Below are 53,347 nucleotides of genomic sequence, written 5' to 3' on the forward strand. Positions count from 1 at the left end.
GGCAGGGACAGGGGGAGGCGCCCAGGGGCGGAAGGATGACGGCCCGGAGCGCCAGAACGGCGGCCCGGAGCGCGAGGATGCCGGCCCAGGGTCCGGGGGCGGTGCACCGGCCCCCGGAAGTGGCCGTACCCACACCCTCGGGCTGCTCTATCCGCCCGCCGGCCGCGGCCGGCACTACACCGGGATGCAGCTCGACTTCATCGGCGGGGTGGCCGAGGCCGCCACGGAGTACGGCTACGACCTGCTGCTCTCGCCCAGCGCATCCGAGAACGAGCCCTCGTTCCAGCGGATTCTCGCCGAACGACGGGTGGACGGGCTGATCGTGATGGAGATCCGGCGGGACGACGACCGGGTGGAACATCTCGCCAAGGCGGGGTTCCCGTTCGTCACCATCGGCAGGAACCGGCGGGCGGAGGAGACCGGCTGGGTCGACCTGGACTTCGCCGGGCTGTCGGCCAGTTGCGTACAGCACCTCGCTGACCTGGGACACAGCCGGATCGCCTTCGTCAATCGGTCGCAACAGCTCTTCGAGAGCGGGTACGGCTTCGCGCACCTGGCCCTGGAGGGCTACACCGAGGCCACGGCGCGGCTGGGGTTCACCCCGCACGCGTACCTCTGCGACGAAGACACCGCCGGGGGCGAGGCCGTGCTGGAGCGGATCCTGCGGGACGACCCGGCGACCACCTCGATCGTCACCATGAACGAGGCGGCCCTCGCCGGTCTGTACCGCGGGCTGACCCGGCACGGCCGTGCCGTACCCCGGGACTTCTCCGTCGTCGGCGTGGCGGCCGGGCGGTGGGCGGAGCAGGTGACGCCGGAGCTCACCGCCGCCGAGATCCCCGCCGCGGAGATGAGCAGGGTCGGTGTCGAGCTGATGGTGGAACGGCTCACCTCACCCGAGGCGCCTCCCCGGCATGTGCTGCTGAAGCCGCTGATCTCACTGCGCGCGAGTACCGGCAGGTGCAGGCCGGTGCCCGGTGCGGAACCGGAGCCGAAACTCCCCGAGTTTCCCGACATACCGGACTTCCCGGGTTCCGATTTCTGAGCCCGAGTACATGCGTTCATGAACCTCTGAGCCGAGTCCATGAAGGACCGAGTCCATGAAGGGGAGTTCCGCTCCCCGCGCTGATGGGAGCCTCGTATGCCGTCCACCCTTGACCGCCGTGCCCTTGACCGCCGCGCCTTTGACCGCCGTCACTTTCTGCGTGCCGCGGGTGCGGGAGCCGCCGCCCTCGGCACGGCCGGGGCCCTCGCGTCCTGCGGGAACTCCGAGACCACCGAAGCCTCCGGAAAGCGAGAGCAGGGCAGCGGCGAGACCACCACCCTCACCTGGTGGGACTACTTCACCCTGGAGAACTTCCAGCCCGGCATGACCGCCCTCATCGAGGACATCGAGGCAGGCGTCCCGGACGTACGCATCAGACGCCGCACCTTCCCCTTCGCGGACCTGGAACGGCAGATCACCCTGGGCGCGGTCTCCGGCGATCTCCCGGACATCGCCATCGTCGACAACGTCTCGATGAACGCCCTCGGCGGCAGCGACCTGCTGGCCGACCTCACCGAGCGGGTGGAGGAGTGGGGGCAGGCGGACCAGTACTACGAGGGCCCCTGGGCCGGCTGCCAGGTCGACGGCAAGACCCTCGGCATCCCCAACACCAGCAACTGCCTCGCCCTGTACTACAACACCGAGATCCTCCGGTCCGCGAACGTGAAACCCCCCACCACCTGGGACGAACTGGCCGCCGCGGCACAGCGGTTGACCAACGGAAACCGGTTCGGCCTGGCGATGAGCGCGATCAGGACCGAGGAGGGCGTCTTCCAGTTCCTGCCGTTCCTGTGGCAGACCGGCGGCGACCTGGACACCTTCGCCACTGACGGGGAGACCGCGCTGGCCTTCCTCGACGACCTGGTCGCCAAGGGTTCGCTGTCCGAGCAGTGCGTGGGCTGGACCCAGCAGGACGTCAACACCCGGTTCGTCGACGGGCGTGCCGCGATGCAGATCAACGGACCGTGGCAGATCCCCACCTTGGAGAAGGCGGCGGATCTGGAGTGGAGCGTCGTCGCACTCCCCCGCGACAAGGAGTCCGCCACCTGCCTGGGCGGCGAGAACTGGGTCGTGATGGCGAGCAGCGAGAAACAGGACAAGGCGTGGGAGGTGCTGGAGTACACGCAGCGCCGGTCGGTCCTGGTGCCGTACCTGGAGTCGTTCGGCAACCTCCCGTCCCGCAAGGACCTTGCCGACGCGGGCACTTGGGCCTCCGAACCGGCCAAGCGGCTCTTCCTCGACCAGCTGTCCCTCGCCCGTCCGCGCACGTACGGGCCGGGCTACCCGGACATCTCCCGGGACGTCGCCGACGCCGAGCAGTCCGTACTCACCGACTCGGCCGCCCCCTCGGCCGCGGCGCGGACCGCCGCCGGGAAGATCGACGAGGCGCTGGAGCGGCGGTGAGACCACCCCGTACCACCGCTGTGAGACCACCCCGTACCACCGCTCCACGCCGCACCTTCGCGCTACGCCCGTCCCGTTCGCCCTCGGCCCGCCTGAGACGCACCGGGTATCTCTTCACGCTCCCCGGCCTGGCCTTCCTCGCCCTCTTCCTGGCGTACCCCCTGCTCTACAACGCCTGGACCTCCGTACACGACGTGGGCCTGAGCGGTCTGCTCGGCGGAGCCACGCGGTTCAACGGGCTCGCGAACTACCGGGCCACCGTCTCCGACCCGGACTTCTGGCATGCGGCCCGCCTCTCGGCGGTGTTCACGGCGGGCTCGCTGCTGTTCCAGTTCACGATCGGCTTCGCCCTGGCCCTGCTCTTCGCCCGGCCCTTCCCGCTGAACGGCCTGCTCCGGTCACTGCTGCTGGTGGCCTGGCTGCTGCCCCCGGTGGTCAGCGGCACCCTCTTCCGCTGGATGCTCGACGGCGAGTCCGGCGCGTACAACGCCCTGCTGCGAGCCATCGGCCTGGACGCCCTCTCCCGCGACTGGCTCATCGACCCGGGCACCTCCCTGGCCGGCGTCGTCTTCGCGAACGTATGGGTCGGCGTGCCCTTCAACATGCTGCTGCTCCTGGTCGGACTGCACACCATCGACCCGGAGCTGCACGAGGCCGCCGCCATCGACGGAGCGGGCGCCTGGCAGCGGCTGCGCTGGATCACGCTGCCGCTGATGCGGCCCGTCTCGGTGACGGTGCTGCTGCTCGGCCTCGTCTACACCTTCAAGGTCTTCGACCTCATCTTCGTGATGACGGGCGGCGGCCCGGTCGACGCCACCAGCGTCCTCTCCCTCTATGTGTACGAGGTCTTCTTCAGGTTCTTCCGGTTCGGCGAGGGCGCCGCCGCCGGACTGCTCCTGCTCGTCGTACCGCTGCTCGCAGGCGCCGGCTACGTACGGCGGCTGCGCCGGGAGGAAGGGGCCGTATGAAACCGGCGCGCCACCCCTGGCTGCTCACCGCGACCGCCACGCTGATCTGCGCCGCCTTCCTGCTGCCGGTCTACTGGATGCTCAACACCAGCCTCACGGAGCCGGACCACATCCTGGGCGAGTCCCCGCGCTGGATCCCCGCCCCGGCCACCACCGAGAACTACTCGGCGGCACTGGACGACGACGCCCTCCTCCAGGCCCTGTTCAACAGCCTGGTGATCTCCAGCGGAGTCGTCGCGCTCACCCTGCTCTTCGGCGTCCCGCTCAGCTACGCGCTCGCCCGGGTCCGGATGCGCGGCTCCGGCACCATGGTGCTCGCGCTGCTCGTCGCCCAACTGCCGCCCAGCATCGTGCTGGCGGCCCCACTGTTCATCCTCGAACGCCGGGCCGGCATCGACGACACGTACCTCGGTCTCATCGCCGCCGACACCACCCTCACCCTCCCCTTCGCGGTGATCGTGCTGCGCCCTGTGCTGGGGGGCGTGCCGCGGGACGTGGAGGAGGCCGCCCTGGTCGACGGCTGCGGGCTGATGGGCGTACTGCTCCGGATCGTCCTGCCGCTCATGGTGCCCGGCCTGGTGGCGGTGGCCGGGCTCTCCTTCCTCATCGGCTGGGGCGAGTTCGTCTTCGGCCTCACCCTCGCCCAAGAGCCCGGCGTACAGCCCGTCACCGTCCTCCTCAACTCCTTCGTCGGCCAGCACGGGACCTCGTGGGGAGCTCTGATGGCCACGGCGACGGTCATCTGCGTCCCGGTGGTGTGCGTCTTCGCGATCTTCCAGCGCTTCATCGTGGGCGGGCTCACGGCGGGGAGCATCAAGGGCTGAGGGTTTGGGGAGAGTTGGCGCGGAGGCGGGCGGGCGCCAGGACCGGCCGCGGGGGTCCTGTACGACGCTGAGGGGGCTGTGGGTCTGTGGGGCTGCGGGCCGTGAGGGCTCGGAGGGGGGCCGACGTCTCGACGATTCCCGGCTGGGTCGTCAACGCCGCGTGGAAGGCCTGGCTGCACGAGGCACCCGACGGTAGCGCGCCACCGAGGACGGCCACCGAGGACGTACGAGACCGAGGTCAGTCGCCGAATTCATCCGATACGCGCCCAGGGGTCAGCGCCGCGATGTAGTGAGCGGGAAGATGGTCCTCCAGCGAGTACACGACGGGAAGCGCCCGCAGGATCTGGGATTTCCGTGCGGCCAGCGTCGTCGCGCCCAGCGCGAAGCCGAGGAAGCTCGACATCTGTGACGTGTACGTGTTCGTTTCGCGCCACGCCCCGGTCTGCGGCCGGTACGAGGATCCCAGGTATCTCAACCAGCCGGACACACTCTGCTGAAGGTGCGAGATCCGGTACCGGTACTCGCGCCCGAAGTGTTCGTACGGCCCCGCTGTCACCGGCGGGAAATGCGGAATGACGTCGTCGCCGTGAACGTACCGGATGATCTTCCGGCTGAATTCCGCGTCGTTCTCGCAGGCTCGGGCGAAACTCGGATCGCCGATCATCGGCTGACCGAACGTGTAGACCCCCTTGAGGTGTTCGGCGACATCCGCGTATTTCTTCTCGTGCCGCAGCATCACGGCCATCATCGCGGCCATGGCGCCTCCGAGACTGTGCCCGGTGATGTACAGCGCCTCGAGTTTCCCGGGCATCATGTCGGATTCGCCCTCCACCGGTTTACGCACCGATCGCCCCGCCACGGCGCGCTGCAACGCCTCCATGACCTCGTGGCGCGTGGCCCGGACATTGCGGTAGAAGCCGGCGTGCACGCTGGCACAGGGATCCTCGAACCGGTAGTTGATCCTCTCCGGTTCGACGTCGACGTCGGTCAGCCCATTGGCCAGATTCGTCGGTTCGGTGCCTCGGTAGCAGAGGATGACCACCTTCCCGTCGCCGCTCTGGATCAGAAAGGCCCTGGAGCAGATGAACATGGCGTCGACGGTTGTCGAGATCAGGCGGCAGTGGTTCTGGTCGAGCCCCATCCTCGCCATGATCATAGAGACGGTTTCCACCCCCGAATAGGCGTAGCCGGAACAGACGGCCATGACATGGGCGGCTACCGGATCGGGATGCTGCTCGATGTTCGCCAGACTCGCCAGATGCGTCGACAGGCCTTTGTGGACCGGGAATCCGTCGGTCTCCCAGTACGCGGCGCTCGCTTCTTCGCCGGCTTCCGCGAGCTGGGCGGCCAGCGCCCCGTCCGGCTGATTGAACGGCCGGAGCTGCTGGTACGACGGAGCCTGGGTGTCGACGGTCCACAGCCCGCCGGTTTCCAGTACGGATCGCACCGTCCGCACGTCATGCCCATCAGGGAAATGCATGTCGGTCGCTGTCGGGGGATTCTGCGTCATGGCGCCCACCTCCGGGGCAGGGGGATTCGGGGGAATTCCCATGCATTCCGTGCGGGCGCGGTTCCGAATCCGGGATGCGCAGGCAATCACCCATTTGGCCTCATCAGTCGCCTACGTCCTCATGTTGCACGCCGCCGTCCCTGCACTGAAGCTCGATGTCGTGCGCCAAAAAGCGCCCAATAGCACCTGCTGGAAACACCTGGTTCAAGGACGTGGCGGAACTCGTCCCGCACATCGAAGACATGGCGGAGCCATGACGAAGGGAGGCTGGGACGAATGCGCCAGCGTTATGACGCACTCGTGGTCGGCACCGGTTTCGGCGGCGCGGTCTCTGCCTGCCGACTGGCTCAGGCGGGCCTGAAGGTCGGGGTTCTGGAGCGCGGGCGGCGCTATCCGCTGGGCGGTTTCCCACGAGACTGGGAGAACCCGCTGAACGGCTGGCTGTGGGAAAAGGACCAGGGCCTTTTCGACGTACGGCCCTTCAGTGAGATGACCGTGGTCCAGGGCGCGGCCTACGGCGGCGGCTCGCACCTGTACGCCAATGTCCACCTCCGCGTGCCCGGGGACGGGTTCGAGCAGGGCTGGCCCAGCGGTTACGAACGCGGCGAGCTCGATCCGTACTACGACCTCGTCGCCTGGATGCTGGACCTCACGCCGGTCAGCGAGCGGCAGCCGCTCGGGGTGCCGCCGAAGACGACGGCGATGCGGGAGGCGGCTCGGGCGATGGGTCGCGAGCGACAGTTCGCGCTGCTGCCGCTCGCGCTGAACCTCGGGGAGCCGGAGGTGATGCGGCCCAACAAGTTCGGCGTGCCCCAGTCGGGCTGCCGTCATTGCGGCGAATGCGACATCGGCTGCAACTTCCAGGCGAAGAACACCCTGGACCTCAACTACCTGGCTGTCGCGGAACAGCACGGCGCCGAGGTGGGTACGCGCTGCGAGGTGACCCGGATCGAACCGCTGTCCGGCGACACCGGCTATCGGCTCACCTACACCGATCACGCGACCGGGGCCGATCAGACGGTCAGCGCGCCGGTGGTGGTCCTGGCGGCGGGCGCGGTGAACAGCACGGAGCTGCTGCTGCGCTGCCGTGACGAGTACGGGACGCTGCCGAAGCTGTCCGAACGGCTCGGCCACCGCTACTCGGGCAACGGCGACTACCTCGGGTTCGCCTTCGGCACCGACAAGGCCCTGGAGCCGTCCCGAGGGCCGGTGATCACCTCGGGCATCGTGCACGACCGCGGTTCCGGCAAGGGCCGCCGCTGGTTCATCTTCCAGGAGGGCGCCTTCCCGCGTGAGATCGCCGGACTGATCCGGCTCCTCGACGAGGGCGATCCGCGCTTCGCCGGCCTGCTGCGCTCACAGGACGAGGCGCTGGAGGCGATCCGCAGCGCCGGGCGGGAGCGGATCGGCGCCCGGCCGGACCGTACGGACGGCGCGTACGGACCAGCGGATGCGTACGGCGCGTACGGACCGGCCGGTGCGGACGGCGCGTACGGTCCGGGCGGTGCGGACGGCGCGTACGGTCCGGGCGGTGCGGACGGCGCGTACGGTCCGGGCGGTGCGGACGAACACACCGCGGTGTTCCTGGCGATGGGCCGGGACACGGCCGACGGCCGGATCTCGCTGCTCCCGGGCAGCCGCGATCTGCGGATCTCATGGAACCTCGGCGACAATCTCGGGCTCTACGAGACCGAGGAACGGTTCTGCGCCGACGTCGCCGCGGCGCTGGGCGGCCGGCCCGGAACCAATCCGCTGTGGCGGTCGCTTCACATTCCGGTCAGCGTCCACAACTTGGGCGGCTGTGTGATGGCCGACGACCCGGCGGACGGAGTCACCGACACCGGAGGCGAGGTGTTCGGCTACCCGAACCTGTTCGTGCTGGACGGCGGCTGCCTGCCGGAGGCGACAGGCGTCAATCCGTCCTTCACCATCGCGGCGGTCGCCGAGCGGAACATCGAGGCGGCCATCCGCCGGATCACCGGCCAGGCCGAGTGGCGGGCGCCCGAGCGGGAGTTCGCCGTGCCCGTGCCCGATCCGCTGGACGAGATGCGGATCCCGGTGGGCGGCACCCCGGCGCCGAGCGCCCCCGGAACCGGGCTCGCGTTCACCGAGACCATGCACGGCACCGTGCTGCCTGGCGGCGAACCGCGCGAGGACGCGGCGCCCGCCCGGTTCCGGGTGACGGTGACCGCCCCGGTACTGACCGACACCCTCGACGACCCGGCCCATCCGATGGCCGCGACGGGCACGGTGTACGTACGAGGAGTCACCGGGACGCAGGGCGCGCAGGTGTCCGGCGGAGTGGTGAATCTGCTGACCGCCTCAGACGGTCCGGCGGCCCGGCAGATGCTGTACACGCTGCCGTTCTTCGGGGCGGACGGGCAGCCGTATCTGCTGGACGGCGTCAAGGACGTGCGGGACCACGGACGGATCGACGTCTGGGGCGACATCTGGGGTACGACCACGACGCTGCACACGACGGTCCGCCGCGGGCACGCACCCGACGGCGCGACGCTGTCGTCCGGCGTCCTGCGGCTCGGCGCCGCGGACTTCCTGCGACAGTTGACGACCGTACGGATCACCGGGACCCGCAATCCGGTACGGCAGGCCGAGGCCCTGGCCCGGTTCGGGGTCTTCTTCGCCGGGTCGGTGTGGGACGTCTTCGTACGGCCCCGAATTGCGGGCCTTTCGTCGGCCGGGCCCCTTGCCCGTCTGTTCCGCACCGAGGGAGCGTCCGATGACTGACACGGCTTCGCCGCGTACCAAGCGGTCCCTGATCCTCGCCGGCGGCGGGATCAAAGTGGCGTTCCAGGCGGGCGTGCTGCAGGTGTGGCTGGACGAGGCGGGGCTGGAGTTCGGCCATGTCGACGGCGCGAGCGGCGGCTCGTTCAACCTCGCGATGATGTGCCAGGGCATGTCCGGCACCGAGATCGCCGACGCCTGGCGCCGGACCGAGCCGGTGGCCGGTGTGTCGGTCAACGTCCGCCAGCTCGCGCGGCTCGCGTATGCCGAGTCACTGTTCACGCTCGACGCGTACCGCAGAAACGTCTTCCCGAAGTGGGGACTCGACTGGCGGAAGATCCGGTCATCGGCCCTCGACGCGACCTTCAACGTCTACAACGTGACCCGCCAGGAGCTCGAGGTACTGCCTCCCGCCCGGATGTCCGAGGACTTGCTGGCCGCGTGCGTGTCGCTGCCGATGTGGTTCCCGCCGGTGCGGATCGACGGGGACACGTACATCGACCCGGTGTACGTGACCGACGCGAACCTTCAGGAGGCGATCGACCGCGGGGCCGACGAGATCTGGGTGGTCTGGACGGTGAGCGAACGGGGCGAATGGCGTCCCGGCTTCATGGCCGAGTACTTCCAGGTCATCGAGGCGGCGGCGAACGGCACGTTCCGCCGCACGGTGGACCGCGTCGAGCGGAACAACGCGGCCATCGCGGCCGGCCGGCCGGGCGAGTTCGGGCGGCACATCGAACTGCACGTCCTGCGCGCGGAAGTACCGCTCCACTACCTGATCAACTTCAGCGGTGACCGGTTGCGTGAGGCGGTCAACCGCGGGGCGGAGACCGCTCGTTCGTGGTGCGCGGAGCGGAAGATCCCGCTGGCCGCCCCTCGCCCCGAACCGCTCCTCGAGACACCGGTGTCGCTGCGCTTCAGCGAGGACATGCGCGGCGGGGTCACCCTCGGGGAGGCCGGGCAGCCCGCACATCTCTCGGTGCACCTCACGATCGCCACCGACAGCGTCGAACGCTTCGTCGCCGACCCGCGGCACACCGCGTCGGTCACCGGGCAGGTACGCTGCCCGGCCTTCGGCGGCGTACGGGAACTGACCGGCGGGACGTTCCAGCTCCTCGTGGACGACGGCGATCCCACGCGCAAGGAGATGCGCTACCGGCTGCACTTCACCGACGACCAGGACGAGCCGCTCACCCTCATCGGAGTGAAGAACGTCAGCAGCGGCAATCCGCTGCGCATGTGGAGCGAGACCACCACCCTTGGCACGCGGATGCTGCGCGGACAGGTGCCGGAGGGCGAGGAGGCCATCGGCGAGGTGGCGGCCGAGGGAGTGCTCCGGCTGACCGTGCCGGATTTCCTGCGAGAACTCACCACCTTCCGGGTAGCGGGTTCCTCCCCCGCCGCCCGCGCCGCGGGGCTGACCAGGTTCGGCCTGCTGTTCCTCGGCAAGCTGTGGGACGTGTACGCCCGGCCGGTACTCCACCCCGGCCCTTTCTGACGCTTCCCCCCTGCTCCTTCTGAGGCTTCTGCCTCAGCACGCTCTCATCGAGACGCTCTCATCGATGGCGCGCTGAGCAGGCACTCTCTTCTCTGTGACGCACGTCACGCCGCACTCGGTAGCCATCTCTGTCGCGAGACGCCAAGATGTCATTAAGTGACACAACCCGGAACGGACTCAGGCCCCACGAACCCGGAAGAGATGATCACCGTGAAGACCACTACCCACCAAGAGTCGACGACCAGCGTGCAGCCGAACGCCGCGACCGGTCAGCGGGAGCAGAAGTCGGCCCTTGAGCAGGCGGGCGGACCCAAGGCGATGGTCTACTCGGCGTTGCCCGTCCTGGCCTTCGTCGTCGCCAACAACGTCCGCGGGCTGAGGACGGCGATCATCGCCGCGACCGCCCTCGCGCTGGGGCTCGCCGTGGAGCGGCTGGCGCGAAGGGAATCGCTCATGCCGGCCCTCGGCGGCGTGTTCGGTGTCGCGATCGCCGCCGGCATCTCCTGGTGGACCGGTTCCGCGAAGGACTACTTTCTCATCGGCATCTGGGCAAGCCTGGCCGGCGCCGTCCTCCTCCTCGCCTCCGTGCTCGCACGGTGGCCCCTGGCCGGTGTGCTCTGGAACTCCGCGACCGGCAAGGGCAGCGTGTGGCGCGAGGACAAGCGGTCGCGCTTCTACTACGACATCGCCACCCTGGTGCTGGCCTTCATCTTCGGCTCCCGGTTCGTCGTCAAGGGGTACCTCTACCAGGCGGACAAGGTCGATGCGCTGGGCGTGGCCAAGATCGTCATGGGTTACCCGCTCCTGGGCGTCGGTCTCCTGGTGGTCTCCTGGGCCGCCCGCTGCTCGCACAAGCGACTGAAGGCCGTCGGACTGCTGCCCGCCGCCGGACGCGCCTGAAGCGAAGCAGTTCATAGCTCGCGACCACGTGCCGGACGGGCCTCCATCGGGCTCGTCCGGCTTCCGCGTCGCCCGGGGCCGGAAGAGGTGGCCGGCCCCGGGCGGCGTCCTCGGCCCGCTGCCGGCGGACGTTCCGGCTGACGGGCGTAACAGGCGCACGCCTGCACACCGCTGAACCGGGGACGGCAGGAACCGGTTATGGCAGGAATCGGTCAGGCAGGAATCGGGCGCGGCAGGAATCGGGACGATGTCGCCGGTCCGCTGCGCCGATGTCAGGAACGGGCGCGGGCAGGCGCGTACGGAATGCAAGCCCGCGTCAGCGTCCTGTGGCGCCGTCGATCAGTTCGCGGAGGATGTCCGCGTGGCCGGCGTGACGGCCGGTCTCCTCGATCATGTGGGTGAGTGCCCAGCGGACGCTGGGAGCGGGGCTGTTCGGCCGGGGGCGGAGTACCGGTGCGGCGAGGTCGGTACAGCCGTCGAGTACGTCGTTCGCCTGTGCGACAGCCTCCCGGTAGCGGGCGACGACGTCGGCGACGCTGTCCGCGGGTGCGGCGTGGAAGGTCGCCTGCCAGTCGGTGACCCGGTCCCCGAGGAACGTCGACCGCTCAACGAAGGTGAGGTGGTTCAGCAGGCCGAGCAGGTTCGTACCGGACGGCACCGCGGCAGTACGGACGTCCGGTTCGGGGGCGCCCTCGACCTTCGCGGCGATCGAGCGGCGAAGGTAGTCGAGGAAGCCTCGCAGCACCTCGCTCTCGCTGCTTCCGGTCCGGGGCGGCGGGGTGTCGCCGCGGCGGGTGCGGCGAGCGGTGGTGGACATGGTGCCTCCTCGCGGGAGCCGCGCCGGTTCAGGCGGTGCGGCGGATGACCAGGACGTGGTCGGTGACCTCGGCGGTACGGCCCTCTGGCCCGGTCGCGATCCGGCGGGGCGCGTCGGCCCGCTCGACCGTCCACGTCGCCGGGTCCAGGCCGAGTTCCGCGGCGACCTGCCGCGGGGTCGGGTACCGGACGTCGGGATCCTGGTTCCACGACCACGGAGCGGTCGATGCATGGTCGACGACCAGCAGCCGGCCGCCCGGGCGCAGCGCGTGCGCGGCCGCGCGCAGGACGCTCGCCCTGTCCAGGTCGAGGGGGGTGTGCAGGTAGTGGGCGCAGATGAGGTCGAACGCACCGTCCGGGAAGGACTCGCGCAAGTCGTGCCGCTCGGCGGCGACCCGGTCGTCCAAGCCACGGGAGACGGCAAGGCCGGTGAGCCGCTCGATGGCCACGGCCGAGACATCGACGGCGGTGACATGCCACCCGCGGCGGGCGAGCCACAGCGCGTCGCCGCCTTCGCCACAACCGAGGTCCAGCACGTCGCCGGGCGGCAGACCCGTGACCGTCTCGGTGAGCCGTACGTTCGGCCGCGGATCAGTGGCTGCCGGCCGGGCCGCGTAGACGCCGTCCCAGAACGTGACCGCGTTGGTGGTACTCATCAGGGGGCTCCTTTTGTCCGGGAACATGTCTGACTGTCCGGGAGCACGTCCTGACCATCGGGCCAACTGGTCCGACTGCCCGGAACACGCGTCCGACTGCCCAACACGTCTGGCTGTAGGGGAACGCACCCGGCTACCCGGCACGCGTCCGACTGTCGGGGAACGCTCTGAGTCTTGCCCGGCTCCCCGCGACCTGGCACGGAATCTTGCCGTTCTGGCAAGTTGACCCGGTGGACGGCGAACCGGACGATGCGCTCGGCTCCGTGCTCGAACCGACCCCGCAGACCCACGAAGGCTTCGAGTGGCCATACGTGCTCAACGGTCACCTGCGGCTACTGCCCGGCGAGCGCGACCTGACGTTGTCGCCCGGTGAGGCAGCCGAGTTCGACACCTCCCTGCCGCACTGGCTGGGCAGCGCCGACGGCGGCGTCGTAGAACTCCTCACCCTGTTCGGCCCGCGAGGAACGCGCGCGCACCTCCGCGCGAGGTTGGGTAGGTGTCGAGCAGGTGGGCGCCGGGGGGATGGGGGTTTTCTGGGGCGTCGCCGGGTGGGCGGGCTGCCGCCACCCGCCTCCAGACAAGGCGCAGCGCCGCAGAATCACCCCATCTCAATAACAAGAGTTTTGTTAGTGGCTCCATGGCCACGACTCCCGACCCCGTTCCCGGCGAAGGCCCCGTCCGCCCGGTCTCCGTCTCCCTCCACGAAGGCACCATCGCCGCCCTCAAGGCACGCACCGGCAAACGCGGCATGTCCGCCTACGTCGAAGCCCTCATCCAGCGCCAACTGGAACGCGACCGACTGCGCGAACTCATCGAGGACGCGGAGACCCAGCACGGGCTGGTGGATCAGGCAGCGGTCGAGGCCAAGCGGGCGCTCCTGCGCAGCGACCCGGCTGGCTCGGCTGACGCGGCATGAGCGGCACCCTCGTCCTGGACTGCGAAGGCCTGTCCAAACTCGTACGACGCACCCCCGAACTCACCGAATGGCTCGCTGCCGCAGAGGCCGAGGACATCCGCGTCATCACCAGCTCCGTCACCCTCGTCGAAGCCCGCGACCCAAAAACCAACCAGGCCCGCTTCGACTACGCCGTCTCCCGCCTGAACATCGTCCCGCCCACCGAAGCCATCGCCCGCCATGCCGGCAAACTCCTCGCCGCAGCCGTCCTGCACGGCCACAAGTACGCCCTCGACGCGATCGTCGCCGCCACCGCGATGGTGTCCCCCTCCCCCGTGACCGTCCTGACGTCCGACCCCGAGGACCTCCTGATGCTGTGCGGCCCCGGCGTCCGTGTGATCAAGATCTGACGCAGCGCGATGCCGGGCCGGCCACGGCCTCCGACTCCCCGCTGATCGACACAGCTCTGTCCGTTCAAGTGGGCGCCCATGTCGGTGCGCTGAAGTCACATGAGAGCCCAGAACCACGGACAGCAGGGCAGCACGCGCGCGCCATCGCCGCCGTGTCCGCTGAACGCAAAAGACCAGCTCAGACACTGTCTGAGCTGGTCTTGGAGAGAGCCGCCTTCGGGATTCGAACCCGAGACCTACGCATTACGAGTTTCAGGGGAGAAATGCCAGGGGGCGCCACAGCGCACCGTTAGCGCTGGTCAGAGCGGCTTTCCGTGCGCCATGGTGCGCCGTGACGCGGTGCGTACTGCAACTGCGAGTGCAACTGAGCGCAGGACGCCCGCCGCTCACTGCTCGTCGCTCTCGACAGGCTCGGACCAGGGACCGGCCGGCGGTCGCTCGGGGAGCTTGGCGCCCGGCCGTCGCATGTACCAGCGCATGAACTCCCGTAGCACCCGCGCGCGTGGGCTCCGGCCCTCAGGGTGCACGGCGCGCGTCGCCGCCTCGAACGGCTCCCACTCATCGTCTGGTGCGCGAAACCGGCGGGGGGTGTCGTATTCGGTCTCTACCTCGGGTGTCATGTCCTCGAGGATACGGCTTTGTAGCCACAGACGACAAGGAGAGTCGCGCACATTCGTAGCCACAAGACACCCGCCAAACCCCTTGCTTTGTAGCCACAAAGCCACTAGGTTTGTAGCCACAAGGACGGCCCCGGTCGGTGCTACCAACACCGGCCAGGGCCTTCGGACCAACCTGACTGACCAGGGAGACCCGCGTGTTCAACCTTCTCACCTCACCCAGCACCCGCCGCAACATCCGCGGCCTGCTCGGCAACCTGATCGAGTCCGCCGCCGACGCGGTCCGCTCCCTCGCCCCCACCGAGCCGGCCACGGCCGCCGAGGTCGTCGAGGCCCCGGACCCGGCCGACGTCCTCGACGCCGACGAGCTGCCCGCCGTCGAGACCATCGCGGCCGCCGCCCGCGAGTACGAGCGCGCCACCGACCAGGCCAGGCGTGCGGACCGCGGCAAGCGCGCCGCGAAGAAGGTCCTCGACAAGCTCCCGGCCGGCATCTACGGCGGATGGAAGGTGTTCCGCACCCCGTCCTCCCGCCAGACCCCGGACCTCGCCGCCATCACCGCCACGTACAAGAAGCTCGGTCTCGGCCCCGTCCCCATGAAGGCGTGCGCCCCGTCCCTCAAGGTCGAGCAGATCGAGGCCGCCCCGGCAGACGTCGAGGCCGCCGTCCTCACCGCCGCGTAGGCCGCGCCAGACGAAGGCCCCCTGCCAGGTGTCGGGCAGGGGGCCTTTTTGCTTTCCGTGAGTGCACTCACGGAGCCTCCTCACTCAGCGGCGGGATCGGGATCGTGTAGCTGAGCGTGTATCGGTCGGACGCAACCACGATGTCGCACGTCTCCACCGGGCGGTCGTCGACGAAGTACGTCCGAGTGATGATCATGACCGGTACGCCGGGGGGCAACTGCAGCTGCTCGGTTTCGTAGGGCCGTGGGGCACGCGCGTTGACGTCCTCAGTGACGTCCGTGATGTGCTGCCCGATCGAGTCCATGCGCGGCACGACGCCCGTGATCGGGCCGCCCTCCGGCTGCTCGATGGGCGTCCCGGCCGTCAGTGCGCGCGGCTCGTAAGACGTCGACAGCATGATCGGCTCATCGTCCGCGAAGAATCGGTACGTCGTGCGGACGACTTCGTCCCCCGGCTCGATGGCGAGCCGTTCCGCTACCGCCTTCGTGGCGGTGGTCGTGCGCGTCTGGTACTCCCACTCGGAGCGCCGGCCTTCGGCCTCGGTCTGCCGCTTCATCGGTGATGCGGTCGGACGCTTCCCGTACAGGTCGCCAGAGATACGTCGGCGCAGCGGTCGCTGCTCGCGTACGAAGGTGCCGCGGCCCTGTTGCTTGAGGACCAGGCCCTCGTTCTGCAGAGCCTCGATGGACATGCGGATGACGATGCGGGAGACGCCGTACTCAGCCATCAAGTCAGCCTCGGAGGGCAGCTTGTCGCCGGCCTGCAGGTCGCCATCGAGGATGCGTTGGCGGATGTCATCGGCGATCTGCACGTAGGCCGACTTGCCTTGGAACTGAGCCACGATCTCCCTCTCTGTCTACTGGTCCTGACCAGTAGAACATGCCTCTGACCTGCTGCTCTATAGCCGCTTTGGGTAGTCGCGCGGTCACACTCTTGCGGATACGTCCTACTCGTTATAACGTCTTGCTTAGCGGCACTTTCTGCACAAGCCGCAAGTTCCGTTCTGTCTCAGACAACGCAAAGGCCCCAGCGGGGTGATCTCGGTGGTTGCACACCGAGCCCGCCAGGGCCTCGCATCCAAGAGTTGAGGTCCCAGATGCACGTCGAGCTTATCCCGCCTGCCCAGACGCAGGCCCCCGAGGGCGAACCGCTCCGGGTCAAGGACATTGCCGGCGCCCTGCGCGTCGACTCCACCACCGTCTACCGCGAGATCACCGCTGGCCGCCTTCCCTCGTACCGCATCGGCACCGGCCGCGGCACCATCCGCGTCTCCCGCACCGCCTTCTCCCAGTACCTCGCCGAGCGCGGCATCCCGACGAGCGAACTGGCGGTGACGCTGTGAACGCCATCGCCAACCCCGCCGAGCGTGCCGTGAGCCTGGCGAAGGAGTTCGAGGCCCGCGCCATGCTGCGGGCGATCCTCGCCGAGCACGACCTCACCCTGCTCGAGGTGCGCCTCGACGAGCTGGTCAGGATCGACCCCGAACTCGCCGCCCGTTTTACCTGCTGGGTCGCCGAGGGCGCCGACGGCCGGAAGTACGTGGTCGTGCCGGAATGGCAGGACCCCATCGAGCGCCTGTACGCCGTCGCCAGCTACCTCACCCACAGGGAGCGTGCGGCATGAGCGTCGGCGATCTGCCCGTGTACGGGCCGACGGACCCGTTCGGCGACGAGGAACACCAGCCGGATGTGATCGTGCGCGTCGACTTCCTGATGTCCCGCGAGCAGATCACGACGGCCCTCGGCATCGCATGGGCGGAGATCGTCGAGGGGGACCGCAGCCCCGACTCGCTCTCGGTCGTCGAGGTGCGGCACGAGGTCGAGGCCTACCTTTCCGTGCAGGCCTTCCACGCCCTCGGCGAGCAGATGGACCGGGACAGTCTCCGCACCTTCTCTCCCGAGCAGCAGCGGGTGATGCAGCTGCTGGCCGCGGCTGTCGACCGCGCGTACCCGGCGGGGGGCGAGTCGTGAGCGCTGACCGCGAACTGTTGAAGGCGCTCCTCGATGCCCTCGACGTGCCCCTGGCCGAGCAGGCCGACGACGACCAGGCCCGCGCCCGTCTCCTCGACGTCCGCGTGAGCCATGCCGTCATCGCCCTCGAAAGCGTCCTCAAGCACGGCCCCGAGGACGTCGAAGACTCGGCCCGGTGGCTTCGTGAGGAGACCGCCAAGAGGCCCGTCACCTACACCCCGTGGGAGCGCCCCGACCCGAAGACGTCCTGCAGCAAGTGCCGCACGGTCTTCGACCCGGCTGACACCCGCCACGACGGGCACGACCGGCACGGCGACGGACCGTTCTGCCGCCGCTGCATCGACCGCTGCCACGAGTCGACGGACGCCTTCCACGCCTGCGTGATCTGCGACCCGAGTTGGGGTGAGACCCGGTGACCGCCGCCGAACGCGAAGCCCTCCGCCGGAAGCTCGCCGAGGTCAACCGCCGGTCCCGCAAGGGGTCTGGCAAATGACCGCCCGCTGGCCCATCGCCCGTCCGACCGAGTCCGCCGCCATCCGCGCGGCGGGCCGGTCGGCCCGGCCGCTCCCGCCCGTCGAGGCACTGTTCGCCCACCTCGTCATCACCAACGCCGCCCGCGACCGGCACGGCTCGAACCTGATCGGCCACGCCATCGCCCGCCGCTGCGAAGGAGACCTTCTGTGAACAACCTCAAGAAGGCCGGCACCTGGGCCCTGCCCGCCGTCCTCACCGCCATCGCCATCGTGTGGGCCGTCGCCGCCATCGGCAGCATCCTCACCGCGACCGCCCACCCCGCCTTCGCCTACTCCGTCGCCGTCCTCTACGACGCGGTGTGGCTGTACGGGCTCGCCATGGAGACCGCGCACCGCCGGCAGGGCACCAGCGCCCGCCTCCCGAAGGTCATGGGCTGGGTGTTCCTCCCGCTCACGGTGGCGGTCCTCGTCGTCCACGGACTCCTCGCCGCCGACCTCCTCGCCGCGGCCGTCGGCGGCCTGGTCCCGGTCCTCGCGAAGGTCACCCTCGTCATGGCCATCGACCGGGACACAACCCGCATCAGCCCCCGCGCACAGTCGGCCATCGACCGGGCCCGCTCCATCACCCGCGACCGCATCGCCGTCTCCCGTGCCATAGCCACGGCGCGCGCCGACGAGACGAAGGCCGCCGCGGACATCGTCAAGCGCACCCGGAAGGCCGAAGCGGAAGCCGCTACGACCGTCCACCAGGCGCTGGAAGCCCACGCCGAAATCATCGACCAGCACCCCGTGACCGACACCGTGACCGCCCTGCCGCCGCTGGTCTCCGACGGCGAGCTGGAGGCCCTCCTGTCGGGGGGTGTGACCGACGGCATTTCCGCACTTGGCACGGGGGGTTCCGGCCTTCCGGTCACGGGTGCGGTCACGCGTGACGGTCACGCCGAGCGGGAGGCCAACAACAAGGCGGTCGCGTTGCTGGCCGCGCAGCTGTACGCCACCAATCCGCCGCCGTCGAAGCGCCGGTTCCGGGAGGTCATGCGGGGCGAGATGAACGCCCGTGGACTGTCGGGCGGATGGGACGTCATCGACGCCCTGTACGACCGTGAGAAGCAGCTCGCCGAGGGTGGTGAGCGGTCGTGAAGCCGATCGCGTTCGGGGCCGTCCTCGGCGTGCTGTGGCTCGTCTTCGGCCTGCCGTCCGTGCCGCTCGCCGGAGTGCTGCCCGTGCTGGTGCAGCCGGTCACCGTCGCGTTCGCCGCCGGTCACCTCATCGGCCCGCGCCTGGCCCGGTCGAGGGGGTGGACCGCATGAGTACCCGCCGGATCCGCACCCCGAAACGCGCCCCCGAGCAGCCGGTCACCGGACAGTACGGACTCTTCGGCTCCCCCGACCCCTGGCAGCCCACCGGCTGCGACTGCTGGCCGCCGGTCCCGCGCGGCTGCCACCACTGCACCACCTGCGACACCTGCCACGACTGCGGCAAGTGCGCCGGCACCGGCTGTACCTGCGAATGCGAGGACTGACCCGTGAGTGACATCGAGAGGGCCGCGAAGGCTGCGGTCGAGGCCGCAGACAACTCGGAGAACCTGAAGCTCATCACGGCCGCCCTCCAGGCCCAGCAGCTGCTCAACACCCAGCAGCAGCCGCAGTGCCAGCACCCGGTGCCGAAGTCCTCACCGAACGTCGGGAAGTGGGTCGCGGTCGCCGTCGCCGGATCGGTGGCCGCTATCTCCCTGGCCCTGTCGGCGATCGCCGTCGCGATCGGAGCTGTGGCCGTGACCTGCTGCCTGCTCGTCCTCCGCGGCCTGTACCGCGACTACCAGAAGGGCCGCTGACGGTCTCTCCGTCCTGCACGGCCGTAACGACCGTGCAGGTGCGGTGAGGCCGGCCAACCGGCCAGCCCACAACCCGAGAGGAACCCGCATGTCCGATCCGCTGAAGGACTTCAACGCCCGCCTGGATGCCGCTCTCGCTCCCGCGATGCAGGGTGCGGCTGACCGGGTGATGGCCAAGCGTCTGGAGTCGGCCGCGAAGACCGGCGGCAAGGAGGCCGCGAAGGAGCTCGCGAAGACGATGACGCCGGAGCAGGCCGCGCGCGTCGCCCGCCACCTGCAGAGCTGACCGGCTGCCCGAGGGACAACCCCGAGCCAGGAAGGAACCACCGTGAACCGAGAACAGCGACTCGCCATGGCCGACGCCGCCGCAGAGAGGGCTGCCAGCAACGCCCGAGACGCCGAGCGGTACGCCCGGACCGACGACCACCGGCACAAGACCGCCCCGCTCGCAGCGGCCGGCGCGTTGTGGGCCGACATCGCCCGCGCCCACACCGCCATCGCCCAGGCCCTGCCCGAGACGGAGGACGCCGATGTCTGACGACCTCGAGTTCTCCGACTTCACGACCCTCGAAAAAGTCCGCATCGCCGCCCTGGTCGGCCGCATGTCCAAAAGGGGTTTGGCCGATCGAGACGGCTCCGGCCGCATCGACCTCTCCGACCTGCAACGCAAGGTCACCCGCATCGAGCAGCAGGCGCTGCGCCGCAAGAAGCGCGGCACCAAGTAGAGACCCCCGGGGCGGCCGTCACCGGCCAAGGAAGACCGGCCGCCCCGGGCCCCATCACCCGCGTAGGGAGACAGGACCCCCAGCATGCAGAACAACGTGATCCGACTCCACAAGGACGCGCCCGAGGACGTCGCCCCGCCCGTCGCGGACACCCTCACCGAGACCATCATCGACGTCGTCCAGGACGCCGAGCCCCGACCCGTCGACAACCCCGAGCAGAAGACGCTCGAGGGCACATGGCTGGCGGAGAAGCAGGCCTATCTCGCCGAAGCCCCGCCCGTCGTCCCCACCTTCCTCCGCAACGCCGCCCAGTTCATCGACGCCACCCGCTGGACCATCTCGTACGCCATGCACGTGACCGGCTTCCACGCGCTCCGCGCACCCGTCTACCTCGCCCGCCTGCTGCTCCGTGCCCCGCGCGGCACAGGCCGTCTCCTCGTCCGCTGGGGCCGCTGGGTCGCCGACACCGAAGCCCGCCCCGTCGAGGCCAAAGCCGCCGCATCCGCGGACATCGAGGCATGGCTGTCTCTCTCGCGCGAGCACTCCCGCCGAGTACGGCCGCGCCGCATCGCCTCCCTCGTCGTGGCCACCGCGACCGGCATCACCACCCTGGTCTCCGCGTTCCTCGTACCCGGCTGGACCATCACCGCAGCCATCACCGCCGCGGCCCTCGCAGGCCTGTACGGCAAGAAGGGCGACAAGCCCCTCATCACGAGGTATGTCGCCACGAACGTGCTGCGCAAACTGGACTCCACCGAGGTCTTCGACGCACTCGCCGCGATCGGCATCGAGGGCAAGAAGGGCAAGCGCGGCGTGGAGTTCGCCGCCGAGGTCATGCGCGACGGGCCCGGCTGGCGCGCCGAGGTCGACCTCCCGCCCGGTGTCGAGGCCACGGCCGTGCTCGAGAAGCGTGCCGCCCTGGCAGCAGCGATGCGCCGGCCCATCTCCACGGTGTGGCCCGAAGCGGACCGCACCGCCCACCCCGGACGGCTCGTGCTGTGGGTGGCGAGCCGCGACCCTGCCAAGGCCGGCCGGAAGCTGTGGCCCCTCATGCGCGACGGCCAGGCCGACGTGTACGAGCCGCTCCCGTACGGCTTCGACCCGCGCGGCAACCTCGTCGACATGACGCTGATCTACAGCAACCTCCTCGTCGGAGGCATCCCCGGTTCGGGCAAGACATCCTGCGCCCTGGCCATCGTCCTCGGCGTGGCCCTCGACCCCACGGCTGAGCTGTGGATTTACGAACTGAAGGGCTCCGGCGACCTCGACGCGGTCAAGCCCGTCTGCCACCGCTACGTCAGCGGCGACGAGGACGACGACCTTGAGGCCGCCCTCGCCGGACTGCGCTCGGGGATCGCCGAATACCAGCGCCGGGCCAAGTTCATCAAGAGCCTGCCCGCGTCGGAGGTTCCCGAGGGCCGCAAGGTCACCCGCGCCCTGGCCGAGAAGTACCCCGAACAGAACCTCGCACCGCGCGTCATCGTCGTCGACGAGGTGCAAGAGCTGTTCACCCACCCCGAGTACAAGGACGAGGCCGCAGCCCTGTGCACGCGGCTGATCAAGAAGGGCCGCGCGTACGGGCTCATCCTCATCCTGCTCACCCAGAACCCCGACGCGCCGTCGCTGCCCACCTCCGTCTCCTCGTCAGTGGGCACCCGCCTGTGCCTGGCCGTCATGGACTGGCGCAGCAACAACAATGTTTTGGGCACGTCCGCATACGAGCGTGGTCTACGCGCCACCGACATCTCGATCGATGAACAAGGCACGGGGATTCTGGCCCGCGGCCGTGAAGGCATCACCGTGCGGGCCGCGTTCATCAAGCAGACCGAAGCCGAGGACATCGGCAAGCGGGCACTCGCACTGCGCACCGCCGCCGGCACCCTCACCGGGCAGGCTGTCGGCGCGGCCGTCGTCGAGGAGGACGTGGAGACGGTCCTCGACCACCTCCGCGCCATCTGGCCGGACGGGGTGGAGGCCGTGCACTCACACCGGCTCGTCGAGGCCCTGGCCCGCTTCCGCCCCGACCTGTACAAGCCCTGGCTGGACATGGACGCCGCCGGGGCGTCGACGGCCCTCAGTGTGGCGCTGAAGCCGTTCCGGGTGTCGACCCGACAGCTGACGATCCGGGAGTGCTGCGGCGGCGCGAAGGGTCTGCGGTGGGCTGATCTGCCGGCCGTCGAGGAGGGCGAGTAGAGGCTGCTGGGCCGGTTTCGGGAAGGGGTTGTGGTTTCACCTTGATCCGAAACCGGTTTCGCCCCCGATATCGGGGCTGAGCTGGGAAGTTTCGAGTTTCGACCCCTCGCCCCGATGCCCCGGAACGGGCCCGTGACGAGGGTCTGGCAGACCGGCCGGACCGAAACCAGCGCGTACGACAAGCCCCCCGCCTCGGTGCTCGAGGACGGGGGCTTCGTCCTGCCCGAGCGCGGAGACGCGTACGCGCTCGAGCAGGCCCGGCCCGGCCGCACTCACCTGGGGGATGGACGGCGACCAGACCGGGGGCTCTGCGCGCACCCAGGGCAGGCGTACACCTCGATGTCGAGGACGACGGCGCCGATCCTGCCGCGCGATATGCCCACGCTCACCGCACCACGCCAGAGCCGCTTCCGGCACCAACAGCAGGCCCGCCCCGAGTACTGCTCGGCGTCGAGGTCCAGCGCGCAGGGAGGCCGGCGGCTCACAGCGGCCGGTCCGCGAACGGCACCAGCCCGTGCTGCTCGAGGCACGGCGGACACGCGAACAGGCCGCCACCCCCACGGGAACCCTGCTCAATGACGTCGATCAACTGGACGTCCTCGGCGTGCCCGCCGTGCCAGCGGCACCAGCCGTAGCTGCTGGGGCTGTTCGAGGCGTTGAGGGTGTGCGTACGATCCGCCATGTCGGCGCTCCTTGGAAGCGTTGGCCACGCCCCCGGCCGGTAGCACGGCGCGGGGGCTTTCTCACGCAGCGTAGACCTACTTGGTACGTCTTGGTACGTCCTCGGACGGGCTAGGCAGATCTATGTCCGCCCGGGCGGTCCTCTTACGGTCACAGCATGATCCACCTCGACCGGGACGCCATGACACCGATGTACGTGCAGCTCGCCAACGTGCTGCGCGACCGCATCCGGCGCGGCGAAATCCCGGTCGGCCGGCGCCTGCCCTCCCAGGCCGAGCTGGAGGAAGAGACCGGCGGCACCGTGTCGAGGCGGACCATCAAGAGCGCTCTCGAAGTCCTCGCCGACGAGGGCCTGGTACAGGGCGTGCAGGGCAAGGGCGTGTTCGTGATCGCACTGCCTGCGCCCGCCGAGGAGTAGCGGGCCTGGTCGTCGAGGGCGCGCCCCACGTACGGGCGGGGAGCAGGGCGTGTGCAAGATGCATCTCGCACACCTCGGGGTGCGCCCCACGTACCCACGGCGCGCGGCATCATCACCTCGTGGCCTTCACCGTGTACGACACCATCCGCGCCCGCGCCCACGCCGTTCTCGCCGCCGCCGACCAGCCGGTCACCAGCGTCGACCTCGCCGCGCTGCTCGGCACCACAGCCCAGCAAGCAGCCCGAGCACTCAGGCAACTCGAAGCCGAGGGCACAGCCACCCGCACACGGGCCGGCCTGTCCCAGTTCGGGCGCATCCCCGACCAGTGGACTACCGCGTCACCTGGCCCGCAAAGCCGCCGGTAGCCTGCCCTGCCGCCCGGTCACCGCTGCTCCCGCCGGGAAGCACGCCGCGGGCACGAACAGCCGGCCGCCAAAGCGTGCCCACACCGCAGCGTTCCGGGCCGAGCTGCCGACGCCGTGACCGCCGGCCGCCCATCCACCCGCGCAGCATCCGCCTCCAAGGACTGGATCATCCGGCGAAGCTCGATCGCACGGCGCTGATCACCCGACCTCTTCGCCGACTTCAGCCTTGCCCGAGTCTCCCGGAGCCGAGCGGCAACCATCGTCTTCCCGGTGTCGTCCTGCGACTGAGCGGACCGTGGACGCTGCACGGGAGGCACGGGCGGAGCCATAGACCCTGCGGCCGTCACAGGCGCCGTACGAGCCGCTGCAGGCGGCGTACCGCCCGGGTGCACCTGCGCCCGCAACCGCTCCATCTCCGCCCCCGCGAAACGCTTCATGTCCTTCGCGCACGGCTCGCCGAGCAACGCCAGCATCGCTGTCCCGTACGCCGGCGGCTCAGTGCCGAGCAACCGCGCAGCCATCGCCGCCGCACACCACCCGCAGCCCTCCCGCACCGCCGCAGCATGCAACGCCGCCGCCCCGAACGCGGCCACCACATCCGCCCCCAGCGACGACACCTTGCCCGACGTCGGGGCACCGGGATACGGCCGGAGGAAAGAACGCGCGTCCCGGGCGAGCTGCACCAGATCCGTGCCCCGCGCCCCGATCCGCGCCAGAGCCGCCGTCTGCCTGGCCCGCCGGAACCGGTCGACCTCGTCCGCATCCAGCCGAGCCGGACCAGGCCCCGGAAGTTCCTTCAACTCACCCCGGAGGACGGCTTTTCGTACGGCCCATTCGGTGATTCCGAGCCGGTTCGCGGCTGCCCGGATGGCCACTTCATCGCTCATGCCGGGGACGGTACGAGCCCCCACCGCATGATCATTCCGGCGGTAGCGCAACCACCGGAACGACCTTCGCGGAAACGCCTCTACGCTCCCAGCAATGCCGCCCCGTTCAATGCCACGGCGGGGCGGCACCCAAGCGGCCCGCCCCGCTCCTCGTGGTACGGCACCGGGGCAGGCCACCGGAGCCCGCTCCCCCGATTTCTTCGGCCGGGGAAGCGGGCTCCACCACGTCCGCTACGGCTTCCAGATGCGCTCCGACATCGGCGACCCGTACCGCCTCCACGGACGCAGTCCACCCGCCGGAGCCACCGGTTCCTCACGCGGACGCCACCCCGACCGAGCCCTCTCCGCAGCAAGCGGACTCGAAAAACCACTCGGCAGCTTCCATCGCTTCGGCACCTCGGCCCGCTGCTGCGCCCTGCGCTCCGCCACAGCCGCACGCCGCCCCGCCACGTGCTCCTCGTGGACCTTCAGCACGTGCGCACTCTTCAGGCGCCCGTACGAGGCCGACAGCCGGTCATACTCCGCCATCTCGCCGCGCCGCAGCGCCTTGCCCATCCGGTGGCGCAGCTTCACCAGCTGCTCCTCGCGCTCGGCCGGGCCCGCCTCACTGGTCGTCATCGTCGTCGTCCTCCCCATCGAGCAGCGCGTCCGCGTCCACACCCTCGGCGGCCATCATCCGGCGGAACTCGGCCTCACGCTTGGCCTGCTCGGCGTCCACCACCGGCTGCTCGACCACCGGCGCCGGCGCCGGCAACGGCTCACCCAGCAGCGCAGCCTCAGCCGCACGCAACGCCAACACCCGCCGCTCCTCATCAAGCTGCAACACCGAAACCACCGCCGCCACCGCCTCGGCCACCGTCTCGCCCTCGACGTCGCTACGCCGCTCCAACGACACCCTCAGCGGCTCCGTGGCATCCAACCCCCACAGCTTCCGACGAGACTCGGAAAGCTTCGTCAGCCGGTCGATCGCCTTCAGCTTCAAATCACCCGTATCCGCAGCAGCGAGCACCCCGTATGCAAGGCGAGTCAAATCGTTCAGCCGGGCCGTCTCCAGACTCCGCCACTCCTCCGCGGCCGGAGTGACGAGCTCGGCGATCGCGGCCGTGATCCGATCGGCCACACCCTGATGGGACAGCCCCACCCTCGACGCGATGGCACGCAAACTCAGGCCGGCGCAGCGGAGACGGAGAATCTCCTCGTCCCGCTCGGCACGCTCGGGATCGGTCTTCATCAGGCTCACCTCCAGTTGACACAGACACGTTGACACGCGCGAAAGGCCCGGCCCTCCCGCACAGGGAAGACCGGGCCCCAAGGCACACAGCTCAGCCGGTCACCGAATCTCCTTCGGGACGACCAGCCGGTGCGGATGATAGGTGCCTTCAGCGTCGTCCTCGAAAGCATGGGTCAAGTTGTAAGCGAGCTGCCGAACGAAGTCGCCAAGGTCGTCCCACAGGTCGGCCCAGCCGTCATCGAGCGGGTAAGTGCGCTCAATCCAGACCTCAAGAGCACGCCCGCACCGCCCCTTATGGGCGACGTAGACGGGTGTCTGCCGGTGCGGTCCGGGGTCGCCGTCGCGGCCGATGGTCGTCGCCCAGGTGACGATGCCTTCGCTGACGACCTGCTTGCGACAGATGTCGCAGACGAACGCCGGACAGTTCATGGCCTCCGGCGGGCCGGAACGGGCGACGTACTCAATCACGAGACACCTTCCGGTCCTCCGGATGCGGGTAGTAGACGGTCGTCTCGGCTGTGTCCGGGTGCTCGCGGAACAGGGTGCTGTCGAGGGTGTGGCGGGCCTGATCGATAGCGCGCACGGCATCATCCAGCTTCTGAGCCGGTGCCGCTTCAAGTCCCGATCGAGGGTAGGCACCCTTCAGCTGGACGGAGCGGCGGGTGAGCTCGTCACGGATGGCAGCAAGAGTGCGGCCCATGTCGGCGTGCTCGTCGTGGGTGAAGCGCGGTTTCTTGGTCACGGGGCGATTCTCCTGATGGACTTGGGGCGGCCGGCCCCGATTCGTGCGGGGCCGGCCGATTACGTGCGGCTCAGTCGTGCGTCTCCAGCCCGAGCTCGACCGCCCGGAACGTGATCGCCGACTCGACCATGCAGGCAGCCACACGGAGCCTCCACACCTCCGAGCCGAGCTCCACTGGGCCCACGCTGCCGAGCATCTCCCGGTACTCCTCCAGCAGCCGACGCTCCTCGGCCACGTCCTCGGCGGTGTGCAGGTGGCTCATGACCACGGTGCTGCTCCTCTCACACCGCTGCGCGCAGCTCGTCCACACGACGCAGCAAAAGATCCACATGGCAGCGTTCATAGAGCGGGCACCGGCACGCGAACCGCACCCCGTCCGGCTCCGTCGCCGCCTGCCGCACAATCTCCGGGTGCTCGTCGAGGTGGACGGCGTACAGCGTCAGGGCCTCATCCAGGTCATGCACACGGCCGCGGCACGTCCGCTTACACACGCCGACCGCGTGCGGGTTGGCGTACAGGGAGCGGGCGTGCCCGGGTGCCTCCCGCATAGCCCAGACGGCGCCGACGGGGACGTTGGGGCTGTACCTGCTGCCGCCGACCTGTACGCGGCGGGGGTGAGCGATGGGCATCGGAGTCTCCTTCGTGGTTGTCTGAGGGAGGCCGGGCCCGATAACCGCGGGCCCGGCCGATGTTGTGCGGGTCAGGCCGGGTCGACCCAGAACATGCCGTCCACGTGCCGGTAACCGCCGGCCGGGGCGAGGCTCCCGTACGGGTAGCCGTTCTCGTCCTTGCCGAGGCAGTGCTCAGCGAGAGCCGAGTGAAGGGCACGGCCCGCGTTCTGGACGGCGACCAGCTCGAGGCCGAGGAACCGCACCGCGGCGGGGCTGAAGTCGCCCTCGTCGTCGCGGGGAAGCCCGTCCAGCTTGAGGACGGTGTACGCCTCCGACCACTCGCTGAGCATGCGGAAATGGGCGCGGACCATACCGACCGCGTCCGCCTGCCCGAACTCCTTCGAGTAGGCGTAGATGCCGTCGGCGTCCAGGCCGCTGACGGCGTCGGGGATGCCCTGGTTATCCCGCGTATAACGAACGATGGCGTCGAGCTCGACCGCGGTGAACGGGTCGGCCCCGTACTGGCAGTGGTCGAGGGTGTCGGCGATCTGCTGGAGGATCTCCTCGTCGGTGAGCTCGGGGAGTTCGGTGAGCTTCACGGTGCTTCTCCTTGTTCGGGTTGGCCGGCCGCGGTTGCGGCCGGAAGCTGGTGGTCGTGCTGCTCGTCGCCCTGGCCGCCGTCGTCGAGGTCGTCCTCGTCGGCCTCGAGCTGCTCGGCGTCGGCGAGCCGGCGGAGCTTCTGCGCGTGCCGTCTCGCCAACCCGGCGCGGCGGGCGGTCGACAGTTCATCGCGGCGCTCCCGCGCGGCCTGGACCTTGATGCGGGCTGCGGCGATCCGCTGCTGGACCGCCTGCTCGACAGCGGACGTGGTCGGCTCGGTCACGACGGCACCGATCCGAAGGCAGGAATGCCCGCGGGCCCCGGAATCACATCGACGGTCACCGACGTGCTCCAACCGTCTTCATCAACGTCCCCGGCCCCCTGCTCCCAGCGGAACTTCGTCGCGTGCGTGACGGCCCCGGAATCGCTCAGGAACAGCGGCTCCACCTGGGTCTCGCGGGATCCACCCCGGAACATCGCGTCGACCAGAGCCCAGCCGATCAGCGGGAAGATCTGGCGAGTGTCGTGCGTGGTCTCCTTCGTCTTGCGGTTGTGCTGCGACACCTGGGTGCCGACGAACCATCCTTCGGGTGCGGGGATCAGGGAGAGGATCTTGCCGCCGTAGCGGATCCCGTTCTCGTGGTCTTCAACGGCGTTGCGGTTGTCGGACATTGGGTCTCCTTGGTCGGGAATGCGGCTACGGGCCAGCCGCCGGGGCGCCTGCCGCTGCGGCGCTCCTGGGGGCGGGCACCGGGTCGGTTGCGTGCGTCGCGGAACCAGCAGGCGACGAGCGCGGCTTGCTGCCAGCCGAGCGCGTTGTAGAGCGGTCGTATGGCGGTGTGGAGGTCGCTGCCACCGGGCTGGCCGTACACGTACGAGCGGAGCGCCGTGGCTACGTCGAGGGCGCGTGTCCAGCCGAGTTCGCGGGCGAGGTCGAGGGCGAAGTCTGCGTAGACGTACTCGTCGTCTTCGTGGATGCGCTCGGCCTGGAGGACCCAGCCCTTGACGTCGATCACGGGGTCTCCGTTCAGTGCGGCTTGTCGGCTGCTGCTGCTTGCTTGAAGCGGCCTGCAAGGGCTGCAAGGGGCAAAAGGAAACTTCTTCAAGTGCGCGCTTAGGCCACTTTTCCCCCTGACCCTTGCAGCCCTTGCAGGCCGCGATGTCTACACCATCTGACCTGCGGTTTTCAGTGAGGCTGCTCGAAGAGCCGTTCTTCCTCGACGCGCTCCCGCTCGGCGAGATCGGCCTCCGTGACGAACCGAACGCCGACCCACGCCATGTATCGCGGCTTGACCAGAGCCCATGCAGAACTCCAGCCCGAATCATCCCTATTCGCTGGGCGCGAGAGGCCGCCCAGGCTCTGGCTCACCTGACGCTTCTCGACCCCGGCCCGGACCGTGCAGTCGTGCTTGCCGAACCGGTTCCCGATGGTGTTGTCAGCCCACGCCGTCTTGCGGAGATCCTTGAGAAAACCGTTCAGGTCGTCCGTCAACTCGTTGGCGATGATGTGGGCGTTCGGGTCCGCCATCAGACGCTCGGCCCAGTAACGGACCACCATGTCCGACTCGGCGCGCCACTCCTCCGTAGCGGACACCACCTCGGCAGGCGGCTCGGGCAGCCTGCGTCCCGACTGATACCAGCGGACCGCACCGGCGATCAGCCACGCCAGCAGCGCCTCACGCTGTTCACGTCCGGCCATCCGGTCCTTCAGCCCGCTGTCACCCCGCCGCTCGTTAGGCCCGGCGGGCTCACCCGAGACGTACTTGAACGGGAACGGCACCCGCGCCAGGCGCCGCCATGTACCCCAGTCCGTCTCGGCGACCTGCGGCTTGTAGTTCGTCGTCAGGATGATCGAGTGGCTCGACAGCCACGTCACCTCCCTCCGGTACAGATGCCGGGAAGTGACGGTGGGCGTGCCGACCGACTTCTTCAGCTGGGTGACATTCAGGTGGGCACCCTCAGGTAGCTCCTCGACGAACACCAGGCGGGCTCCCTTGAGTGCCATCCGTTCTTCCTTGGCGTCCTTGTCGCCGAGTAGCACGCTGTCGGAAAGCTGCCTGATGGCGCCGCGGCCGGTGGCCCCTCCGAGGGCGGCGATGAGGCCGGCGATGAGACTCGACTTGCCGTTGCTGCCCTCACCGTGGAGGAGACGGAGGCGGTCGTCGTCCGGCGGATGGCCGGTGATGCCCTGCCCGAGATACGCATTGGTGTAGTCGGCCACGGCTGGTGCCATGGCAGAGAGCGCGACATCGACGTCCGCATGGCGCGCCCCGGGAACGTACCGGGTGGGCACGTAGGTGGTGAGGTAGCGGGTGTGGTCGTGCCGGTGCAGTTTCCCGGTCCGCAGGTCCACTACTCCGTTTTCCACGGTGAGCACGTCCGGGTCTGCGTCGAACAGTTTGCCGTCCACAGACGTGCGGCCCTTGGCGAGCGCCGTGATCGCGTTGACGCGGGTCCTAGACAGCAGCGTGGTCAACTCGTCAGGCCGGGCACCCATGGTGGGTTCCCTGATTTCGCTTGCGACCCAACCGCGCAGGTAGATGCGGACCTGTTCGATCGCGATGCTCTCGTCTACCGCTTCCCACACCTTTCCGTCCCACTGCATCCATCCGAACGCGGACGAGAAGCAAAGCCGTCCGTCCATGCAGCGGTTCGCGATGTGGTCGGCCATGAGGGCATCAGACAGGGCGTATTCGGTGGGCATGCCGCCGTGGGTGCGCTGAGCTTGGGCGCGCTCCCCTTCGGCCTTCCGTGCCCTCTCCGATGCGCGCCGAGCCTGTTCCGCGGTCAGGATCGCGTCCCACTCGGCCGCCGAGCAGAGCGAGCCACGCTCATGCTTGGTGATGATCCGGCGGTAGGTGAGGAGCTGCAGTTCTCCCTGAGGCGCGAGCCATGCGATCAGCTTCGCGACGTAGGCGAGCCGCTCGTCTTCGGCGAGCTTCGAGATGTACTTGATCTCGGCCTGCGGGTCGCCGAAAGCGGCGTTGTCGTCGTCGCCCCATGTCTCGTCGGGTTCCTCGGCAATCGGCTCGCTGTCGGGCTCGCTGAACGAGTGGTCATCGACCCCGCCGGGCCCGTGCGCCTCTGGGCTCAGACCGCACTGCGCGCAGCCAGCGGGGAGGCCATCGAATGGGCTTGTCTCGTGCATGGTCACGCTGCTGCTGCTCCTGACCGATCGTTGTGGGGGAGGTCGACCTGTTCGCCGCCCGGCCCGTAGTGCCGCCACCAGCCCGGCCGCCCCGGAACTGCGACCGGCGGCCACCCGGGTGCGGCGCGCAGCTGGTGCGGCGGCTTCGGCTTGGCCAGGGCGTTGAGTTCGGCGAGGGTCCTGCCGTCGGCGATGGACTGCCGCGGGCGGGCCGCTTCCCGGAACCAGGCCAACAGTTCGTCCTCGTCTCCGTAGCGGCGCCACATCTCTGCGGCAGTGATGATGGCGGCGGCCTTCTGCGGGTCGTCGCCGCGGAGTTGCTGCCATGCGGCGGACCCGTACTTGGGTGGCCTGGTCTTCGGGCCCTGGCCGTCGAGGAGCCCGGTTACGCGCGCGCTCGCCCATAGGGCTACGGGGTCGTCTCCCGTGCGTGGCCGGATCACAGCCTCACCCCGATCCGGCGGAGGGCGGCCCTCGTGTTCGCCACCACCCGCGCACCCGAGGGCGTCGACGACACCGACACCCGTCCGCGACGGCTGGACACTACGTAGTGGCCCGACCCGCACAGGCGGACGGTGAAGCCCTGGGAGCGCGCCTTGTCGAGCAGGTCGCGGAGGTCCTTGCCGTTCACGAGTCGGCCCTGTTGCGGTATGCGGGGATGCCGGGCCCGGGCGGGATCTCGGGCAGTCCGCGCAGTGCGCGGGGCGTATGCAGCGGGCAGCAGAGGCCGGTGAGGTACGGGCGTACGTTCTCGGTGCTGCGGCAGTGGCGGCGCTCGGCGCCGATCCAGTGGGCGCACTCCTTCGCGAGCGGCTCGTCTGCGGCGCGGGCTCGGCGTAGGGCTTCGCCGATGTGCCCGCCGTCGGGCGGGTCTGCCATGATGGACATGAAGCTCCCTTCACGGCCGCGCAATGGGACGGGCATCCCGCGCGGCCGTTCGGCTGTTCAGAGACGGATGGCGTTGGACGCTTCGACAGACGGCGTCGGGGTTGCAGCCCCGACGCCGTCGCCGTTCTGCTCGGCGTCGAGCCGCTGCACGTACTCGTGAAGCGCGTCGGCCGGAACCCGGCGGGCATGACCGATCTTCACGCTGCGCAGCCGACCGGACATGATCAAGTCACGGGTGTAACTGACGCTCATCCCCAGCTGCTGAGCAGCCTCTTTGACCGGATACAAGATCCGAGACATGTAACACTCCCAGTTATGCAGGGTGGATAGGTGGGACTCCTACGCACTGATGACTCTACGGCACCACAGAGCGCCATGCAAACACGTGGGACGGTTGCGCACTGGTTACCCACTGAGGCATGCTGACGCCATGGCTCGACTTGAAAACTGGGATGTGATCTACCGCCCCGGCGGATGGATCCGCGCGCGGGGCACCGACGAAGACACCACGGTCTACCTGCGCGTTCGTGAATCCGGCGAAGGCTCGTCGCGGCTGAACGTGCACTTCGCCGCAATGGCGAGCGAGAAGCCGATCAGCTCCCACGTATGGCGGTTCGTGCCGTTCGAGCACATCGAGCAGCACGCCAACGAGAAGAACTACCGGCGCGCCCTGGACCTGGACCCCGACGAGTTCGGTGGCGGCCCCGCGCTGGACGACCTGGACAGTTACTTCGTGGACGACAGCGGCGAAGCCTGGCAGCCGGCGCACACCGTCCAGATGCGGGACGGAGTCGCCACCCATGGGTCGCGCTCGAAACGGAAGGCCACCGAACCGGTGCCGCTGGATCACCCGGGCCGCAGGATCTCGGAGGAGTTCCTCCGCAACCTGGCCGCCATGTACCTCTGGCTCGTGAGCCAGGGCCAGCCGCCGGCACCCGAGATTGCCCAGCAGACCGGGGCCCCGGTTGCAACGGTCCGGCGGTGGATCGCGAGGGCCCGTGAGAGCGGCTTCCTGCCGCCCGGACGAGTAGGACGTGCGGGATGAGCGGCCGTCGGAGCAACGGCGAGAGCAGCGTCTACTTCTCCGAAGCGGACGGGAAGTGGCACGGCTGGGTCACGGTCGGTACGAAGCCGAACGGGTCCCCGGACCGCCGTCACCGCATGGGCTCGGACGAGGCTGTCGTACGCGCCAAGGTGCGCCAGCTCGAGCGCGAGCGCGACGCGGGCAAGACGAAGAAGGCCGGCCGTCCGCCGACCATCGAGCAGTGGCTCACGACGTGGATGGACACGGCCTGCGCCCGCAAGGTCGCCGACGGGACGATGTCGCCGCGGACGCTGGACGACTACCGGTCGAAGTGCCGCCTGTACCTGTTCCCTGGCATCGGGAAGCACCGCGTCGACAAGCTGGAGGCGTCCCACCTCGATGCCCTGTACCTGAGCATGATCAAGCGGGAGTTGTCGTCGGGCACGGTGCTGAAGACGCACCGGATCATCTCCCGCGCGCTGAAGGTGGCGTGGCAGCGGGAAATCGTCTCCCGCAACGTGGCCTTGATGGTCGAGCCGCCGTCCGCGGCCGAGGGCGAGATCGAGCCCTTCAACCAGGCGGAGGCCCGCGCGCTGCTGGCGGCTGCTGCTGAGCGGCGTAACGGTGCCCGCTGGTCTGTCGCTCTCGCCGAGGGCCTGCGCCAGGGCGAAGCGCTCGGCCTGCGCTGGAAGTACCTCGACCTCGACACCGGCGTCATGAAGATCTGGTGGCAGCTTCAGCGGCTCACCTGGCAGCACGGGTGTGAAGACCCGCATACCTGCGGGGCGAAGCATCACAGGAAGGCGTGCCGGAAGAACTGCACCACGCACAAGAACTACAAGCGGGGCTGCCCGAAGCCGTGTCCGAAGGATTGCCGAGATCATGCCAAGACGTGTCCGGAGCGTACGGGCGGGGGGCTGGTCTTCCGTGAGCCGAAGGGGAAGAACAAGAGGTTGGCGCCGATCCCGCCGCCGCTGATCCCGCTCCTGAAGGCGCACCGCAAGAACCAGCTGCGCGAGCGCCTGGCGGCCGGTGAGCTGTGGGAGGAACACGACCTCGTGTTCTGCCAGGAGAACGGCCGGCCGATCGATCCGCGCGCGGACTGGGAGGAGTTCAAGGACATCCTCACGGCCGCGGGCCTGCGAGATGCGCGGGTGCACGACAACCGGCACACCGCGGGCACGCTGATGATCGAGTCGGGGGTACACCCGCGCGTGGTGATGGAGCTCCTCGGCCACAGCTCGATGCGGATGATGACGCGGTACACGCACGTCGCGTCGGTCCTCGCGAACGATGCGGCGAAGCGGATGGGAGACGCATTGTGGGGGTGACCGGGATTCGATCGCACGTACGACACGCATCGGTAACCGCAACTTGCGCTGCAACTAGGCCGGAAATGACTCAGCGGCTTCCCGGAGGAAACCGCTGGTCAGAGGTGGAGCCGCCTTCGGGATTCGAACCCGAGACCTACGCATTACGAGTGCGTTGCTCTGGCCATCTGAGCTAAGGCGGCGGGCTGCCCGCACTATGGTGCGATCGGCAACGTCGGTAAGTCTACACAGTTTCCGGGGGTGCTCCGTACGTGCCCTGGGGGCACCCCCGGTGGACCTCGCGATCAGGTGGCTGAGCAGCGCTTTCCCTGGGGCGGAGGGGTGCCTGCGAGGAGGTAGCGGTTGAGTGTGGAGTCGACGCAGGCGCTGCCTCGGCCGTATGCCGTGTGGCCGTCGCCGTCGTAGGTCAGGAGGGTGGCGGAGGAGAGCTGGGCTGCCAGGGACTGGGACCAGGCATAGGGGGTCGCGGGGTCGCGGGAGGTGCCGACCACGACGATGGGGGCGGCGCCCTTCGCCTCGATGCGGTGGGGTTTTCCGGTCGGGCGGACGGGCCAGTACGTGCAGTTCAGGGAGGCCCAGGCCAGGGTTTCGCCGAAGACCGGGGAGGCCTTCTCGAAGGAGGGGAGGGCTTCTTCGAGCGCTTCGGGGGAGGAGAAGGCGGCGGGGGAGTCCAGGCAGTTGACCGCCGCGTTCGCGGGCATCAGGTTCCCGTACCTGCCGTCGGGGCCGCGCTCGTAGTAGGTGTCGGCGAGGCTGAGCAGGCCAGCGCCGTCCTTGTTCTTCATGGCCGTGGTCAGGGCCTCCCGCAGTCGTGGCCAGGCCGCCTCGTCGTACATCGCCGTGATGACGCCCATCGTCGCCAGCGACTCCCCGAGCTTGCGGCCGTCCGCGTCGCCGGCCTCGACGGGCGCGGCGTCGAGCTGACGGAAGAAGGCCTTCAGGTTCTTGCCGACCTGGTCAGGTGTGGTGCGCGCACCACCCAGCGGGCAGTCCGACCTGCGTACGCAGTCCTTCGCGAAGGCCCGGAAGGCCGTCTCGAAGCCGGCCGTCTGGTCCTCGTTCATCCGACGCGCGGGCAGCGACGGGTCCATCGCGCCGTCCAGGACCAGTCGCCCCACCCGGTGGGGGTACAGACCCGCGTACGTCGCCCCCAGGAACGTCCCGTACGAGGCACCGACGTACGTCAGCTTCTCGTCGCCCAGCACCGCCCGCGCGATGTCCATGTCACGGGCCGCCTCGACCGTGGACACATGCCGCAGCAGTCTGGCCGAACGCCGCCCGCAGCCCTCCGCGAACTCCTTCACCGTGTCGACCAGTTGGCCTTTCTCGCGCCGGTTGTCGGGCGTGAGGTCCGTCTGCGTGTACGCGTCCATCTCGCGGCCGGTGAGGCATTCGACCGGTTCGCTGCCGGCGACGCCGCGTGGGTCGACGGCGACCATGTCGTAGCGGGAGCGGACCTCCTTCGGGTAGCCGACACCCGCGTACGCCTGGAGGTAGGCGGTCGCCGAGCCGCCCGGGCCTCCCGGGTTGACCAGCAGCGAACCGAGCCGCTTGCCCGGGCCCGTGGCCTTCTTGCGGGTAACGGCCAGCCTGATGTCGCCGGAGGCCGGCTTGGCGTAGTCGAGCGGGGCCTTGAGCGTGGCGCACTGGAAGCCGGGGGCGCCGCAGCCGCGCCACTTCAGCTTCTGGCCGTAGTACGGAGCGAACGCCGCCGGCGTGGCCTTGGGCAGCGCGGCCAGCGCCGAGGCTCCCGCCCGGCTCGCGGAGGTCGCCGAACTCCCCACGGAGCAGGCCGAGATGAGCAGTCCGCCGATGGCGAGCAGGGTGCCGCACACACGGAGGCGGCGGTGGGGAGCGCAGGAAGAGCGGGAGGAGCGGGAGGAGCGGGAGGAGTGGGAGGAGTGGGCATCCCGGGGAGGGCGAATGCGGGTTGATAGGGCTCGGATTGGCCTGAAATGGCGCCTGATGTGCATCACGCGAGCGTAACCCTGTGCAACGGATCGACCGCCTAGGGTCGCCGCAGCGTCTCGTACGAGTGACCCCGTCAACTCTCTGCACGGCACCCCCTGAAATTCCCTGAGACCACTCCTCCGTAATCCCTCACCCCATCACCCCGTCCGCAACGCCATCGTCATCGCCTCCACCGCCAGCAGCGGCGCCACATTGCGGTCGAGGGCCTCGCGGCAGGCGGCGATCGCCTCTATGCGGCGCAGGGTGGTCTCGGGCGTCGTGCCGCGTGCGAGGCGTTCCAGCGTGTCCCGCAGCTCCGTGTTGGCGAGGGCGCGGTCGCTGCCGAACTGGAGGGCGAGGACGTCGCGGTAGAAGGCCGTGAGGTCGATCAGGGCCAGGTCCAGGCTGTCGCGCTGTGTGCGGGTTCTGCGGCGCTTCTGCTTGTCTTCCAGTTCCTTCATCACGCCCGCCGTGCCGCGCGGCATCCGGCCGCCCTGTGCCGCGCCGAGTGCCGCCTTCAGCTCCTCGGTCTCCTTGGCGTCGATCTCCTCGGCCATCTGCTTGGCGTCCTCGGAGGCCGCGTCGATCAACTCCTGGGCCGCCTTCAGGCAGCCGCCGACGTCGTCGATACGCAGCGGGAGTTTGAGGACGGAGGCACGCCGCTCGCGGGCGCTCGGGTCCGTGGCCAGGCGGCGGGCGCGGCCGACGTGGCCCTGGGTGGCGCGTGCGGCGACGTCCGCGACGTCCGGTTCGATGCCGTCGCGGCGTACGAGGATGTCGGCGACCGCCGCCACGGGAGGCGTCCGGAGCGTGAGGTGGCGGCAGCGGGAGCGGATGGTCGGCAGGACGTCCTCCAGGGAGGGCGCGCACAGGAGCCAGACCGTGCGGGGGGCGGGCTCCTCGACTGCCTTGAGCAGGACGTTGCCCGCGCCCTCTGTGAGGCGGTCGGCGTCCTCCATGACGATGACCTGCCAGCGGCCTGTGGCAGGCGACAGCTGGGCACGGCGCACCAGGTCACGGGTCTCCTTGACGCCGATCGAGAGGAGATCGGTGCGGACGATCTCCACATCGGCGTGCGTACCGATCAGGCTCGTATGGCAGCCGTCGCAGAACCCGCAGCCGGGGGCTCCGCCGAGGGCACGGTCCGGGCTCACGCACTGCAGGGCCGCGGCGAAAGCCCTCGCCGCCGTGGAACGGCCCGAGCCCGGCGGACCCGTGAACAGCCAGGCGTGCGTCATCTTCGACGTCTCGGGCAGCGGGGTGGCGGCAGCCACGGCCGTGACCAGGGCGTCGGCGTCCCGGGCGGCGGCGTCGAGCTGCTCGCTCACCTTCTCCTGACCCACCAGGTCGTCCCATACGGGCATGGGTTGCCGCCCCTCCGTCGCACATCTGCCTTGCCGCGTCCCATTGTGCGGGAGGGCACTGACAACAGGGCTTCACGCCTTCGCGTCAGCGCTCACACCCTCGCGTCAGCGCCCGCGACACAGCGGCGCATGCCTGCGTCGCAAGCCCGAGCGCCCGTGACGCAAGCCGTCAGCGACCGCGCCTTCTCGTCAGCGCCCGCGACACAAGCCGGGCGCCCTCGACGCAAGCCCTCAGCGCCCGCGACGCCCCCGCCGCCCGCGCCCCTCGTCGAGGTCATCGTCCTCACGCGGGCCCAGCAATTCGTCCGCCAGCGACGGGAGATCGTCCAGCGGGGTCTCCTCGGCCCAGTCCGAGCGGTTCCGCCGACGCGGGCCGCCATCGGCCTCGACCTGGGGCAGCTCGCGGGTGCGGGCCTCGGAGCCGTCGGGCGCCGGCTGCTCGTCGCGGAAGTAGCCCGGGGGTACCCGGCCCGCCGGGTTACTGCCCCGCCGGTCGCCGCCACGGTCGTCCCGTACGGCCCGGTCCTCCCTTACGGGAGGAAGGACGGCCGTCTCGTCCGTGTCCGGGCCCACCGGAGGCAGTACCGCCGTCTCGTCGGCGGCCCCTGGCGGCACCGGAGGCTGCGGCAGCACGGCTGTCTCCTCCGCGTCGGGGCCGGCTTCGGGAGCGTCACCGGGCGGCACGGGACGCAGCACCGTGGTCTCGTCGTCCGCCGGTCCGCCGGGCGTATTCGTCGGCGGCACGACGGGCGTGGGCGTCGGCACCGTGACCTCGTTGTCGGGAGTGGTCGCCGGGGAGCCGGAACCAGCCGCTCCGTCAGCCGGAGCGCCGGAACCGGAACCCTCCGCACTGGCAGCAGCCGCAGCCGCCGCTCCCCTGCGAGCCTCTTCGGCCCGGAGCAACGCCTCCTCGGCCTTCCGCTGCTTCTCCAGGCGCCGCTCCTCGGCCTCGGCCCGGAGCCGCGCCTCCTCCTCGGCCTGCTTGCGCAGACGCTCCTGCTCGGCCGCGCGGGCCTGCTCCTCCGCGAGCCGTCGCTTCCGCTCCTCCTCGGCCCGCCGACGCGCCTCCTCGGCCTGCTGCCTGGCCACCTCGGCCTGCCGCTCCAGCTCGCGCCGCTGGGCCTCCTCCAGCTCGAGCCGCTTGCGTTCCTCTTCCTCCGCACGCAACCGCGCGAGCTGCTCCTGCCGCTCGCGCTCGATGCGCTCCTCCTCGGCCTTGCGGGCGGCCTCTTCCTCGGCGCGCCGCCGCGCCTCCTCCTCGGCCGCCTTACGGGCCTCCTCCTGGGCCTTCACCTCGGCCTCGGAGAGGGGCAGGATCACGTCGAGACGGTGCCGTATCACCGTCGTGACGGCGTCGGACTCCTGGCCACCGTCGACCACCAGGTAACGCGTGGGGTCGGCGGCGGCGAGCGTGAGAAAACCGGCCCGCACGCGCGCGTGGAACTCGGCGGGCTCCGACTCCAGCCTGTCCGGCGCCTCCGTGAACCGCTCCCTCGCGGTCTCCGGCGACACATCGAGCAGCACGGTCAGATGGGGCACCAGCCCATTGGTCGCCCATCGCGAGATCCGCGCGATCTCGGTCGGAGACAGATCGCGACCGGCCCCCTGGTACGCCACGGACGAGTCGGTGTAGCGGTCCGAGATGACCACCGCGCCCCGCTCCAACGCGGGCCGCACCACGGTGTCCACGTGCTCGGCGCGATCGGCGGCGTACAGCAGCGCCTCCGCGCGGTTGGACAACCCGGCCGACGACACGTCCAGCAGGATCGACCGCAGTCGCTTGCCCACGGGGGTTGCCCCCGGCTCGCGCGTCAGCACGACCTCGTGTCCCTTGGAGCGGATCCACTCCGCGAGCGCCTCGGCCTGCGTCGACTTCCCGGCCCCGTCACCGCCCTCCAGGGCGATGAAGAACCCGTTCGCGGCCGGTGCCGTCGCGGGCTCGTCCCCGCCCCGCAGCGCGTCCCGCAGGTCGTGCCGCAGCGGTACGCCAGACCGGTCGTCGACCTTGGCCAGCACCAGCGCGGCGACCGGCAGCAGGAGTGCGCCGACCAGCATCAGGGTGAAGGCCGCGCCCCCGTGCGCGAACACGAACTTGCCGTTTTCCAGCCGGTGGGGCCCGATCGCCGCCGCCAGCACGGGGGCCACCAGGGCGCCCAGGGCGACGTAGACCCGTACGACCGCGTGGAGATGCTCCGTCGTACGCGCCCGACGGTGGTCCTCGGCCTCCTGATCGAGCAGCGTGTGCCCGGTGTTCGCGGCGATGCCCGCGCCGATGCCCGCGAGCGCCGAGATCAGGATCACCATGGTGACGTCCGGGACGATCCCGGCGGCGAGCAGCGCCAAGCCCGTGAACGCGATGGCCAGCGAGAGCAGCCGGCGCCTCGACAGCGGAGGCAGCAGCTTCGGAGCCGTACGAATGCCCAGGACGACGCCGCCCGTCAGGGCCGCCACCAGCAGCCCGTACATCACCGGCCCGCCGCCCAGGTCCTTGGCGTGCAGCACGGAGACGGCGACCGCGGCGGCGATCCCGGCGGCGACGGCCGCGCAGGCCAGGACCATCAGCGGAAGCGAACCCGTACGCCCCTTGTCGACGCCGGTGCCCGACTTGGGGCGGCGCAGGCCCTCGAGCGGCGACCGCGCGCGCGGGGTGCGTGCGTCGGGCAGCTCGAGAACGGTCAGCACCGACAGGGAGGCGGCGAACAGGCCCGCCGCGACATACGACGCGAGCGCCGCCTGATGCTGGTCGAACCAGGCGATTCCGGCGCCCAGCAGGTTGTTGAGGAGCCCGGCCACGACGAGAGCGGCGGCCGCGAGGGGCACCGCCACGAATCCCGTACGCAGCGACAGGCGCCGCAGCGTCTCCGTGTGGTCCGGCAGCGGACGCACCGCCGCGCCCTCAAGGGGAGCGGCGGGCAGCAGCGCGGGCGCCGCGCTCTCCCGGCACACCGTCCAGAAGCGCTCGGCGACCCCGGTGACGAACGCGGTCACCAGGATCACGGCCAGCGCGTCGTCGGGCGTCCAGTCGATCCACAAGGGCGCGATGATCAGCAGTACGGCCCGCACACCGTCCGCCGCGACCATGGTCCAGCGGCGGTCGAGCGGCCCCTCCTGGGAGGTCAGGGAGGTGAGCGGTCCGAGGAGTACGGCTCCGAAGAGGAGCGTCGCGAGTATCCGCGCCCCGAAGACGGCCGAGACGGCGAAGGCCACCCCGCGGTAGTTACCCCCGAAGGACCCCGCCGCGACCGCCGCCTGGAGCGCGAGCACGACCAGGACGAGCAGTGCGAGGGCGTCGGCGACGCTGCCCACGAGCTGAGCGCTCCACAGCCGCTTCAACTGCGGCAGGCGGAGCAGCGCGCGGACGGCGCGCTCTCGTGAATCTGCGACCAGGGCGTCGTCTGGGGCCGGGGTGTGGGCCGTTGGCTGCTCCGCTCGCGTCATGCGTTCAGCCTATCGGGAGGCACCGACAACCCCGAAGGGGCGCCCACACATACGGATGCGAGGCCTCCGCGCGACGCCGGAACCCACCCCGGGGGACCCGCTGAGGCCGGCCCCGGGGCGATCAGGCTCAGCCCTCCGAAGCCGCCGCCTTCTTGGTGGCTGCCTTCTTGGCCGGAGCCTTCTTGGCGGCCGTCTTCGAAGTCGTCGTCTTCTTGGCTGCCGTTTTCTTGGCAGGGGCCTTCTTGGTGGCCGTTTTCTTGGCGGCGGCCTTCTTCGCCGTCTTCTTGGCGGGTCCCTTGGCGCGCTTCTCCGCGAGCAGCTCGTAACCCCGCTCCGGGGTGATGTCCTCGACGCTGTCGCCGGACCGCAGGGTCGCGTTGGTCTCGCCGTCGGTGACGTACGGCCCGAAGCGCCCGTCCTTGACGACGACCGGCTTCTCACTGACCGGGTCCGTGCCCAGCTCCTTGAGCGGCGGCTTGGCGGCGGCGCGCCCGCGCTGCTTGGGCTGGGCGTAGATCGCCAGTGCCTCTTCCAGCGTGATCGTGAAGAGCTGGTCCTCGGACTGCAGCGAACGCGAGTCCGTGCCCTTCTTCAGGTACGGCCCGTAGCGCCCGTTCTGCGCGGTGATCTCCACGCCCTCGGCGTCCTTGCCGACGACGCGCGGCAGCGACATCAGCTTGAGCGCGTCGTCCAGGGTCACCGTGTCCAGGGACATCGACTTGAAGAGCGAGGCCGTACGCGGCTTGACGGCGTTCTTGCCGGTCTTCGGAGTGCCCTCGGGGAGTACCTCGGTGACGTACGGCCCGTAGCGGCCGTCCCTGGCGATGATCTGCCGACCCGTGACCGGGTCGGTCCCCAGCTCGAAGTCGCCGCTCGGCTTGGCGAGCAGCTCCTCCGCGTACTCGACGCTCAGCTCGTCCGGAGCGAGATCCTCCGGCATATCCGCGCGCTGATGGTTCTCGGAGTCCTTCTCGCCGCGCTCGATGTACGGGCCGTAGCGCCCGACGCGCAGCACGATGCCGTCGCCGACCGGGAACGACGACACCTCGCGGGCGTCGATCGCGCCCAGGTCGGTGACGAGCTCCTTGAGGCCGCCCAGGTGGTCCCCGTCGCCGTTGCCGGCCTCGGCCGCGCTGCTGTCGCCGTTCGCTCCCTCACCGAAGTAGAAGCGCCTCAGCCACGGCACGGCACGCGCCTCGCCCCGCGCGATGCGGTCGAGGTCGTCCTCCATCTTGGCGGTGAAGTCGTAGTCGACGAGCCGCCCGAAGTGCTTCTCCAGGAGGTTGACCACGGCGAAGGACAGGAAGGAGGGCACGAGCGCCGTGCCCTTCTTGAAGACATAGCCGCGGTCGAGGATGGTCCCGATGATCGACGCGTACGTCGACGGGCGGCCGATCTCGCGCTCTTCGAGCTCCTTGACCAGGCTGGCCTCGGTGTAGCGGGCCGGAGGCTTGGTCGCGTGGCCGTCGACCGAGATCTCCTGGGCGGACAACGCGTCACCCTCGCTGACCTGGGGCAGCCTGCGCTCGCGGTCGTCCAGCTCGGCGTTCGGGTCGTCGGCGCCCTCGACGTATGCCTTCAGGAAGCCGTGGAAGGTGATGGTCTTGCCGGAGGCGCTGAACTCGGCGTCCCGGCCGTCCGCGGCGCGGCCACCGATCTTCACCGTGACCGAATTCCCGGTCGCGTCCTTCATCTGGGAGGCGACGGTCCGCTTCCAGATCAGCTCGTAGAGCCTGAACTGGTCGCCGGTCAGCCCGGTCTCGGCAGGCGTACGGAAACGGTCCCCGGAGGGACGGATCGCCTCGTGCGCCTCCTGCGCGTTCTTGACCTTCCCGGCGTACGTACGCGGCTGCGGCGGCAGGTAGTCGGCGCCGTACAGCTGCGTGACCTGCGCGCGGGCCGCGGCGACCGCCGTGTCCGAGAGGGTCGTGGAGTCCGTACGCATGTAGGTGATGAAGCCGTTCTCGTACAGCTTCTGAGCCACCTGCATCGTGGCCTTCGCGCCGAAGCCGAGCTTGCGCGAGGCCTCCTGCTGCATCGTCGTCGTACGGAACGGTGCGTACGGGGAGCGACGATACGGTTTCGACTCGACGGACCGTACGGAGAAGTCGGTGTTCTCCAGGGCGGCGGCGAGCGCACGGGCGTTCGCCTCGTCCAGGTGGAGCGTGTTCGCGCTCTTGATCTGCCCGAGGGAGTCGAAATCGCGGCCCTGGGCGACACGCCTGCCGTCGACCGTCGTGAGACGCGCTACCAGGGAGGACGGGTCGCTCGTGTCGCCGGCGCGGCCGGTGCCGAAGGTGCCCGTCAGATCCCAGTACTCGGCGGAACGGAACGCGATGCGCTCGCGCTCCCGCTCGACGACCAGACGGGTCGCCACGGACTGGACGCGGCCCGCCGACAGTCGCGGCATGACCTTCTTCCAGAGGACCGGCGAGACCTCGTAGCCGTAGAGGCGGTCGAGGATGCGGCGGGTCTCCTGGGCGTCGACGAGCTTCTGGTTGAGCTCGCGCGGGTTGGCGACGGCGGCCTGGATCGCGGCCTTGGTGATCTCGTGGAAGACCATCCGCTTGACCGGGACCTTGGGCCTGAGCACCTCCTGGAGGTGCCAGGCGATGGCCTCGCCCTCGCGGTCCTCATCGGTGGCGAGGTAGAGCTCGTCGGAGTCCTTCAGCAGGTCCTTGAGCTTCTTGACCTGGGCCCTTTTGTCGGCGTTGACGACATAGATGGGCTGGAAGTCGTGCTCGACGTCCACGCCGAGGCGGCGCACCTCGCCGGTGTACTTCTCGGGCACCTCCGCGGCGCCGTTGGGGAGGTCGCGGATGTGCCCGACGCTCGCTTCGACGACGTAGCCAGGGCCGAGGTAGCCCTTGATCGTCTTCGCCTTGGCAGGCGACTCGACGATGACGAGTCGGCGGCCGCCGTGTGCGGTCTCGCTGGTCGGGGACAACTTCGCTCTTCTCTCCGGTCGACGCAGGGGGTCTCGCCCCGGTCCTTCGTCCCGGGGGTCGGATCGTGCTGACGCTGCGGAGTGTGACGGTACATCCCGCCCCCGTGTCAAACGGGAAAAGCCCGCAACGGCCACTCGAACGGTAACCCGACTCCCGGCATTCCTGCCGCCCGGAGTGTGGACCTGCTGTTTCGACCCTAAACGGAGGGTGATTTCTCAGTTACCGAAACGACGGAATCATGCCGGGCGGAGATCTTGCCTTCGACGCTTCGGAGGCATCAACTCCAGTTCACTGGAGGACATCCCTCCCCCAAAGCGGAGTCGCACCGGAACGCGCGTCTGATCAGATGCGTGTGAAGCACCACACCGCGAGCAGCAGCGCGGCCGTCCCGGCGAAGCTTGCGACCGTCGCGGACACGGCCGGGCTCATCCCGTCGGCGACGGGTTCGCGGTGCCGCAGCCGGGCCGCGGTCCACACCAGCAGTCCGGCTCCGAACAGGGCGAACACCGATCCCGCGAAGACCGCCGGTCCGTTCTCCATGGTTCGTTCCCTTCGCCCTTGGGTGCCCAAGAACGGGAGGCTGACACCTCCGGGAAGCGAGCACACGAACCCACGGTGAACGCACGGCGGACAGACCCGCGCGACTCCCCGCCCACCGCACACCCCCGCCGTGCCGACCCGGTTCCAATGTGCGGCCGCAGCGATTTCGCGCCATCCATGACGGCTCGGCGGCCACGGGGCTTCCGCTCACCCGGCCGCTCACCCGGCGGGCTCGAGGAACCCCTGCTCAATCAGCAGCCGGATCTGCGCGGGCGTACGGTCGCGCAGCAACACCGGATCCTCGCCGATCAGTTGGGCGATGGCGTCCAGAATTCGCCCCGCGCTGAGCTCGCCGTCGCACACACCCGCGAAGCCCGCGCCGACGGTGTCCACCTTGGTGGCCCGCCGCATCCCGCGGTTCTGGCGCAGTACGACATGTTCCGGATCCTCGGCGCCGGGCAGCCCGACCTGCTCCTGGACGATCTCCCCCGCGAGCTTGAAGTGCCCGGCGAGCAGCGCCGCGTCGTCGTGCGCACGCAGATAGTCCACGCGGTCGAAGTGTGCGCGCACCGTCTCGCCGAGCGGCTGTTCGACGGGATGCGGCCACTCCTCCACGACGACCGAGGGCTGCACGGCCCCCGACTTGCGCAGGGTGATCCACCCGAAGCCCACGGCTCTGACCTTCCGCGCCTCGAACTCGTCGAGCCAGGCGTCGTAGCGCGCCTGGTACTCCACCGGATCCGAACGGTGATCACCGGCGTCCCGCAGCCACAACTCGGCGTACTGCATGACGTCCTGCACCTCGCGCTGTACGACCCACGCGTCACAGTCGCGCGGCACCCAGGACCGCAGCCGGTCCTGCCAATCCTCCCCCTCCACGTGCTGCCAGTTGGCGAGGAACTGCGCATATCCCCCCTCGTTGAGGTGAGCGCCCGCCCCTTGAACGAGTGCCCGGCACAGATCGTCCCCGCCCATCCCGCCGTCCCGGTAGGTGAGCCGGGCGCCCGGAGAGATGACGAAGGGCGGGTTGGAGACGATCAGGTCGTACGTCTCCTCGCCGACGGGCCCGAAGAGCGAGCCCTCGCGCAGATCGGCCTCCGGTGCGCCGGACAGGGCGAGCGTGAGCGCGGTGATGTGCAGCGCGCGCGGGTTGACGTCCGTGGCGGTCACGCGCGTGGCGTGCTGTGCGGCGTGCAGCGCCTGGATCCCGGAGCCGGTGCCGAGATCGAGCGCCGACGCCACGGGCGTACGCACCGTGATGCCCGACAGCGTCGTGGACGCGCCGCCCACTCCGAGTACGACCCGTTCATCACGGCTGCTGATGCCTCCGGCTCCGCCGACCGCGCAGCCCAGGTCGGCGACGATGAACCAGTCCTCGCCGCCGGGCCCTCCGTACGGCCGGACATCGACCGTCGCCGCGACCTCGTCGCCGCCGGTCCGGGTCAGCCAGCCGCCCTCCAGGCAGTCCTGAACCGGCAGTACGTCCACCACGCGCGCGTGCGGCACGGGCTGCTGCAACAGGAACAGCCGTACGAGCGTCTCCAGCGGCGTGTCGCCCCGGGTCGCCCGGAGCGCGGGCACGGTCTCGCTCCGGGCCAGCGCCGCGTACGCGGAGGCGCCCAGCAGATCGAGCAGGCCGTCGGCGCTGAAAGAGGCGCCCAGGAGGGCGTCCCGCAGCCGCGCGGTGACGTCGGAGCGGTCGGTCGAGGGCAGCGTTGCCAGGCTGGTGTTACTCACGCCTCCATTGTTGCCGCTCCCGCCGACGGGACGCGTGTCCCTGTGGACAACATGCCGCCTGTGGACAACGAGCCGCCGACAACATGCCGAGGGCCCGGCACGCGCGCGTACCGGGCCATTTCTCGGTTGACGGAGATCGGTCTCCTGGGGTCAGCCGTTGGTCGCCGACGGCGACCCGGCGGCGGACTTGCAGCTCTCCTGCTTGGCCATCGCCTTGCCCACCTCGCCCTCCTGCAGCTTGTTCAGGGCGACGTTGCCGCTCTGGCCCAGCTTGTCCAGCTCGGTGGCGATGTCCTTGAGCCCGTCCGCGAACTTCCCCTGGTCCTTGGTGTCGAGCGCGTCGACCTGCTTCTTGAGGTCGGCGTACGACGTGGAGATGCCGTTGAGTTCCTTGACGGCGTCCGTCTGCTTCTTCTTGCCCTCCTCGACGTCCGGCGCCCCAGCCTTGCTCACGGCGGCGCCGATCGCCTTGTAGGCGTCGGACATGTCCTGGAAGGCCTGGGAGTCCGTCTTCTGGACGTCGGCCGGCGTGCTGTTGTCCGAGGTCTGCTTCTGGATGGAGGTGTTGGCAGATTCGATCTTCTTCGCCTGCGGCTGCACCTCGTCACAGACCTCTTTGGCCCAGGAGTTCAGCTTGTCGCTGCTGTCGTCGCCGCCACATCCCGACAGCGCCAGTACCAGTACCGCACCGCCGGACAGTGCGGCCGCGAGCTTCTTGTTCACCGGATTGGTCCCTTCCATGGCTCTCGGCCCCGGAACATACACGCCAAGTGGGCGACACCCACGAGATGGAAGTCCGATTTGTTAAAAATTGTAGCCATTTGCACCAAGCGAGAGAAGGCTCACGACCCCGGCGTGAAAACCCGAGAGCGGGCGGACGGCGCGTCAAAGCGCGCTGCCCGCCCGCTCGTTGAGCGGAACCTGACCAGCCGTAAGGCCAAGCCGCGGAGCGATCGCTCAGGAAACCACCGCCGCATCCGCCGATTTGGAGACCGGTTCGGAGTTGTCTTCGTCACCCACGGCGATACCGCGCCGCTTGGACACGTACACCGCCCCGACGATCACGGCGAGCGAGAGCACCGCGATGAGTACGCGCATGCCCACGCTCTTGTCCTCCCCGTACGAGAACTTGACGACCGCGGGCGCGATAAGCAGCGCCACCAGGTTCATCACCTTCAGCAAGGGGTTGATCGCGGGTCCCGCGGTGTCCTTGAAGGGGTCGCCGACCGTGTCGCCGATCACCGTCGCGGCATGGGCCTCGCTGCCCTTGCCACCGTGGTGACCGTCCTCGACGAGCTTCTTCGCGTTGTCCCAGGCGCCGCCGGAGTTGGCGAGGAAGACCGCCATCAGCGTGCCCGTGCCGATCGCGCCCGCGAGGAACGAGCCGAGCGCGCCGACCCCGAGCGTGAAACCGATCGCGATCGGCGTCAGTACGGCGAGCAGGCCGGGTGTGGCCAGTTCGCGCAGCGCGTCCTTTGTGCAGATGTCGACGACGCGCCCGTACTCGGGCTTCTCGGTGTAGTCCATGATCCCGGGGTGCTCGCGGAACTGGCGCCGCACCTCGTAGACCACGGCCCCGGCGGACCGCGACACCGCGTTGATCGCCAGCCCCGAGAAGAGGAAGACGACCGCGGCACCCGCGATGAGCCCGACCAGGTTGTTGGGCTGCGAGATGTCCATCATCAGGTTCAGCGGCGCGTCCTCGCCGGTGACCGTCTCGCCCACTTCGTTCGCGGCCGTGAGGATCGCGTCACGGTACGAGCCGAAGAGCGCCGCAGCCGCCAGTACGGCCGTGGCGATGGCGATGCCCTTGGTGATGGCCTTGGTGGTGTTGCCGACGGCATCCAGGTCGGTGAGCACCTGCGCGCCCGCGCCCTCGACGTCACCGGACATCTCAGCGATGCCCTGCGCGTTGTCGGAGACCGGCCCGAAGGTGTCCATGGCGACGATCACGCCCACCGTGGTGAGCAGACCGGTACCGGCCAGCGCCACCGCGAAGAGCGCCAGCATGATCGACGTACCGCCGAGCAGGAACGCCCCGTACACGCCGAGCCCGATCAGCAGGGCGGTGTACACGGCCGATTCGAGACCGATGGAGATACCGGCGAGGATGACGGTGGCCGGGCCGGTCAGCGAGGTCTTGCCGATGTCCCGTACGGGACGGCGGGTCGTCTCGGTGAAGTAGCCCGTCAGCTGCTGGATCAGCGCGGCCATCACGATGCCGATCGCGACGGCGACGAGCGCGAGGATCCGCGGGTCGCCGCCCTTGTCGAGGACTTCCGTGTTCGCGCCCTCCAGCTCCGCGTACGAGGACGGGAGGTAGGCGAACACGGCCACGGCCACCAGCGCCATCGAGATCACCGCGGAGATGAAGAAGCCGCGGTTGATGGCGCTCATGCCGCTTCGGTCGGCCCGGCGCGGGGCCACCGCGAAGATGCCGATCATCGCGGTGATCACGCCGATCGCGGGCACGATCAGCGGGAAGCCGAGTCCATAGTCGCCGAATGCCGCGCTGCCGAGGATGAGTGCGGCGACGAGCGTGACGGCGTACGACTCGAAGAGGTCGGCGGCCATGCCGGCGCAGTCGCCGACGTTGTCGCCCACGTTGTCGGCGATGGTCGCGGCATTGCGCGGATCGTCCTCCGGAATGCCCTGCTCGACCTTGCCGACCAGGTCGGCGCCGACGTCGGCGGCCTTGGTGAAGATGCCGCCACCGACACGCATGAACATCGCGATCAGCGCGGCACCGAGACCGAAGCCCTCCAGGACTTTCGGTGCATCGGCCGCGTACACCAGCACCACACAGGAGGCGCCCAGCAGACCGAGCCCCACCGTGAACATGCCGACGACGCCGCCCGTGCGAAAAGCGATCTTCATGGCTTTGTGCGAGACAGCGGTGAGATCCTTTTCGGGTTCACCTTCCGCCGGAGTCGCTTCCCGTGCCGCGGCGGCCACGCGGACATTGCTGCGGACTGCGAGCCACATGCCGATATAGCCGGTGGTCGCCGAGAACGCCGCGCCGATCAAGAAGAAGACCGATCGTCCGGCGCGCTGATTCCAGTCGTCCGCGGGCAGCAGCATGAGCAGGAAGAACACCGCGACGGCGAATACGCCGAGCGTGCGCATCTGCCGTCCCAGGTAGGCATTCGCGCCCTCCTGAATCGCCACCGCGATCTTCTTCATGCTGTCCGTGCCCTCGCCGGCCGCGAGGACCTGGCGAACCAAGATCCCGGCGACGACAAGCGCCGCAAGGGCGACGGCCGCGATGACCATCACGATGAGGCGGTTGTCGTCGGTCAGTACTGCGGCTGCGAAGGTTGTGGGCTGGTCAAACTGATGAGGGGTAGAAAGCCCCGCCATTCGTCCTCCTTGACGCCTGTGCTGAGCTCAAGATGTGGACGGATTGTAGGTACCGGAACCTGATCAAAACAGTGCGCGGTAAGCGGAATCGGCCTTCACATGCTCTTCAGTAAATGATCCACCGACCATCATGGAACCCGAAAGCGGTAATGCCCCAAAAGCGTTGACGCTTGATCCGTTGACGCGCGACAGAGGTAAACCCGATCATAAGCCTGATCGTGAATTCATTCACGATAACGCGCGCGCAATCCACATGCACGGGCGTGCACGAACACGACAACGAGAAAGGGCCCCGCTGAGCAGGGCCCTTTCCGTACTGCGTGGGTGGGGGGAGTCAGGGAACGAGCGTGGCCGGCGGCGTGGTGGGCCAGCTCATCCTGATCAGTCCGCCGTTCTCTCCGGCGGTGACCTCCACATCGTCGACGAGGCCGCTGATGACCGCGAGACCCATCTCGTCCTCTTCGGTCTCCGCGTCCGGATCGCCGGCTCCGCCATCGGCGCCCGACATCTTCTCGCCGGGAGCCGCATGCGGCGCCTCGTCGCCGACCTCGATGGAGAACTGCTTCTCCTCCTCGATCAACAGCACCCGCACCGGCGCCGAGATACCGCCGCTCTGGTGCAGTCCGACGGCCCGCGTACAGGCCTCGCCGACGGCGAGCCTGACCTCGTCGAGGACGGCCTCGTCCACTCCGGACCTGCGCGCCACCGCTGCCGCCACCAGTCGGGCGGTCCTGACGTGCTCGGGCAGCGCGCTGAAGCGGAGTTCAACGGTGGCCATGCATCCCCCTCGGAACTACGGGCGTGCTGTCAGAGGGCCGGGCCGCGAGGCCCGAACCCCCCTCGTTGACTTTCTTCCGTCCCGGACCCACGGCCCGGAACCGGCCTTCGGCCAAGGGCCACTCGGTCGCGACCGAGGACCGCTCAGTCGGTGGCCGCTACCGCTTCCTCGACCGAGGTGTGGATGGGGAACACCTTGGTGAGACCGGTGATGCGGAAGATCTTCAGAATGCGCTCCTGGTTGCAGACCAGTCGCAGCGAGCCCTCGTGGGCGCGCACCCGCTTCAGGCCGCCTACCAGCACGCCGAGCCCGGTGGAGTCGAGGAAGTCCACGCCCTCCATGTCGACGACAAGATGAAAACTGCCGTCGTTCACCAGCTCGACCAGCTGCTCGCGCAGCTTGGGCGCGGTATATACATCGATTTCGCCACCGACTTCGACGACCGTACGATCGCCGACGGTACGTGTCGACAGGGACAGGTCCACGGATCCTCCAGCACCTTGCTATCGAGCGGTCGCCCCTCGGGACACCTCGGCGGCGCCCCCGGGACTGTTCGCCAGCCGCGATGGCATTCAATCACTTACCGGCAGGCGTGCACGACGCCTTAGGCCCATTGTCCGTCACGCCAGTGACACACTCGATGCCGATGGCCAAGAATCCCCGGTCCGATCGACCCTCGACGGACACCGCTTCCCGCCCCGCTCCGGGCACGGTTCTCGACCGGCTCGCCTCGGGGCCGAGCCGGGCTTCGCGCATCACTCATACGGAGCACTTGCCCCCGCGGGAGGGCCGCCATGCCGTCTGGCCGGACCGGATCCGCTCCGAGGTGATCGCGGCAGTGCAGGCCGCGGGCATCGAACATCCCTGGGCCCACCAGGCACAAGCCGCCGAGCACGCCCTGGACGGCGATTCAGTGATCGTCGCCACAGGCACCGCCTCGGGCAAGTCGCTGGCATACCTGGCCCCGGTGCTGTCGTGTCTGCTCGACGGCTCCGAAGCCGCCAACGGCCGTGGCTCGACCTCCCTCTATCTCGCCCCGACCAAGGCCCTCGCGGCGGACCAGTGCCGAGCCGTGAAGGAAATTTCACATCCTCTGGGCAACGCGGTGCGTCCCGCCGTCTACGACGGGGACACCCCCGTCGAAGAACGCGAGTGGGTACGCCAGTACGCCAACTACGTCCTGACCAACCCCGACATGCTGCACCGCGGGATACTGCCCTCCCACCCCCGCTGGTCCTCCTTTCTGCGCGCGCTGCGCTATGTCGTCATCGACGAGTGCCACACCTACCGCGGCGTCTTCGGCTCGCACGTCGCCCAGGTGCTGCGCCGGCTGCGCCGCCTGTGCGCGCGGTACGGCTCCTCGCCCGTCTTCCTCCTCGCCTCCGCCACCGCCGCCGAACCGTCGGTGGCCGCCCGCCGACTGACCGGTCTCCCGGTCGTCGAGGTCGCGGACGACGCCTCACCACGCGGCGAACTGGTGTTCGCTCTCTGGGAGCCCCCGCTCACCGAACTCCACGGCGAGAGGGGCGCCCCCGTCCGCCGTACCGCCACCGCCGAGACCGCGGACCTCCTCACCGACCTGACCGTGCAGGGCGTCCGCTCGGTCGCCTTCGTACGCTCCCGCCGGGGCGCCGAGCTGATCTCGGTGATCGCCCAGGAACGGCTCGCCGAGGTCGACCGCTCCCTGGCCCGGCGCGTGGCCGCGTACCGCGGCGGCTACCTCCCCGAAGAACGCCGCGCCCTCGAGCAGGCCCTCCACTCCGGCGAACTCCTCGGCCTCGCCGCCACCACCGCCCTCGAACTCGGCATCGACGTCTCGGGACTGGACGCCGTGGTCATCGCGGGCTACCCCGGCACGAGGGCCTCGCTGTGGCAGCAGGCGGGCCGCGCGGGACGCTCCGGGCAGGGCGCCCTCGCGGTCCTGGTGGCCCGCGACGACCCGCTGGACACCTTCCTCGTCCACCACCCGGAGGCCCTGTTCGACCAGCCCGTGGAGTCCACCGTCCTCGACCCCGACAACCCGTACGTCCTCGCGCCCCACCTGTGCGCCGCCGCCGCCGAACTGCCTCTGACGGACGAGGACCTGCCGCTCTTCGGCCCGGCCGCCGCCGATCTGCTCCCGCAGTTGGAGGCCGCGAAGCTGCTGCGCCGCCGTACGAAGGCCTGGCACTGGACGCGCCGGGAACGAGCCGCCGACCTCACGGACATCCGCGGCGGGGGCGGCAGTCCCGTACAGGTCGTAGAAGCCGGCTCAGGGCGGCTGCTGGGCACGGTCGACGCCGGCGCCGCGCACACCAGCGTCCACGACGGGGCGGTCCACCTCCACCAGGGCCGTACGTACCTGGTGAAGGAACTGGACCTCGAGGACTCGGTCGCCCTGGTCGAGGAGGCCAACCCGCCGTATTCGACGGTCGCCCGCGACACCACGGCCATCTCCGTCCTGGAAACGGACGTCGAAGTCCCCTGGGGCGAGGGCCGATTGTGCTACGGCTCCGTCGAGGTCACCAACCAAGTCGTCTCCTTCCTGCGTCGTCGTGTCATCACCGGCGAAGTGCTCGGCGAGACGAAACTCGACCTCCCTCCTCGTACGCTCCGCACCCGCGCCGTGTGGTGGACGGTCACCGAGGACCAGCTCGACGCCGCCCGCGTGACGCCGGAGATCCTCGGCGGCGCCCTGCACGCCGCCGAACACGCGTCGATCGGCATGCTCCCGCTGTTCGCCACCTGCGACCGCTGGGACATCGGCGGCGTCTCCATCCCGCTGCATCCGGACACCCTCCTCCCGACGGTCTTCGTGTACGACGGCCACCCCGGCGGGGCGGGCTTCGCCGAGCGCGCCTTCCACACAGCTCGCGAGTGGCTCACCGCCACCCGCCAGGCCATCGCCTCCTGCGAGTGCGAGGCCGGCTGCCCGTCCTGCATCCAGTCCCCCAAGTGCGGCAACGGCAACGACCCACTGCACAAGCGGGGGGCTGTGCGATTGCTGACGGTTCTGCTGCAGGAAGCTCCGGAGGGACAGGCGGACCGGGTGGCGCGGGCCCAGGGCACCCGCATCGTCCGGTGCGCCGTCTACGGCGAGATCTCGGACGTCAGGGTCGCGGCGGGGCGGGGGCCGTTCACCGCGGAGGTCAGGTCTCGGGCGG

At 69.7% G+C, this 53,347-nt stretch carries 60 protein-coding genes, 1 tRNA gene and 1 pseudogene; 29 read left to right on the forward strand and 33 right to left on the reverse strand.

Going from position 1 to position 53,347, the window contains the following annotated elements; all coding sequences use genetic code 11:
• Positions 1 to 142 precede the first annotated feature (142 nt).
• The 4 genes from G6048_RS16845 (at position 143) to G6048_RS16860 (ending at position 4,241) form a co-directional block, all read left to right on the forward strand.
• Positions 143 to 1,045 (forward strand): LacI family DNA-binding transcriptional regulator, encoded by a 903-nt coding sequence (locus G6048_RS16845; protein WP_235989964.1) that lies wholly within the window; start codon positions 143 to 145, stop codon positions 1,043 to 1,045.
• 96 nt (positions 1,046 to 1,141) lie between these two features.
• The gene (locus G6048_RS16850; protein WP_165340361.1) at positions 1,142 to 2,449 is read left to right on the forward strand and encodes an ABC transporter substrate-binding protein; all 1,308 of its coding nucleotides are present in this window, start codon (positions 1,142 to 1,144) and stop codon (positions 2,447 to 2,449) included.
• A 20-nt stretch (positions 2,450 to 2,469) separates the two neighbouring features.
• Entirely contained in the window at positions 2,470 to 3,417 is a 948-nt protein-coding gene (locus G6048_RS16855) for a carbohydrate ABC transporter permease (RefSeq protein WP_165340362.1), read from the forward strand.
• Complete coding sequence (locus G6048_RS16860; protein WP_165340363.1) at positions 3,414 to 4,241, forward strand: carbohydrate ABC transporter permease; 828 nt, start codon at positions 3,414 to 3,416, stop codon at positions 4,239 to 4,241. Before G6048_RS16855 ends, G6048_RS16860 begins: the two co-directional genes overlap by 4 nt.
• 238 nt (positions 4,242 to 4,479) lie before the next feature.
• Here the strand turns inward: G6048_RS16860 and G6048_RS16865 are convergent, their stop codons facing one another.
• On the reverse strand, positions 4,480 to 5,751 hold the full coding sequence (locus tag G6048_RS16865; protein WP_235989967.1) for a lipase family protein: 1,272 nt from the start codon (positions 5,749 to 5,751) through the stop codon (positions 4,480 to 4,482).
• A 276-nt stretch (positions 5,752 to 6,027) separates the two neighbouring features.
• Between G6048_RS16865 and G6048_RS49600 the strand changes: the two genes are divergently transcribed.
• The 3 genes from G6048_RS49600 (at position 6,028) to G6048_RS16880 (ending at position 10,891) form a co-directional block, all read left to right on the forward strand.
• Positions 6,028 to 8,496: a GMC oxidoreductase gene (locus G6048_RS49600; protein ID WP_165340365.1), complete on the forward strand. Its 2,469-nt coding sequence runs from the start codon at positions 6,028 to 6,030 to the stop codon at positions 8,494 to 8,496.
• Positions 8,489 to 9,991: a patatin-like phospholipase family protein gene (locus G6048_RS16875; protein ID WP_165340366.1), complete on the forward strand. Its 1,503-nt coding sequence runs from the start codon at positions 8,489 to 8,491 to the stop codon at positions 9,989 to 9,991. The genes G6048_RS49600 and G6048_RS16875 overlap by 8 nt, the downstream gene beginning before the upstream one ends.
• 210 nt (positions 9,992 to 10,201) lie before the next feature.
• Entirely contained in the window at positions 10,202 to 10,891 is a 690-nt protein-coding gene (locus G6048_RS16880) for a DUF3159 domain-containing protein (RefSeq protein ID WP_165340367.1), read from the forward strand.
• A 316-nt stretch (positions 10,892 to 11,207) separates the two neighbouring features.
• Here the strand turns inward: G6048_RS16880 and G6048_RS16885 are convergent, their stop codons facing one another.
• Positions 11,208 to 11,708 (reverse strand): DinB family protein, encoded by a 501-nt coding sequence (locus G6048_RS16885; protein WP_165340368.1) that lies wholly within the window; start codon positions 11,706 to 11,708, stop codon positions 11,208 to 11,210.
• A 28-nt stretch (positions 11,709 to 11,736) separates the two neighbouring features.
• Positions 11,737 to 12,363 (reverse strand): SAM-dependent methyltransferase, encoded by a 627-nt coding sequence (locus tag G6048_RS16890; protein ID WP_165340369.1) that lies wholly within the window; start codon positions 12,361 to 12,363, stop codon positions 11,737 to 11,739.
• A 174-nt stretch (positions 12,364 to 12,537) separates the two neighbouring features.
• On the opposite strand from G6048_RS16890, the pseudogene G6048_RS16895 reads away from it, so the two are divergent.
• From G6048_RS16895 to G6048_RS16905, 3 genes and pseudogenes are all read left to right on the forward strand, one after another.
• Positions 12,538 to 12,848 (forward strand): annotated as a pseudogene (locus tag G6048_RS16895) (cupin domain-containing protein); the annotation flags it as partial.
• A 152-nt stretch (positions 12,849 to 13,000) separates the two neighbouring features.
• Positions 13,001 to 13,279, forward strand: a complete 279-nt coding sequence (locus tag G6048_RS16900; RefSeq protein WP_165340370.1) for a hypothetical protein — start codon at positions 13,001 to 13,003, stop codon at positions 13,277 to 13,279.
• The gene (locus tag G6048_RS16905) at positions 13,276 to 13,668 is read left to right on the forward strand and encodes a type II toxin-antitoxin system VapC family toxin (protein ID WP_165340371.1); all 393 of its coding nucleotides are present in this window, start codon (positions 13,276 to 13,278) and stop codon (positions 13,666 to 13,668) included. The genes G6048_RS16900 and G6048_RS16905 overlap by 4 nt, the downstream gene beginning before the upstream one ends.
• Before the next feature lie 386 nt (positions 13,669 to 14,054).
• On the opposite strand, the gene G6048_RS16910 is transcribed toward G6048_RS16905, so the two are convergent.
• On the reverse strand, positions 14,055 to 14,288 hold the full coding sequence (locus tag G6048_RS16910) for a hypothetical protein (RefSeq protein WP_165340372.1): 234 nt from the start codon (positions 14,286 to 14,288) through the stop codon (positions 14,055 to 14,057).
• A gap of 194 nt (positions 14,289 to 14,482) precedes the next feature.
• Here G6048_RS16910 and G6048_RS16915 point away from each other — a divergent pair, with 194 nt between their 5' ends.
• Positions 14,483 to 14,968 (forward strand): hypothetical protein, encoded by a 486-nt coding sequence (locus G6048_RS16915; protein ID WP_165340373.1) that lies wholly within the window; start codon positions 14,483 to 14,485, stop codon positions 14,966 to 14,968.
• Between the two features lie 67 nt (positions 14,969 to 15,035).
• Here the strand turns inward: G6048_RS16915 and G6048_RS51395 are convergent, their stop codons facing one another.
• On the reverse strand, positions 15,036 to 15,809 hold the full coding sequence (locus G6048_RS51395) for a GntR family transcriptional regulator (RefSeq protein ID WP_165340374.1): 774 nt from the start codon (positions 15,807 to 15,809) through the stop codon (positions 15,036 to 15,038).
• 255 nt (positions 15,810 to 16,064) lie between these two features.
• Between G6048_RS51395 and G6048_RS16925 the strand changes: the two genes are divergently transcribed.
• The 13 genes from G6048_RS16925 to G6048_RS16985 all read left to right on the forward strand — a co-directional run bounded on the left by G6048_RS16925 (position 16,065) and on the right by G6048_RS16985 (position 22,163).
• Complete coding sequence (locus G6048_RS16925) at positions 16,065 to 16,310, forward strand: helix-turn-helix domain-containing protein (protein ID WP_165340375.1); 246 nt, start codon at positions 16,065 to 16,067, stop codon at positions 16,308 to 16,310.
• The gene (locus G6048_RS16930; RefSeq protein ID WP_165340376.1) at positions 16,307 to 16,591 is read left to right on the forward strand and encodes a hypothetical protein; all 285 of its coding nucleotides are present in this window, start codon (positions 16,307 to 16,309) and stop codon (positions 16,589 to 16,591) included. Before G6048_RS16925 ends, G6048_RS16930 begins: the two co-directional genes overlap by 4 nt.
• Positions 16,588 to 16,938 (forward strand): hypothetical protein, encoded by a 351-nt coding sequence (locus G6048_RS16935; protein ID WP_165340377.1) that lies wholly within the window; start codon positions 16,588 to 16,590, stop codon positions 16,936 to 16,938. Before G6048_RS16930 ends, G6048_RS16935 begins: the two co-directional genes overlap by 4 nt.
• Positions 16,935 to 17,354, forward strand: coding sequence for a hypothetical protein (locus G6048_RS16940; protein WP_165340378.1), 420 nt, complete (start codon positions 16,935 to 16,937; stop codon positions 17,352 to 17,354). Before G6048_RS16935 ends, G6048_RS16940 begins: the two co-directional genes overlap by 4 nt.
• A 73-nt stretch (positions 17,355 to 17,427) precedes the next feature.
• Positions 17,428 to 17,622, forward strand: a complete 195-nt coding sequence (locus G6048_RS16945; protein ID WP_165340379.1) for a hypothetical protein — start codon at positions 17,428 to 17,430, stop codon at positions 17,620 to 17,622.
• Positions 17,619 to 18,551 carry a hypothetical protein gene (locus G6048_RS16950; protein ID WP_165340380.1) on the forward strand — a complete coding sequence of 311 codons (933 nt, stop codon included), beginning with the start codon at positions 17,619 to 17,621 and terminating at the stop codon, positions 18,549 to 18,551. The genes G6048_RS16945 and G6048_RS16950 overlap by 4 nt, the downstream gene beginning before the upstream one ends.
• Positions 18,548 to 18,721 carry a hypothetical protein gene (locus G6048_RS16955; protein WP_165340381.1) on the forward strand — a complete coding sequence of 58 codons (174 nt, stop codon included), beginning with the start codon at positions 18,548 to 18,550 and terminating at the stop codon, positions 18,719 to 18,721. Before G6048_RS16950 ends, G6048_RS16955 begins: the two co-directional genes overlap by 4 nt.
• A complete protein-coding gene (locus G6048_RS16960; protein WP_165340382.1) occupies positions 18,718 to 18,933 on the forward strand; it encodes a hypothetical protein in 216 nt (71 codons plus the stop codon). Before G6048_RS16955 ends, G6048_RS16960 begins: the two co-directional genes overlap by 4 nt.
• Before the next feature lie 3 nt (positions 18,934 to 18,936).
• Positions 18,937 to 19,245: a hypothetical protein gene (locus G6048_RS16965; RefSeq protein WP_165340383.1), complete on the forward strand. Its 309-nt coding sequence runs from the start codon at positions 18,937 to 18,939 to the stop codon at positions 19,243 to 19,245.
• 88 nt (positions 19,246 to 19,333) lie between these two features.
• Positions 19,334 to 19,531: a hypothetical protein gene (locus G6048_RS16970; protein ID WP_165340384.1), complete on the forward strand. Its 198-nt coding sequence runs from the start codon at positions 19,334 to 19,336 to the stop codon at positions 19,529 to 19,531.
• Positions 19,532 to 19,573: 42 nt separating this feature from the next.
• On the forward strand, positions 19,574 to 19,783 hold the full coding sequence (locus tag G6048_RS16975; protein ID WP_165340385.1) for a hypothetical protein: 210 nt from the start codon (positions 19,574 to 19,576) through the stop codon (positions 19,781 to 19,783).
• Entirely contained in the window at positions 19,776 to 19,970 is a 195-nt protein-coding gene (locus G6048_RS16980) for a DUF6257 family protein (protein ID WP_165340386.1), read from the forward strand. Before G6048_RS16975 ends, G6048_RS16980 begins: the two co-directional genes overlap by 8 nt.
• Before the next feature lie 84 nt (positions 19,971 to 20,054).
• The gene (locus G6048_RS16985; protein ID WP_165340387.1) at positions 20,055 to 22,163 is read left to right on the forward strand and encodes an FtsK/SpoIIIE domain-containing protein; all 2,109 of its coding nucleotides are present in this window, start codon (positions 20,055 to 20,057) and stop codon (positions 22,161 to 22,163) included.
• Positions 22,164 to 22,644: 481 nt separating this feature from the next.
• On the opposite strand, the gene G6048_RS16990 is transcribed toward G6048_RS16985, so the two are convergent.
• The gene (locus G6048_RS16990; RefSeq protein WP_165340388.1) at positions 22,645 to 22,845 is read right to left on the reverse strand and encodes a hypothetical protein; all 201 of its coding nucleotides are present in this window, start codon (positions 22,843 to 22,845) and stop codon (positions 22,645 to 22,647) included.
• 156 nt (positions 22,846 to 23,001) lie between these two features.
• On the opposite strand from G6048_RS16990, the gene G6048_RS16995 reads away from it, so the two are divergent.
• The gene (locus G6048_RS16995; protein WP_165340389.1) at positions 23,002 to 23,262 is read left to right on the forward strand and encodes a GntR family transcriptional regulator; all 261 of its coding nucleotides are present in this window, start codon (positions 23,002 to 23,004) and stop codon (positions 23,260 to 23,262) included.
• A gap of 119 nt (positions 23,263 to 23,381) precedes the next feature.
• Positions 23,382 to 23,627: a hypothetical protein gene (locus G6048_RS17000; RefSeq protein ID WP_165340390.1), complete on the forward strand. Its 246-nt coding sequence runs from the start codon at positions 23,382 to 23,384 to the stop codon at positions 23,625 to 23,627.
• Positions 23,628 to 23,644: 17 nt separating this feature from the next.
• Here G6048_RS17000 and G6048_RS17005 read toward each other — a convergent pair whose 3' ends face one another.
• The 16 genes from G6048_RS17005 to G6048_RS17080 all read right to left on the reverse strand — a co-directional run bounded on the left by G6048_RS17005 (position 23,645) and on the right by G6048_RS17080 (position 32,034).
• Positions 23,645 to 24,514 (reverse strand): hypothetical protein, encoded by an 870-nt coding sequence (locus tag G6048_RS17005; RefSeq protein WP_165340391.1) that lies wholly within the window; start codon positions 24,512 to 24,514, stop codon positions 23,645 to 23,647.
• A 231-nt stretch (positions 24,515 to 24,745) separates the two neighbouring features.
• Positions 24,746 to 25,132, reverse strand: a complete 387-nt coding sequence (locus G6048_RS17010; RefSeq protein ID WP_165340392.1) for a hypothetical protein — start codon at positions 25,130 to 25,132, stop codon at positions 24,746 to 24,748.
• A complete protein-coding gene (locus G6048_RS17015) occupies positions 25,119 to 25,745 on the reverse strand; it encodes a helix-turn-helix domain-containing protein (protein WP_165340393.1) in 627 nt (208 codons plus the stop codon). The genes G6048_RS17010 and G6048_RS17015 overlap by 14 nt, the downstream gene beginning before the upstream one ends.
• Before the next feature lie 99 nt (positions 25,746 to 25,844).
• Complete coding sequence (locus G6048_RS17020; RefSeq protein WP_165340394.1) at positions 25,845 to 26,213, reverse strand: hypothetical protein; 369 nt, start codon at positions 26,211 to 26,213, stop codon at positions 25,845 to 25,847.
• Positions 26,206 to 26,487: a hypothetical protein gene (locus tag G6048_RS17025; protein ID WP_165340395.1), complete on the reverse strand. Its 282-nt coding sequence runs from the start codon at positions 26,485 to 26,487 to the stop codon at positions 26,206 to 26,208. The genes G6048_RS17020 and G6048_RS17025 overlap by 8 nt, the downstream gene beginning before the upstream one ends.
• A 70-nt stretch (positions 26,488 to 26,557) precedes the next feature.
• Complete coding sequence (locus G6048_RS17030; RefSeq protein WP_165340396.1) at positions 26,558 to 26,749, reverse strand: hypothetical protein; 192 nt, start codon at positions 26,747 to 26,749, stop codon at positions 26,558 to 26,560.
• Between the two features lie 19 nt (positions 26,750 to 26,768).
• Positions 26,769 to 27,116, reverse strand: coding sequence for a DUF4326 domain-containing protein (locus G6048_RS17035; RefSeq protein WP_165340397.1), 348 nt, complete (start codon positions 27,114 to 27,116; stop codon positions 26,769 to 26,771).
• 71 nt (positions 27,117 to 27,187) lie between these two features.
• Positions 27,188 to 27,697, reverse strand: coding sequence for a hypothetical protein (locus G6048_RS17040; RefSeq protein WP_165340398.1), 510 nt, complete (start codon positions 27,695 to 27,697; stop codon positions 27,188 to 27,190).
• The gene (locus G6048_RS17045) at positions 27,694 to 27,981 is read right to left on the reverse strand and encodes a hypothetical protein (RefSeq protein ID WP_206341680.1); all 288 of its coding nucleotides are present in this window, start codon (positions 27,979 to 27,981) and stop codon (positions 27,694 to 27,696) included. Before G6048_RS17045 ends, G6048_RS17040 begins: the two co-directional genes overlap by 4 nt.
• Positions 27,978 to 28,370, reverse strand: a complete 393-nt coding sequence (locus G6048_RS17050; RefSeq protein WP_165340399.1) for a hypothetical protein — start codon at positions 28,368 to 28,370, stop codon at positions 27,978 to 27,980. Before G6048_RS17050 ends, G6048_RS17045 begins: the two co-directional genes overlap by 4 nt.
• Positions 28,298 to 28,714 (reverse strand): hypothetical protein, encoded by a 417-nt coding sequence (locus G6048_RS17055; RefSeq protein ID WP_165340400.1) that lies wholly within the window; start codon positions 28,712 to 28,714, stop codon positions 28,298 to 28,300. Before G6048_RS17055 ends, G6048_RS17050 begins: the two co-directional genes overlap by 73 nt.
• A gap of 170 nt (positions 28,715 to 28,884) precedes the next feature.
• Positions 28,885 to 30,846 carry a DNA primase family protein gene (locus G6048_RS17060; protein WP_235989972.1) on the reverse strand — a complete coding sequence of 654 codons (1,962 nt, stop codon included), beginning with the start codon at positions 30,844 to 30,846 and terminating at the stop codon, positions 28,885 to 28,887.
• Positions 30,847 to 30,848: 2 nt separating this feature from the next.
• Positions 30,849 to 31,289, reverse strand: a complete 441-nt coding sequence (locus tag G6048_RS17065) for a hypothetical protein (RefSeq protein WP_206341681.1) — start codon at positions 31,287 to 31,289, stop codon at positions 30,849 to 30,851.
• Positions 31,286 to 31,477 carry a hypothetical protein gene (locus G6048_RS17070; protein WP_165340402.1) on the reverse strand — a complete coding sequence of 64 codons (192 nt, stop codon included), beginning with the start codon at positions 31,475 to 31,477 and terminating at the stop codon, positions 31,286 to 31,288. The genes G6048_RS17065 and G6048_RS17070 overlap by 4 nt, the downstream gene beginning before the upstream one ends.
• Entirely contained in the window at positions 31,474 to 31,734 is a 261-nt protein-coding gene (locus G6048_RS17075) for a hypothetical protein (RefSeq protein WP_165340359.1), read from the reverse strand. The genes G6048_RS17070 and G6048_RS17075 overlap by 4 nt, the downstream gene beginning before the upstream one ends.
• A gap of 57 nt (positions 31,735 to 31,791) precedes the next feature.
• The gene (locus tag G6048_RS17080; protein ID WP_165340403.1) at positions 31,792 to 32,034 is read right to left on the reverse strand and encodes a helix-turn-helix domain-containing protein; all 243 of its coding nucleotides are present in this window, start codon (positions 32,032 to 32,034) and stop codon (positions 31,792 to 31,794) included.
• Between the two features lie 130 nt (positions 32,035 to 32,164).
• On the opposite strand from G6048_RS17080, the gene G6048_RS17085 reads away from it, so the two are divergent.
• Both G6048_RS17085 and G6048_RS17090 read left to right on the forward strand, forming a co-directional pair.
• On the forward strand, positions 32,165 to 32,779 hold the full coding sequence (locus G6048_RS17085) for a helix-turn-helix domain-containing protein (protein ID WP_165340404.1): 615 nt from the start codon (positions 32,165 to 32,167) through the stop codon (positions 32,777 to 32,779).
• On the forward strand, positions 32,776 to 34,089 hold the full coding sequence (locus G6048_RS17090) for a tyrosine-type recombinase/integrase (protein WP_206341682.1): 1,314 nt from the start codon (positions 32,776 to 32,778) through the stop codon (positions 34,087 to 34,089). The genes G6048_RS17085 and G6048_RS17090 overlap by 4 nt, the downstream gene beginning before the upstream one ends.
• A gap of 105 nt (positions 34,090 to 34,194) precedes the next feature.
• On the opposite strand, the gene G6048_RS17095 is transcribed toward G6048_RS17090, so the two are convergent.
• The 11 genes from G6048_RS17095 to bldG all read right to left on the reverse strand — a co-directional run bounded on the left by G6048_RS17095 (position 34,195) and on the right by bldG (position 50,689).
• Positions 34,195 to 34,271 (reverse strand) — tRNA-Thr (locus tag G6048_RS17095).
• Between the two features lie 102 nt (positions 34,272 to 34,373).
• A complete protein-coding gene (locus G6048_RS17100; RefSeq protein ID WP_165340405.1) occupies positions 34,374 to 36,062 on the reverse strand; it encodes an alpha/beta hydrolase in 1,689 nt (562 codons plus the stop codon).
• Positions 36,063 to 36,197: 135 nt separating this feature from the next.
• Positions 36,198 to 37,403, reverse strand: a complete 1,206-nt coding sequence (locus G6048_RS17105; RefSeq protein WP_165340406.1) for a DNA polymerase III subunit delta' — start codon at positions 37,401 to 37,403, stop codon at positions 36,198 to 36,200.
• 231 nt (positions 37,404 to 37,634) lie between these two features.
• Positions 37,635 to 40,841: a dTMP kinase gene (gene tmk / locus G6048_RS17110; protein WP_165340407.1), complete on the reverse strand. Its 3,207-nt coding sequence runs from the start codon at positions 40,839 to 40,841 to the stop codon at positions 37,635 to 37,637.
• A gap of 127 nt (positions 40,842 to 40,968) precedes the next feature.
• Positions 40,969 to 43,788, reverse strand: a complete 2,820-nt coding sequence (topA, locus tag G6048_RS17115; RefSeq protein WP_165340408.1) for a type I DNA topoisomerase — start codon at positions 43,786 to 43,788, stop codon at positions 40,969 to 40,971.
• 343 nt (positions 43,789 to 44,131) lie between these two features.
• On the reverse strand, positions 44,132 to 44,329 hold the full coding sequence (locus G6048_RS17120) for a hypothetical protein (protein WP_165340409.1): 198 nt from the start codon (positions 44,327 to 44,329) through the stop codon (positions 44,132 to 44,134).
• 219 nt (positions 44,330 to 44,548) lie between these two features.
• Positions 44,549 to 46,066: a DUF7059 domain-containing protein gene (locus G6048_RS17125; RefSeq protein WP_165340410.1), complete on the reverse strand. Its 1,518-nt coding sequence runs from the start codon at positions 46,064 to 46,066 to the stop codon at positions 44,549 to 44,551.
• A 150-nt stretch (positions 46,067 to 46,216) separates the two neighbouring features.
• Positions 46,217 to 46,807: a small secreted protein gene (locus tag G6048_RS17130; RefSeq protein WP_165340411.1), complete on the reverse strand. Its 591-nt coding sequence runs from the start codon at positions 46,805 to 46,807 to the stop codon at positions 46,217 to 46,219.
• Positions 46,808 to 47,023: 216 nt separating this feature from the next.
• Positions 47,024 to 49,426 carry a sodium-translocating pyrophosphatase gene (locus G6048_RS17135; protein WP_165340412.1) on the reverse strand — a complete coding sequence of 801 codons (2,403 nt, stop codon included), beginning with the start codon at positions 49,424 to 49,426 and terminating at the stop codon, positions 47,024 to 47,026.
• A 334-nt stretch (positions 49,427 to 49,760) separates the two neighbouring features.
• Positions 49,761 to 50,204 carry an ATP-binding protein gene (locus tag G6048_RS17140; RefSeq protein WP_165340413.1) on the reverse strand — a complete coding sequence of 148 codons (444 nt, stop codon included), beginning with the start codon at positions 50,202 to 50,204 and terminating at the stop codon, positions 49,761 to 49,763.
• Between the two features lie 143 nt (positions 50,205 to 50,347).
• Complete coding sequence (gene bldG / locus G6048_RS17145; RefSeq protein WP_003975386.1) at positions 50,348 to 50,689, reverse strand: anti-sigma factor antagonist BldG; 342 nt, start codon at positions 50,687 to 50,689, stop codon at positions 50,348 to 50,350.
• A gap of 80 nt (positions 50,690 to 50,769) precedes the next feature.
• On the opposite strand from bldG, the gene G6048_RS17150 reads away from it, so the two are divergent.
• Positions 50,770 to 53,347 (forward strand): DEAD/DEAH box helicase (locus G6048_RS17150; RefSeq protein WP_408056141.1); only part of this gene is annotated, 2,578 nt, incomplete at its 3' end.

Origin of the sequence: Streptomyces ureilyticus, assembly GCF_011045025.1 — a bacterium.
Lineage (GTDB): Bacteria > Actinomycetota > Actinomycetes > Streptomycetales > Streptomycetaceae > Streptomyces > Streptomyces ureilyticus.

Excerpts from the sequence above, each read along its gene's own strand:
- G6048_RS16885 (WP_165340368.1), bottom strand. The coding sequence starts at position 11,708 with ATGTCCACCACCGCTCGCCGCACCCGCCGCGGCGACACCCCGCCGCCC.
- G6048_RS17005 (WP_165340391.1), bottom strand. The coding sequence starts at position 24,514 with ATGAGCGATGAAGTGGCCATCCGGGCAGCCGCGAACCGGCTCGGAATC.
- G6048_RS16970 (WP_165340384.1), top strand. The coding sequence starts at position 19,334 with ATGTCCGATCCGCTGAAGGACTTCAACGCCCGCCTGGATGCCGCTCTC.
- G6048_RS16865 (WP_235989967.1), bottom strand. The coding sequence starts at position 5,751 with ATGACGCAGAATCCCCCGACAGCGACCGACATGCATTTCCCTGATGGG.
- G6048_RS17010 (WP_165340392.1), bottom strand. The coding sequence starts at position 25,132 with ATGACGACCAGTGAGGCGGGCCCGGCCGAGCGCGAGGAGCAGCTGGTG.
- G6048_RS17035 (WP_165340397.1), bottom strand. The coding sequence starts at position 27,116 with ATGCCCATCGCTCACCCCCGCCGCGTACAGGTCGGCGGCAGCAGGTAC.
- G6048_RS17050 (WP_165340399.1), bottom strand. The coding sequence starts at position 28,370 with ATGTCCGACAACCGCAACGCCGTTGAAGACCACGAGAACGGGATCCGC.
- G6048_RS16960 (WP_165340382.1), top strand. The coding sequence starts at position 18,718 with ATGAGTACCCGCCGGATCCGCACCCCGAAACGCGCCCCCGAGCAGCCG.
- G6048_RS16995 (WP_165340389.1), top strand. The coding sequence starts at position 23,002 with ATGATCCACCTCGACCGGGACGCCATGACACCGATGTACGTGCAGCTC.
- G6048_RS17030 (WP_165340396.1), bottom strand. The coding sequence starts at position 26,749 with ATGAGCCACCTGCACACCGCCGAGGACGTGGCCGAGGAGCGTCGGCTG.
- G6048_RS16860 (WP_165340363.1), top strand. The coding sequence starts at position 3,414 with ATGAAACCGGCGCGCCACCCCTGGCTGCTCACCGCGACCGCCACGCTG.
- G6048_RS17120 (WP_165340409.1), bottom strand. The coding sequence starts at position 44,329 with ATGGAGAACGGACCGGCGGTCTTCGCGGGATCGGTGTTCGCCCTGTTC.
- G6048_RS16910 (WP_165340372.1), bottom strand. The coding sequence starts at position 14,288 with ATGACACCCGAGGTAGAGACCGAATACGACACCCCCCGCCGGTTTCGC.
- G6048_RS17135 (WP_165340412.1), bottom strand. The coding sequence starts at position 49,426 with ATGGCGGGGCTTTCTACCCCTCATCAGTTTGACCAGCCCACAACCTTC.
- G6048_RS17105 (WP_165340406.1), bottom strand. The coding sequence starts at position 37,403 with ATGCCCGTATGGGACGACCTGGTGGGTCAGGAGAAGGTGAGCGAGCAG.
- G6048_RS17100 (WP_165340405.1), bottom strand. The coding sequence starts at position 36,062 with ATGCACATCAGGCGCCATTTCAGGCCAATCCGAGCCCTATCAACCCGC.
- G6048_RS16850 (WP_165340361.1), top strand. The coding sequence starts at position 1,142 with ATGCCGTCCACCCTTGACCGCCGTGCCCTTGACCGCCGCGCCTTTGAC.
- G6048_RS17085 (WP_165340404.1), top strand. The coding sequence starts at position 32,165 with ATGGCTCGACTTGAAAACTGGGATGTGATCTACCGCCCCGGCGGATGG.
- G6048_RS17060 (WP_235989972.1), bottom strand. The coding sequence starts at position 30,846 with ATGCACGAGACAAGCCCATTCGATGGCCTCCCCGCTGGCTGCGCGCAG.
- tmk (WP_165340407.1), bottom strand. The coding sequence starts at position 40,841 with ATGACGCGAGCGGAGCAGCCAACGGCCCACACCCCGGCCCCAGACGAC.
- G6048_RS16945 (WP_165340379.1), top strand. The coding sequence starts at position 17,428 with ATGACCGCCCGCTGGCCCATCGCCCGTCCGACCGAGTCCGCCGCCATC.
- G6048_RS16900 (WP_165340370.1), top strand. The coding sequence starts at position 13,001 with ATGGCCACGACTCCCGACCCCGTTCCCGGCGAAGGCCCCGTCCGCCCG.
- G6048_RS16890 (WP_165340369.1), bottom strand. The coding sequence starts at position 12,363 with ATGAGTACCACCAACGCGGTCACGTTCTGGGACGGCGTCTACGCGGCC.
- G6048_RS17080 (WP_165340403.1), bottom strand. The coding sequence starts at position 32,034 with ATGTCTCGGATCTTGTATCCGGTCAAAGAGGCTGCTCAGCAGCTGGGG.
- G6048_RS17140 (WP_165340413.1), bottom strand. The coding sequence starts at position 50,204 with ATGGCCACCGTTGAACTCCGCTTCAGCGCGCTGCCCGAGCACGTCAGG.
- G6048_RS49600 (WP_165340365.1), top strand. The coding sequence starts at position 6,028 with ATGCGCCAGCGTTATGACGCACTCGTGGTCGGCACCGGTTTCGGCGGC.
- G6048_RS16990 (WP_165340388.1), bottom strand. The coding sequence starts at position 22,845 with ATGGCGGATCGTACGCACACCCTCAACGCCTCGAACAGCCCCAGCAGC.
- G6048_RS17075 (WP_165340359.1), bottom strand. The coding sequence starts at position 31,734 with ATGTCCATCATGGCAGACCCGCCCGACGGCGGGCACATCGGCGAAGCC.
- G6048_RS16980 (WP_165340386.1), top strand. The coding sequence starts at position 19,776 with ATGTCTGACGACCTCGAGTTCTCCGACTTCACGACCCTCGAAAAAGTC.
- G6048_RS16905 (WP_165340371.1), top strand. The coding sequence starts at position 13,276 with ATGAGCGGCACCCTCGTCCTGGACTGCGAAGGCCTGTCCAAACTCGTA.
- G6048_RS16875 (WP_165340366.1), top strand. The coding sequence starts at position 8,489 with ATGACTGACACGGCTTCGCCGCGTACCAAGCGGTCCCTGATCCTCGCC.
- G6048_RS17015 (WP_165340393.1), bottom strand. The coding sequence starts at position 25,745 with ATGAAGACCGATCCCGAGCGTGCCGAGCGGGACGAGGAGATTCTCCGT.
- G6048_RS17090 (WP_206341682.1), top strand. The coding sequence starts at position 32,776 with ATGAGCGGCCGTCGGAGCAACGGCGAGAGCAGCGTCTACTTCTCCGAA.
- G6048_RS16935 (WP_165340377.1), top strand. The coding sequence starts at position 16,588 with ATGAGCGTCGGCGATCTGCCCGTGTACGGGCCGACGGACCCGTTCGGC.
- G6048_RS17130 (WP_165340411.1), bottom strand. The coding sequence starts at position 46,807 with ATGGAAGGGACCAATCCGGTGAACAAGAAGCTCGCGGCCGCACTGTCC.
- G6048_RS16985 (WP_165340387.1), top strand. The coding sequence starts at position 20,055 with ATGCAGAACAACGTGATCCGACTCCACAAGGACGCGCCCGAGGACGTC.
- G6048_RS16925 (WP_165340375.1), top strand. The coding sequence starts at position 16,065 with ATGCACGTCGAGCTTATCCCGCCTGCCCAGACGCAGGCCCCCGAGGGC.